57 protein-coding genes (2 of these 57 cut by a window edge) are annotated in these 56,615 nt (G+C 60.5%); 36 read left to right on the top strand and 21 right to left on the bottom strand.

All coding sequences use genetic code 11. From position 1 onward, the window contains the following. The 7 genes from ACM6J5_RS07595 to ACM6J5_RS07565 form a co-directional block, all read left to right on the top strand. Positions 1-854, top strand: the 3' portion of a protein-coding gene (locus ACM6J5_RS07595; RefSeq protein WP_008049321.1) for a LysR family transcriptional regulator. 61 nt of this gene lie to the left of the window's left edge; only the last 854 of its 915 coding nucleotides appear in the window; its start codon lies off the left edge, out of view; the stop codon is at positions 852-854. A 69-nt stretch (positions 855-923) separates the two neighbouring features. Beyond that, positions 924-2,432: a sigma-54-dependent transcriptional regulator gene (locus ACM6J5_RS07590; RefSeq protein ID WP_414928104.1), complete on the top strand. Its 1,509-nt coding sequence runs from the start codon at positions 924-926 to the stop codon at positions 2,430-2,432. Between the two features lie 406 nt (positions 2,433-2,838). Next, positions 2,839-3,222 carry a glycine cleavage system protein GcvH gene (gcvH, locus tag ACM6J5_RS07585; RefSeq protein WP_095943757.1) on the top strand — a complete coding sequence of 128 codons (384 nt, stop codon included), beginning with the start codon at positions 2,839-2,841 and terminating at the stop codon, positions 3,220-3,222. A gap of 41 nt (positions 3,223-3,263) precedes the next feature. Then, the gene (gene glyA / locus ACM6J5_RS07580) at positions 3,264-4,520 is read left to right on the top strand and encodes a serine hydroxymethyltransferase (protein WP_095943756.1); all 1,257 of its coding nucleotides are present in this window, start codon (positions 3,264-3,266) and stop codon (positions 4,518-4,520) included. A 141-nt stretch (positions 4,521-4,661) separates the two neighbouring features. Beyond that, positions 4,662-5,651, top strand: coding sequence for a lipoyl synthase (gene lipA, locus ACM6J5_RS07575; protein ID WP_095943755.1), 990 nt, complete (start codon positions 4,662-4,664; stop codon positions 5,649-5,651). Between the two features lie 33 nt (positions 5,652-5,684). Next, positions 5,685-6,443, top strand: a complete 759-nt coding sequence (locus tag ACM6J5_RS07570; RefSeq protein WP_095943754.1) for a M15 family metallopeptidase — start codon at positions 5,685-5,687, stop codon at positions 6,441-6,443. After that, positions 6,440-7,159 carry a L,D-transpeptidase family protein gene (locus ACM6J5_RS07565; RefSeq protein WP_414928103.1) on the top strand — a complete coding sequence of 240 codons (720 nt, stop codon included), beginning with the start codon at positions 6,440-6,442 and terminating at the stop codon, positions 7,157-7,159. The genes ACM6J5_RS07570 and ACM6J5_RS07565 overlap by 4 nt, the downstream gene beginning before the upstream one ends. 21 nt (positions 7,160-7,180) lie before the next feature. On the opposite strand, the gene ACM6J5_RS07560 is transcribed toward ACM6J5_RS07565, so the two are convergent. The 7 genes from ACM6J5_RS07560 to ACM6J5_RS07530 form a co-directional block, all read right to left on the bottom strand. Further along, positions 7,181-8,569, bottom strand: coding sequence for a purine-cytosine permease family protein (locus ACM6J5_RS07560; protein WP_095943752.1), 1,389 nt, complete (start codon positions 8,567-8,569; stop codon positions 7,181-7,183). A 46-nt stretch (positions 8,570-8,615) separates the two neighbouring features. Continuing rightward, entirely contained in the window at positions 8,616-9,356 is a 741-nt protein-coding gene (locus tag ACM6J5_RS07555) for a TorF family putative porin (protein ID WP_095943751.1), read from the bottom strand. 107 nt (positions 9,357-9,463) lie between these two features. Further along, on the bottom strand, positions 9,464-11,203 hold the full coding sequence (locus ACM6J5_RS07550; RefSeq protein WP_095943750.1) for an amidohydrolase: 1,740 nt from the start codon (positions 11,201-11,203) through the stop codon (positions 9,464-9,466). An 18-nt stretch (positions 11,204-11,221) separates the two neighbouring features. Continuing rightward, complete coding sequence (locus tag ACM6J5_RS07545; RefSeq protein ID WP_150671850.1) at positions 11,222-13,018, bottom strand: amidohydrolase; 1,797 nt, start codon at positions 13,016-13,018, stop codon at positions 11,222-11,224. Positions 13,019-13,218: 200 nt separating this feature from the next. Continuing rightward, on the bottom strand, positions 13,219-14,244 hold the full coding sequence (locus ACM6J5_RS07540; protein WP_256589065.1) for a helix-turn-helix transcriptional regulator: 1,026 nt from the start codon (positions 14,242-14,244) through the stop codon (positions 13,219-13,221). Positions 14,245-14,329: 85 nt separating this feature from the next. Then, complete coding sequence (locus ACM6J5_RS07535) at positions 14,330-15,172, bottom strand: nitrilase-related carbon-nitrogen hydrolase (RefSeq protein ID WP_095943748.1); 843 nt, start codon at positions 15,170-15,172, stop codon at positions 14,330-14,332. Beyond that, positions 15,169-16,668 (bottom strand): purine-cytosine permease family protein, encoded by a 1,500-nt coding sequence (locus ACM6J5_RS07530; RefSeq protein WP_414928102.1) that lies wholly within the window; start codon positions 16,666-16,668, stop codon positions 15,169-15,171. The genes ACM6J5_RS07535 and ACM6J5_RS07530 overlap by 4 nt, the downstream gene beginning before the upstream one ends. A gap of 199 nt (positions 16,669-16,867) precedes the next feature. Between ACM6J5_RS07530 and ACM6J5_RS07525 the strand changes: the two genes are divergently transcribed. Beyond that, positions 16,868-17,779, top strand: coding sequence for a LysR family transcriptional regulator (locus ACM6J5_RS07525; protein WP_150671684.1), 912 nt, complete (start codon positions 16,868-16,870; stop codon positions 17,777-17,779). Between the two features lie 186 nt (positions 17,780-17,965). Here ACM6J5_RS07525 and ACM6J5_RS07520 read toward each other — a convergent pair whose 3' ends face one another. Together ACM6J5_RS07520 and ggt are read right to left on the bottom strand one after the other, a co-directional pair. After that, positions 17,966-18,499: a cysteine hydrolase family protein gene (locus tag ACM6J5_RS07520; protein WP_095943745.1), complete on the bottom strand. Its 534-nt coding sequence runs from the start codon at positions 18,497-18,499 to the stop codon at positions 17,966-17,968. A 69-nt stretch (positions 18,500-18,568) separates the two neighbouring features. After that, positions 18,569-20,296: a gamma-glutamyltransferase gene (ggt, locus tag ACM6J5_RS07515; protein WP_414928101.1), complete on the bottom strand. Its 1,728-nt coding sequence runs from the start codon at positions 20,294-20,296 to the stop codon at positions 18,569-18,571. Between the two features lie 136 nt (positions 20,297-20,432). On the opposite strand from ggt, the gene ACM6J5_RS07510 reads away from it, so the two are divergent. After that, positions 20,433-20,945 (top strand): methylated-DNA--[protein]-cysteine S-methyltransferase, encoded by a 513-nt coding sequence (locus tag ACM6J5_RS07510; protein ID WP_095943743.1) that lies wholly within the window; start codon positions 20,433-20,435, stop codon positions 20,943-20,945. On the opposite strand, the gene ACM6J5_RS07505 is transcribed toward ACM6J5_RS07510, so the two are convergent. After that, positions 20,946-21,539, bottom strand: coding sequence for an NUDIX domain-containing protein (locus ACM6J5_RS07505; RefSeq protein WP_095943742.1), 594 nt, complete (start codon positions 21,537-21,539; stop codon positions 20,946-20,948). It abuts the gene before it with no gap. A gap of 66 nt (positions 21,540-21,605) precedes the next feature. Further along, positions 21,606-22,043, bottom strand: a complete 438-nt coding sequence (locus tag ACM6J5_RS07500; RefSeq protein WP_095943741.1) for a hemerythrin domain-containing protein — start codon at positions 22,041-22,043, stop codon at positions 21,606-21,608. Positions 22,044-22,189: 146 nt separating this feature from the next. Between ACM6J5_RS07500 and ACM6J5_RS07495 the strand changes: the two genes are divergently transcribed. Continuing rightward, complete coding sequence (locus ACM6J5_RS07495; RefSeq protein WP_095943740.1) at positions 22,190-22,615, top strand: GNAT family N-acetyltransferase; 426 nt, start codon at positions 22,190-22,192, stop codon at positions 22,613-22,615. A 130-nt stretch (positions 22,616-22,745) separates the two neighbouring features. On the opposite strand, the gene ACM6J5_RS07490 is transcribed toward ACM6J5_RS07495, so the two are convergent. Then, complete coding sequence (locus ACM6J5_RS07490; protein WP_414928100.1) at positions 22,746-23,096, bottom strand: hypothetical protein; 351 nt, start codon at positions 23,094-23,096, stop codon at positions 22,746-22,748. 148 nt (positions 23,097-23,244) lie between these two features. On the opposite strand from ACM6J5_RS07490, the gene ACM6J5_RS07485 reads away from it, so the two are divergent. From ACM6J5_RS07485 to ACM6J5_RS07450, 8 genes are all read left to right on the top strand, one after another. Continuing rightward, on the top strand, positions 23,245-23,493 hold the full coding sequence (locus ACM6J5_RS07485; protein ID WP_008049352.1) for a hypothetical protein: 249 nt from the start codon (positions 23,245-23,247) through the stop codon (positions 23,491-23,493). Positions 23,494-23,513: 20 nt separating this feature from the next. Next, positions 23,514-23,864, top strand: a complete 351-nt coding sequence (locus tag ACM6J5_RS07480; RefSeq protein ID WP_414928099.1) for a DUF6388 family protein — start codon at positions 23,514-23,516, stop codon at positions 23,862-23,864. 193 nt (positions 23,865-24,057) lie between these two features. Beyond that, entirely contained in the window at positions 24,058-24,450 is a 393-nt protein-coding gene (gene tusD, locus ACM6J5_RS07475) for a sulfurtransferase complex subunit TusD (RefSeq protein ID WP_414928113.1), read from the top strand. A gap of 1 nt (position 24,451) precedes the next feature. Continuing rightward, positions 24,452-24,814: a sulfurtransferase complex subunit TusC gene (gene tusC, locus ACM6J5_RS07470; protein WP_414928098.1), complete on the top strand. Its 363-nt coding sequence runs from the start codon at positions 24,452-24,454 to the stop codon at positions 24,812-24,814. After that, positions 24,814-25,107, top strand: coding sequence for a sulfurtransferase complex subunit TusB (tusB, locus tag ACM6J5_RS07465; protein WP_150671693.1), 294 nt, complete (start codon positions 24,814-24,816; stop codon positions 25,105-25,107). The genes tusC and tusB overlap by 1 nt, the downstream gene beginning before the upstream one ends. Then, a complete protein-coding gene (locus ACM6J5_RS07460) occupies positions 25,104-25,439 on the top strand; it encodes a TusE/DsrC/DsvC family sulfur relay protein (protein WP_046037873.1) in 336 nt (111 codons plus the stop codon). The genes tusB and ACM6J5_RS07460 overlap by 4 nt, the downstream gene beginning before the upstream one ends. Then, positions 25,436-26,437, top strand: a complete 1,002-nt coding sequence (locus tag ACM6J5_RS07455) for a glycosyl transferase family protein (protein ID WP_414928097.1) — start codon at positions 25,436-25,438, stop codon at positions 26,435-26,437. The genes ACM6J5_RS07460 and ACM6J5_RS07455 overlap by 4 nt, the downstream gene beginning before the upstream one ends. 91 nt (positions 26,438-26,528) lie before the next feature. Continuing rightward, a complete protein-coding gene (locus ACM6J5_RS07450; RefSeq protein ID WP_414928096.1) occupies positions 26,529-27,530 on the top strand; it encodes a glutathione S-transferase family protein in 1,002 nt (333 codons plus the stop codon). Positions 27,531-27,647: 117 nt separating this feature from the next. Here the strand turns inward: ACM6J5_RS07450 and cysG are convergent, their stop codons facing one another. From cysG to ACM6J5_RS07420, 6 genes are all read right to left on the bottom strand, one after another. Beyond that, positions 27,648-29,042, bottom strand: coding sequence for a siroheme synthase CysG (cysG, locus tag ACM6J5_RS07445; RefSeq protein WP_414928095.1), 1,395 nt, complete (start codon positions 29,040-29,042; stop codon positions 27,648-27,650). Then, entirely contained in the window at positions 29,043-30,323 is a 1,281-nt protein-coding gene (gene serS, locus ACM6J5_RS07440) for a serine--tRNA ligase (protein WP_095943731.1), read from the bottom strand. 16 nt (positions 30,324-30,339) lie between these two features. Beyond that, on the bottom strand, positions 30,340-30,714 hold the full coding sequence (gene crcB / locus ACM6J5_RS07435; protein ID WP_008049383.1) for a fluoride efflux transporter CrcB: 375 nt from the start codon (positions 30,712-30,714) through the stop codon (positions 30,340-30,342). Further along, on the bottom strand, positions 30,714-32,036 hold the full coding sequence (locus ACM6J5_RS07430; RefSeq protein WP_095943730.1) for a replication-associated recombination protein A: 1,323 nt from the start codon (positions 32,034-32,036) through the stop codon (positions 30,714-30,716). The genes crcB and ACM6J5_RS07430 overlap by 1 nt, the downstream gene beginning before the upstream one ends. Positions 32,037-32,186: 150 nt before the next feature. Further along, complete coding sequence (lolA, locus tag ACM6J5_RS07425; RefSeq protein ID WP_095943729.1) at positions 32,187-32,810, bottom strand: outer membrane lipoprotein chaperone LolA; 624 nt, start codon at positions 32,808-32,810, stop codon at positions 32,187-32,189. A 66-nt stretch (positions 32,811-32,876) separates the two neighbouring features. Further along, on the bottom strand, positions 32,877-35,288 hold the full coding sequence (locus ACM6J5_RS07420; RefSeq protein WP_095943728.1) for a DNA translocase FtsK: 2,412 nt from the start codon (positions 35,286-35,288) through the stop codon (positions 32,877-32,879). Between the two features lie 306 nt (positions 35,289-35,594). On the opposite strand from ACM6J5_RS07420, the gene trxB reads away from it, so the two are divergent. The 4 genes from trxB (at position 35,595) to infA (ending at position 38,392) form a co-directional block, all read left to right on the top strand. Beyond that, complete coding sequence (trxB, locus tag ACM6J5_RS07415) at positions 35,595-36,554, top strand: thioredoxin-disulfide reductase (RefSeq protein ID WP_414928094.1); 960 nt, start codon at positions 35,595-35,597, stop codon at positions 36,552-36,554. A 62-nt stretch (positions 36,555-36,616) separates the two neighbouring features. Next, a complete protein-coding gene (gene aat / locus ACM6J5_RS07410; protein ID WP_414928093.1) occupies positions 36,617-37,297 on the top strand; it encodes a leucyl/phenylalanyl-tRNA--protein transferase in 681 nt (226 codons plus the stop codon). A gap of 57 nt (positions 37,298-37,354) precedes the next feature. Continuing rightward, positions 37,355-38,062 (top strand): arginyltransferase, encoded by a 708-nt coding sequence (locus tag ACM6J5_RS07405; protein ID WP_095943726.1) that lies wholly within the window; start codon positions 37,355-37,357, stop codon positions 38,060-38,062. A gap of 111 nt (positions 38,063-38,173) precedes the next feature. After that, a complete protein-coding gene (gene infA / locus ACM6J5_RS07400; protein WP_002553999.1) occupies positions 38,174-38,392 on the top strand; it encodes a translation initiation factor IF-1 in 219 nt (72 codons plus the stop codon). 355 nt (positions 38,393-38,747) lie between these two features. On the opposite strand, the gene clpA is transcribed toward infA, so the two are convergent. Beyond that, on the bottom strand, positions 38,748-41,018 hold the full coding sequence (gene clpA, locus ACM6J5_RS07395) for an ATP-dependent Clp protease ATP-binding subunit ClpA (RefSeq protein ID WP_056723817.1): 2,271 nt from the start codon (positions 41,016-41,018) through the stop codon (positions 38,748-38,750). Positions 41,019-41,048: 30 nt separating this feature from the next. Then, positions 41,049-41,411, bottom strand: a complete 363-nt coding sequence (clpS, locus tag ACM6J5_RS07390) for an ATP-dependent Clp protease adapter ClpS (RefSeq protein ID WP_015094394.1) — start codon at positions 41,409-41,411, stop codon at positions 41,049-41,051. A gap of 224 nt (positions 41,412-41,635) precedes the next feature. Here clpS and cspD point away from each other — a divergent pair, with 224 nt between their 5' ends. Beyond that, on the top strand, positions 41,636-41,890 hold the full coding sequence (gene cspD, locus ACM6J5_RS07385) for a cold shock domain-containing protein CspD (RefSeq protein WP_095943725.1): 255 nt from the start codon (positions 41,636-41,638) through the stop codon (positions 41,888-41,890). An 80-nt stretch (positions 41,891-41,970) separates the two neighbouring features. On the opposite strand, the gene icd is transcribed toward cspD, so the two are convergent. After that, positions 41,971-43,227 carry an NADP-dependent isocitrate dehydrogenase gene (gene icd / locus ACM6J5_RS07380; RefSeq protein ID WP_007972065.1) on the bottom strand — a complete coding sequence of 419 codons (1,257 nt, stop codon included), beginning with the start codon at positions 43,225-43,227 and terminating at the stop codon, positions 41,971-41,973. Between icd and ACM6J5_RS07375 the strand changes: the two genes are divergently transcribed. The 13 genes from ACM6J5_RS07375 to nuoC all read left to right on the top strand — a co-directional run. After that, a complete protein-coding gene (locus ACM6J5_RS07375; RefSeq protein ID WP_172435343.1) occupies positions 43,226-43,393 on the top strand; it encodes a hypothetical protein in 168 nt (55 codons plus the stop codon). The two genes, icd and ACM6J5_RS07375, sit on opposite strands and share 2 nt — an antisense overlap. A 328-nt stretch (positions 43,394-43,721) precedes the next feature. Beyond that, positions 43,722-45,947 (top strand): NADP-dependent isocitrate dehydrogenase, encoded by a 2,226-nt coding sequence (locus ACM6J5_RS07370; RefSeq protein ID WP_095943724.1) that lies wholly within the window; start codon positions 43,722-43,724, stop codon positions 45,945-45,947. 198 nt (positions 45,948-46,145) lie between these two features. Beyond that, positions 46,146-46,592: an NUDIX hydrolase gene (locus tag ACM6J5_RS07365; RefSeq protein ID WP_095943723.1), complete on the top strand. Its 447-nt coding sequence runs from the start codon at positions 46,146-46,148 to the stop codon at positions 46,590-46,592. A gap of 59 nt (positions 46,593-46,651) precedes the next feature. Beyond that, positions 46,652-47,785, top strand: a complete 1,134-nt coding sequence (gene mnmA / locus ACM6J5_RS07360) for a tRNA 2-thiouridine(34) synthase MnmA (protein WP_150735177.1) — start codon at positions 46,652-46,654, stop codon at positions 47,783-47,785. Next, entirely contained in the window at positions 47,782-48,405 is a 624-nt protein-coding gene (gene hflD, locus ACM6J5_RS07355; RefSeq protein ID WP_008053455.1) for a high frequency lysogenization protein HflD, read from the top strand. The genes mnmA and hflD overlap by 4 nt, the downstream gene beginning before the upstream one ends. Positions 48,406-48,529: 124 nt before the next feature. Then, a complete protein-coding gene (gene purB / locus ACM6J5_RS07350; RefSeq protein WP_008053453.1) occupies positions 48,530-49,900 on the top strand; it encodes an adenylosuccinate lyase in 1,371 nt (456 codons plus the stop codon). Between the two features lie 86 nt (positions 49,901-49,986). Continuing rightward, a complete protein-coding gene (locus ACM6J5_RS07345) occupies positions 49,987-51,156 on the top strand; it encodes a cupin domain-containing protein (protein WP_095943720.1) in 1,170 nt (389 codons plus the stop codon). Beyond that, positions 51,149-51,574 carry a GNAT family N-acetyltransferase gene (locus ACM6J5_RS07340; RefSeq protein WP_095943719.1) on the top strand — a complete coding sequence of 142 codons (426 nt, stop codon included), beginning with the start codon at positions 51,149-51,151 and terminating at the stop codon, positions 51,572-51,574. The genes ACM6J5_RS07345 and ACM6J5_RS07340 overlap by 8 nt, the downstream gene beginning before the upstream one ends. A gap of 321 nt (positions 51,575-51,895) precedes the next feature. Beyond that, a complete protein-coding gene (locus tag ACM6J5_RS07335) occupies positions 51,896-52,657 on the top strand; it encodes a secretin N-terminal domain-containing protein (protein ID WP_414928092.1) in 762 nt (253 codons plus the stop codon). 473 nt (positions 52,658-53,130) lie between these two features. After that, the gene (gene aceA / locus ACM6J5_RS07330) at positions 53,131-54,456 is read left to right on the top strand and encodes an isocitrate lyase (RefSeq protein WP_034146910.1); all 1,326 of its coding nucleotides are present in this window, start codon (positions 53,131-53,133) and stop codon (positions 54,454-54,456) included. A 646-nt stretch (positions 54,457-55,102) separates the two neighbouring features. Beyond that, positions 55,103-55,516, top strand: coding sequence for an NADH-quinone oxidoreductase subunit A (locus ACM6J5_RS07325; RefSeq protein WP_003223812.1), 414 nt, complete (start codon positions 55,103-55,105; stop codon positions 55,514-55,516). A 10-nt stretch (positions 55,517-55,526) separates the two neighbouring features. Continuing rightward, positions 55,527-56,201 carry a NuoB/complex I 20 kDa subunit family protein gene (locus ACM6J5_RS07320; RefSeq protein ID WP_007970441.1) on the top strand — a complete coding sequence of 225 codons (675 nt, stop codon included), beginning with the start codon at positions 55,527-55,529 and terminating at the stop codon, positions 56,199-56,201. Positions 56,202-56,273: 72 nt separating this feature from the next. After that, positions 56,274-56,615, top strand: the 5' portion of a protein-coding gene (nuoC, locus tag ACM6J5_RS07315) for an NADH-quinone oxidoreductase subunit C/D (RefSeq protein ID WP_095943717.1). The gene runs 1,443 nt beyond the window's last position; the window shows 342 of its 1,785 coding nt (coding positions 1-342); it begins with the start codon at positions 56,274-56,276; its stop codon lies off the right edge, out of view.

Here is a 56,615-nt window from a genome sequence, read left to right as displayed (position 1 = left end):
GCGGCGGCTTCTCGGCCGCGCAGGCGGCGTTGAATGCCGGGCAGTCGACCATCAGCGAACAGATGACCCATCTGGAAACCCGTCTCGGGGTCAAGCTCTGCCAGCGCGGGCGCAGCGGCTTCCGCCTGACCGAACAGGGCGTGGCGATTCATGAAGCCACCCAACGCCTGTTGTCGGCGGTGGAAAACTTCTGCATGGACGCCGACGTGCTCAAACAGCACATCAGCGGCAAGCTCAACCTGGGGATCATCGACACCACGATTACCGACCCGGATTCGCCGATCCCGCGCACCACCCAGCGCTTCGTTTCCCGGGGGCATGACGTGCACCTGAACGTTTACGTCGGCACCCCGGCGGAACTCGAAGAGCGGGTGCTCGACGGTCGCCTGCACCTGGCCATCGGGCACTTCCCGATCCATGTGCCGGGATTGTTGCAGTCGCCGCTGTATCAGGAAGCACTGGGGCTGTATTGCGGGCGGCGTCATCCCTTGTACGGCAGCCACGCCGAAGGTGAGGAACTGCTCGAAGAAGTCGCTGCGGGGCGGATCGTCGTGCGCGGCTACATGCAGCAATACGACCTCGAACACCTGGGCGTGAGCAAGGCCGCCGCTACCGTGGACAACATCGAAGCCACGGCGATCCTGATCATTTCCGGTGCCTACCTGGGCTTTCTGCCCGAGCACTTCGCCGCCCAGTGGGTCAAGAGCGGCGAGATGCACCAACTGGCCCCCGCGAGCCTGCGCCTGAAATCGCCGTTCGACGTGATCACCCGACGCGGCACGGCACCGCCACCGATCCTCCAGGCGTTCCTCGAGGACCTGGCCGCCAGCGCCCGTAAAACCGGCCAGCCGTAATGTGACGCTCGCCAAATTCAAATTTTGCCGGGCATACTGATTTTAGTTCGCCCACCTTGCAGGCCCGTCATGCGCATCCACGTCACCTTCATCGACCGCGTCGGCATCACCCAGGAAGTGCTGGCCCTGCTCGGTGGTCGCAGTTTCAATCTGGACGCCGTGGAGATGGTGCCGCCCAACGTCTACATCGATGCGCCGACCCTCGGCACCGAGGTGCTGGAAGAGTTGCGCGAGGCACTTTTTGGCGTGCGCGGCGTGCAAGCGGTGACCATGGTCGACATCCTTCCGGGGCAACGCCGGCGCCTGCAACTGGACGCACTGCTGGCCGCCAGTTCCGACCCGGTGCTGGCGGTGGATGATCGCGGCCATGTGCTGCTGGCTAACCCGGCGCTGATCGCCCTGTGCGGGCGCGAACCGGCCGGTGAATCGCTGACCGCGCTGTTCGACGATGCCGATTTGCAACGCACCCTGATCGCTCAGCATTTCCGCCTGCCGATGCACGAGGTCAGCCTCGGTGGCCAGACCTTGCTGCTCGATGCGATGCCGATCACCGACGCCGGCGCCCTGCTCACCCTGTACCAACCGAATCGCATCGGCGAACGCCTGTCGGCGCTGCACCATGATCATGCCGAAGGCTTCGATGCGCTGCTCGGTGAATCGCCGCCGATCCGTGCGCTCAAGGCCCGTGCGCAACGGGTGGCGGCCCTCGATGCGCCGTTGCTGATCCAGGGTGAAACCGGCACCGGCAAGGAGCTGGTGGCCCGCGCCTGTCATGCCATCAGCCCACGGCACGATGCGCCGTTCCTGGCCCTGAACTGCGCGGCACTGCCGGAGAGCCTCGCCGAAAGCGAGTTGTTCGGCTACGCCCCCGGCGCCTTCACCGGCGCGCAACGGGGCGGCAAGCTCGGCCTGCTGGAACTGGCCGATCAGGGCACGGTGTTCCTCGATGAAGTGGGGGAAATGTCACCCTACCTGCAAGCCAAGTTGCTGCGTTTTTTGAGCGATGGGTGCTTCCGCCGGGTCGGTGGCGACAAAGAGGTCCGGGTCAATGTGCGGGTGCTCAGCGCCACCCACCGCGACCTGGAAAAAATGGTCGCCGAAGGGCGTTTTCGCGAAGACCTGTTCTACCGCCTGAACGTGCTCAACCTGCAAGTGCCACCGCTGCGCGAACGCGGTCACGACATCCTGCTGATGGCCAATCACTTCATGCAACAGGCCTGCGCGCAGATCCAGCGACCGCCGTGTCGTTTGGCACCGAGCACCTTCAGCGCCCTGCTCGGCAACCGCTGGCCGGGCAACGTGCGGCAACTGCAAAACGTGATCTTTCGCGCGGCGGCGATTTGCGAAAACCCGCTGGTGGACATCGACGACCTCGACATCGCCCGCACGGCGGTGGAGCGGCAGAACGACGGCGAAGTCGGCAGCCTGGAAGAGGCGGTTGGCGACTTTGAGAAGAACCTGCTGGAACAGCTGTATCGCAGCTATCCGTCCAGCCGGTTGCTGGCGGCGCGGTTGCAGACTTCCCATAGCGCCATTGCGATTCGCTTGCGCAAGTACGGGATTCCCGGCAAGCCCTGAACTCCCTGCCGCCACCCAATCCCACTGACAACACTGCCCCCCCCTGTAGGAGCGAGCCTGCTCGCGATAGCGGCCTCACAGTCAACATAGATTTCGACTGACACGCCCTCATCGCGAGCAGGCTCACTCCTACAGGGGATCAGTGTTGTAGTTGAACTCTTCGTCTGCAAATCGATACAGCGTAGCGAAATCAAGACAAAACCTTTCCCACCTGCATTTACGGCGTCTGCGCCCACAGCCCTGCTTGTCCGTACTGATTTCAATACGGATGAAATCTCTCGCACTTCACAAAATCACGACAAGCCATTGATTTAAAACAACTAATCAACATTGGCACCGACCTTGCTTTCACTCCTGCAACCCGCTCGTCGCCCCGCCTCGAGCCTTAAAACAATAAGGAGTTGATATGAGCCAGTTGCGTTTTACCGTCGATCACGAATGGTTGCGCCTTGAGAGCAATGGCCTGGTCACCGTCGGCATCACGGCGTTTGCCCAGCAGGCGCTGGGGGATGTGGTGTTCGTTCAAGTGCCTGAACTGGGCGCCTTCGATGCAGGCACGGAAGTATCGGTGCTGGAGTCGGTGAAGGCCGCCAGCAGTATCGGCATGCCGCTGGACGGTGAAGTGGTCGAGATCAACGCGACACTGGAGAGCACCCCGGAACTGGTCAACGAAGACCCCTTGGGCGAAGGCTGGTTCTTTCGCTTCAAACCGGTCGATGTCCAGGCGTTGAGCGATCTACTGGATCAAGACGCCTATGAACGCCTGACCGCAGAACACGCCGACGCTTGAAGCCCCCTGGGCATTTCCCGAATCCGAAAAAGGACCACACCATGTTCAGCAAGCACGACCAGATCAACGGCTATGACGACGAACTGCTGGCGGCGATGAACGCCGAAGATGCGCGGCAGGAACACCATATCGAACTGATCGCCTCGGAAAACTACACCAGCCAGCGGGTGATGGAGGCACAAGGCAGCGGCCTGACCAACAAGTACGCCGAAGGGTATCCGGGCAAGCGTTACTACGGCGGTTGCGAGCACGTCGACGTGGTCGAGCAACTGGCCATCGATCGCGCCAAACAGCTGTTTGGCGCCGATTACGCCAACGTCCAGCCACACTCCGGCAGCCAGGCCAACGCCGCGGTTTATCTGGCCCTGCTGCAAGCCGGCGACACCGTGCTGGGCATGAGCCTGGCCCACGGCGGTCACCTGACCCACGGCGCCAAGGTGAGCTTTTCCGGCAAGCTCTACAACGCCGTGCAGTACGGCATCGACACCACCACGGGCCTGATCGACTACGACGAAGTCGAGCGCCTGGCGGTCGAGCACAAGCCGAAGATGATCATCGCCGGGTTCTCGGCCTATTCGAAGACCCTGGACTTCCCGCGTTTCCGCCAGATCGCGGACAAGGTCGGCGCGTACTTCTTCGTCGACATGGCCCACGTTGCCGGGCTGGTGGCCACGGGTCTGTACCCCAATCCCCTGCCCTACGCCGACGTGGTCACCACCACGACCCACAAGACCCTGCGCGGCCCTCGCGGTGGTCTGATTCTGGCCAAGTCCAATGCGGAGCTTGAGAAGAAGCTCAATGCCGCGGTATTCCCCGGTGGTCAGGGCGGCCCGCTGATGCACGTGATCGCCGCCAAGGCCGTGTGCTTCAAGGAAGCGTTGGAGCCAGGCTTCAAGACCTATCAGACGCAAGTGATCCGCAACGCACAGGTCATGGCGCAGGTGTTTATCGAGCGCGGTTATGACGTGGTGTCCGGCGGCACGGATAACCACTTGTTTCTGGTCAGCTTGATCCGCCAGGGCCTCACCGGCAAAGACGCCGACGCCGCCCTCGGCCGTGCCGGCATCACCGTGAACAAGAACGCCGTGCCCAACGATCCGCAATCGCCCTTCGTGACTTCCGGTTTGCGCATTGGTACGCCGGCGATTACCAGTCGCGGCTTCAAGGAAGCGCAAAGCATCGCGTTGGCGGGCTGGATCTGCGACATCCTCGATCACCTGGGCGATGCCGATATCGAGGCCAATGTCGCACGGCAGGCTGCTGCCTTGTGTGCCGACTTCCCGGTCTACCGCGACTGAGCAATCCACACAAATCCCCTGTAGGAGCGAGCCTGCTCGCGATAGCGTCGTATCAGTCAACATGAATAGAGCCTGATCCACCGCTATCGCGAGCAGGCTCACTCCTACAGGTTCTGCTCCCTGCTGCACAAGGAAAACATCATGAATGCCATTGTCGAATCGACCGGCAAGAGCCCGGCGAAAGTAGAAATCGGCACCAAACTGCGCGGCGCGCAAAAGGTCGCGCGGATTCCGGTGAAGATCATTCCCACGGATGAATTTGCGCGCAAACCCGACTGGATTCGCGTGCGCATCCCGGTTTCGCCGGAGGTCGACCGCATCAAGGCCCTGCTGCGCAAGCACAAGCTGCACAGCGTCTGCGAAGAGGCGTCCTGCCCGAACCTGGGCGAGTGTTTTTCCGGCGGAACGGCGACCTTCATGATCATGGGTGACATCTGCACCCGTCGCTGCCCGTTCTGCGACGTCGGCCATGGCCGGCCCAAGCCGCTGGACGCCAACGAGCCGATGAACCTGGCCGTGGCCATCGCCGAGCTGCGCCTGAAATACGTGGTGATCACCTCGGTGGACCGCGACGATTTGCGCGACGGTGGTGCCCAACACTTCGTCGATTGCCTGCGGGAAATCCGCAAGCTGTCCCCCGGCATCCAACTGGAAACCCTGGTGCCGGATTATCGCGGACGCATGGACGTGGCCCTGGCGATCACCGCCCATGAGCCGCCGGATGTGTTCAACCACAACCTGGAAACCGTACCGCGCCTGTACAAGGCCGCGCGGCCGGGTTCGGACTTCGAGTGGTCGCTGGACCTGCTGCAGAAATTCAAGCAAGCGGTGCCCCATGTGCCGACCAAATCCGGCCTGATGCTGGGCCTGGGCGAAACCGACGAGGAAGTCATTGAGGTCATGCAGCGCATGCGCGAGCACGACATCGACATGCTGACCCTCGGCCAATACCTGCAACCTTCGCGCAGCCACTTGCCAGTGCAGCGCTTCGTGCACCCGGACACTTTTGCCTGGTTCGCCGAGGAAGGCACGCGCATGGGCTTCAAGAACGTGGCATCCGGGCCGCTGGTGCGTTCGTCCTATCACGCCGATCAACAACTTCATGGAGGTACGGACGGTTTCAAGCCATGATGGAATGACTGGTCATGCATGGAGCCGTTTCCGATGTCGCGTTCACCCTGTCTGTTGTTGCTGTGCCTGAGCCTTGCCACGCCGTGCCTGGCCGACGCGTCGAAACCCGGGTACATGGTGTATGTGCGCAGCGTCGACCCGGGCATCGAGCAGGACATCCGCTACGCCAGCGCGCACAACTTCACCGGGCATCCGCTCGACGGATACCAGGCGGCGGAGTGTCTGCTGTCGCAGGACGCTGCAAAGGCATTGGCCCGAGTGCAAAGTTCACTGAAAGCCGAGGGTTACGGCTTGAAGGTATTCGACTGCTATCGCCCGACCCGCGCAGTGGCGGACATGGGACGCTTCGCCACCGAACCCGGCGACCCGCTCAAGACCGAGTTCTATCCACGGGTCGACAAGCAGGACTTCTGGCGCCTGGGTTATGTGGCCCGGGTGTCCAATCACTCCCGGGGCAACACCGTCGACCTGACGATGACCGGCCCCGACGCCCTGCCCGCCGACACCTGGACACCTTCGGCCATGCAGGTGGATTGCACCGCCCCTTACGGCCAGCGCTGGCACGACGGCGCACTCGACATGGGCACCGGTTTCGATTGCTTCGATGAGCGGGCGCATACCGACTCGGCGCTGATCAACGCCACGGCCAAAGCCAATCGCCAGCGCCTGACCAGTGCCATGGCCAAGGAAGGCTTCGTGGGTTATTCGGCCGAGTGGTGGCACTTCACGTACAGCGGGAATCCGCAGAAGCCGGACGTCATGGACTTCCCCATCACGCCGCTTGCACCATGAACATTCTGCTCAAGGCCCTGTCGGTGGCGTTTATTCCGCTGACCGCAATGGCCCAGGGACTCGACGGCAGCGACCAACTGATCGTGGTCACCAGTAAAAACTGGGATGACATCCAGGGCACTGCCCAGCGCTATGAACGGCACGGGCAGACCTTTGAAAAATTCGAAGCGCCCTTTGCAGTCGTTCTCGGCAAGAACGGCATGGGCTGGGGCAAGGGGCTGCTCGATATCGGGCAACCTGAAGGACCGGTCAAACAGGAAGGCGATGGCAAGGTGCCGGCCGGCATGTTCAAGCTGGGCACGGCGTTTGGCTACGCGCCTTCGGCCGAAACCCGACTTCCGTATCTACCGTTGACGCCGACCATCGAATGCGTGGATGACAGCCAGTCCACGCGTTACAACGAACTGGTCGACGCAGCGGTCGTGAAAAAGGACTGGAGCAGCTCCGAACGGATGCGCCGCTCGGATGAGCTGTACCGACAAGGCATCGTCATCCAGCACAACACCCCGGCCACGCCCGCAGCCGGCTCGTGCATCTTCTTCCACATCTGGCGCGGCCCCACGGCACCGACCCGAGGCTGTACAGCCATGGACCCGGCGAATATCGCACGGCTGTTCGATTGGCTCGACCCGGGCAAATCCCCGGTGCTGGTGCAACTGCCGCAAGCGCAGTACGAGCGGTTGCGCCAGCGATGGAAGCTTCCCGAGCGCCAGTAAACGCTGAACTTGTGGCGAGCATTAACCCCGCTCAACCACCACCGCACTCATCGACGGTTTGGCCAGCGCGTAATAGATCACACCCGGCACCAGCAGCCCGACGATCCAGGAAATATCCACGCCGCCCAGTTGCGCAACCATCGGCCCGGAGTAGAAATGAGTGTCGACAAAGGGCAACTGGATCAACACGCCGATCACATAGACGCTGATCCCCAGCACGTTCCAGCGACCGTAGCGCCCGTTCGGGTCGGACAGCGCCGGAACGTCGTAACGTTCTTTGTTGATGAAGTAGTAGTCCACCAGGTTGATCGCGCTCCACGGGGTGAAGAACGTCAGCAAAAACAGGATGAAGTACTTGAACGAGTTGAGGAACGAGTACTGCCCCAGCAATGCCAGCGTGGTGGATGCCGCGACGATCAGCAGCACAAACAGCATGCGCTGGCGGGCGGTGATTTCCAGGCGCCGACGAAAGCCACTGATGATGGTGGCGATGCACATGAAACTGCCGTAGGCGTTGAGGGTGGACACCGTGACCTTGCCGAACACAATGCTCAGGTACAGCAAGGACGCGATCACACCGCTACTGCCCAGGCCGACAATGGTCGCCACTTCGTGCCCACGGAAACTGGCCCCGGCCAGTGCGGCGGCGAACACCCCCAGCACCATCGAAGTCTGAGCCCCCAGCACTGTGCCGAGGCCCACGGCGGTGAAGGTTTTCCAGGACGAAGTCTTGCTCGGCAGGTAGCGCGAGTAGTCCGCCACGTAGGGGCCGAAGGCGATCTGCCAGGATGCCGAGAGCGACACCGCCAGCAGGAAGGTGCTCCAGGCAAAATGACGATTGTCGAGCAGCAGGCCGATGTCGTTGAGGGTCATCAACCGGGTGAACAGGTAGGCGAAGGCGATGATGCCCAGCACGCTGGCCACCCGCCCGACCAGGTGAATCACCCGATAGCCGAAGATCGTCAGGAACGCGATGCACGCCGCGAAGATCAGGATGCCGGCACTGTCGCTGACACTGATCAACTGCGCGATCGCCTGCCCTGACAGCACCGCGCCGGTGGCGCTGAAACCCAGATACATCAGGCACACCAGGACAATCGGGATCGCCGCGCCATACACCCCGAACTGCACGCGACTGGAGATCATCTGCGGCAGCCCGAGCTTCGGCCCTTGTGCCGCGTGCAGCGCCACCACGGCACCACCGAGCACTTGCCCGATCAGCAAGCCGATCAGCGACCAGAACACATCGCCGCCCAGCACCACGGCCAGGGCGCCGGTGACGATGGCGGTGATTTGCAGGTTGGCGCCGAGCCACAGGGTGAACTGGCTGTAGAGACTGCCGTGTCGCTCAGCCTCGGGAATGAAATCGATCGAGCGGGTCTCGATCAGGGGACTGCGTTGCGCACTCATGAGGGTGTTTCCTTTGTGGAACTGTTTTTGTTGTCAGGGACGGAATTTAAAAGGTCTTGGTGGCGCTGGCTACAACTGTCGCCGAACAGAGGTCGTCATAGCCGTACCAACTGCTGCACTCGCTTTTCGACAAGTCGGTATCGACATAGCTCAACCCCCAGGTCACGCCGACGAAGTCGCGGGTCAGCTTGGCTTCCCACTCGTAGTAAGACTCACGGCTATCGCCATTGGCGGACCAGAACGCGGGATCATTCACATCGTTGCGCCCAAAGCGCAGGTCCAGGCCGACTTCGGCCGGCAAATCGATTTTGTAGCCCACGTAGGTGTAAAGGGTGTCCTGGTCCTCGCCGAAAAAGTTCGGCGTGTCCTTGGAGTAAAAAGCACCCAGCTTCAGGCCGTACAGGTCGAGGACGGCGTACGCCTCACTGAGGTTGAATTCGGAGTTTTTCGGGTAGTCGTACTTGATGTAGCCCAGGTCCAGGCTGATGGCGTCCGTCGCCTGCCAGTAGTAACCGGCGTAGTACTCACGCTCCTGCCGGGTGTCGAAGCCGCCGCCGAAATCCACGTTGGAGGTCCAGGCGCCGATGTACAGGCCGCTGCTGTGCAGCAGCGTTGCGCCGCCCTGCACCGCCGGATCACCCAGGGTCTGCGAGATGCCGCGGGTGCGGTAGTCGCTGACGACGCCCAGGGTCATCTCCAGGCTGAAATCATCGTTGAGGACCAGGGCCTGGCTGGTCAGGGGGGCCAGTGCCAGTGCGGCGAGGGTCAATGCTGAAAGTGCGTTCATACAGTTCTCTTGTTGTTATGGCGTACGGGGAATTTCAGGCATGGCGATGCCAGGCCCCTCGCGCTACGAGGGGCTGGCTGGTTTTGCGTGAGCTGGGTGTACGCAGGTCAGGACGCGGGGGCGTAGACCTGCTTGCCGGCGAAGAAGGTGTTCAGGACTTTGGTTTCGAACAGGTCGTCATCGCTGACCTTGAACACATCGCGGTCGAGGATGATCAGGTCGGCCTGCTTGCCCGGTGCCAGCGAACCGATCTGCTGATCAAGGCGCAGGGTTTTCGCCGCGTTGATGGTGTAGGCGTAGAACATGGTCTGACGGTCGATGCTTTCCTTGGCATTGAGTACGCCCAACGGACCTTTGCGCGTGCTGGCCTGGGCAATGGCGTTGAACGGGTTGGCGCTCGACACCGGCCAGTCGCTGCCACCGGCAATCGTCGCGCCGGCGTTATGCAGGGACCGCGCGGGATACTGGTAACCGTAGGCAAAAGCGCTGATGTAAGGTTTGACCAGTTCGACGGTGTAGGACTCGCCGGTGGCCCACAGCAGTTGCATCGAAGCGATCACGCCCAGTTCTTTGAAGCGGGGAAACTCCTTGGGATTGACCAGTTGCAGGTGCGCGATGCTGTGGGGCACGGGTGTCGGGCTGAGCTTGCGCGCATAGGCCACGCCATTAAGCGCCTCGCGCACCGCGCGGTCGCCGACGGCGTGCATGTGCACGATCCAGCCGCGTTTTTCCGCCGCCACCACCAGTTCGCCAAAGTGCGCCGGGTCGGTCAGCAGTTGACCGTCCTTGTGGCTGTTCTTGTACGGCACGACGACTGCCGCCGTTTGTCCCGGGAACTCGAGAATGCCGTCGACAAATATCTTCACGCCGGGGAACGTCAGGTTAGGCACACCCTCGAATTGCTTCATCACCGTGGCAATCACCTCCAGGTCGGCGGGTTTGCTCTTCGGGTTGGTGACCATCAACGCGGCGACGTGGGCACTGAGTTCGCCGTTCTGCGCCAGCTCCTTGTACAGCGGCAGCACGCCGACACTTTCGGCGGTGGCATGGAAATCGAACAGCGAATCTTCGCTGCCGCCGTTCGCCGCCGCGTCCATCCAGGCGGTGACGCCGAATTGATTGTTGATTTTCACCGCCTCGCGAGCGGCCTTGAGCATGGCCTCCGGGCTCGGCGCCGGAATACCGTTGCGCACCACGTCCCAGCGGGATTCGGCGAAGTAGCCGTTAGGGGTGAAGTCCGCTTCATGGCCGACGAAACTGCGCTCTTTCTCCGGCAGGCCCTTGACCAGTGCCGCGTCGATGTTCAGACGTTTGAGCATCGCGTTGTTGGCCCAACCGGTGTGGCCGTCGATGCCACTGAAGACAATCGGTTGATCGGCCCAGCGCCCCTGGTTGAACACTTTTCCGAGCTCACGGCTCTTCTCCCAGTAGGCCGAACTGACCCCGGCCACGCTGATCACATCGCCGGAGCGGGCACGCCCGGCCTTGTCCTCTTCGATCAACCATTGCTCCAGTTCCGGCAAGGGTTTGACCTCGTCCAGCAGGTTGGCCTTCATGCTGTCGAAAGCGCCCGAGACCGGGTGGCTGTGGGTGTCGATCATGCCCGGCATCAACACTTTGCCCGCCAGGTCGATGCGCTGGGTCTTGGCATCGGCCAAGGCATTGATTTCGGCATCGCTGCCCACTTTCAGAATCTTGCCGTCTTGCACCGCTACAGCCTGCACCAGCGCCTGGCCGGGTTCGGCGGTAAAGACCTTGCCGTTGAACAACACCAGGTCAGCGGCGGCCATGGCCTGCACCGACGACAAGGCCAGCGCGGCGGCCAACAGGTTTGGAATCAATCGCATCGGAACGCTCTCTGGTTTTTATAGGGCGGATCGGGAAGTAACAGCTTGGGAAACAACCTGTGGCGCGAGCCCCAGGAACGGCGCCTTGGCCCACACGACCTTGCCGCCGACCAGCGTCAGCAGCACGTCATTGCGGCCCAGTTCCTCCTCGGGCACCTGCATGAAGTTCTTGTCGAGCACGATCAGGTCAGCGAATTTGCCGACTTCGACCGAACCCAGCACCGCGTCCAGCTTCAACTGCTCGGCGGAACCAAGGGTGATGCTGCGCAGCGCTTCGGCTCGCGACAGCGCCGGATCGGCGTTGAGTCGTCCAGCATACTTGGGGCCATAGCTGTGCGGATTGGTCGGGTCGCCGGAACGGGTGACACCGACTTTCAGCGCCAGGAATTCATCCAGCGGATCGACTGGCCAATCGCTGCCAAACGCCACTCGACCGCCGGCATGGGCGATGCTGCCCGAGGGTTCCATGCGCTCGAATCGCTCGACGCCAAGGTGATCACGGGTGCCGTCGACCGTGGACGGTGCCTGCTGTGCCCACTGGAACGACATGGTGGCCGTGACGTCCAGTGCCTTGAAGCGTGAATAGTCGGCAGGGTCGACAGACTCGGCGTGGGCGATGGCCGGGCGGAAGTCTTGACCTGGCAGTTCCTTGCGCACGTAGGCGACGCTGTCCAGTGCATCGCGCACCGCGCGCTCGCCGGTGGCGTGCAGATGTGGATCGAGACCGGCCTTGACCGCTTGCAGCAACAACGGATTGAGCACTGGCGGCGGGAAGTACAGTTCGCCCAGGTTCTTGCCCGGCGTCCACTTCGGCGCCTTGTCGGTGCCGCTGTTGTGCAGGTACGGGGTCAACATGGCGCCGGTGTCCGCCGGGGCATTGATGATGCCGTCCATGAACAGTTTGACGTGGCGCATGTTCACGCCCGGCGCGACATGCACTTCGCCCTGGTCGTAAGTGCTGGCCAGGGCCTTGGCCTCGGCGATGGTTTTCACCGGGTCGGCGGCAGCGGCGGCCGGGTCCAGCTTGATCGCCAGCAAGGCCCGGGCGGTCAGCTCGCCGGACTTTTGCAGGCTGGTGAAGGCTTTGCCGTTTTCCGGGCCCGACAGCGCATCCATGAAACTGGTGATGCCTTGCCGGCGCATGGCGTCGAGGGCTGCGCGAACCTGATTGAGTTTTTCCGCGTCGGTGGCGGGCGGCACCACGGCGGCCAACGATTCGGCGGCGCCGTCTTCGCAGATGCCGTTCGGGTTGCCGGCGCTGTCGCGTCGGTATTTGCCGTCTTCGGGGTCAGCGGTGTTCTTGTTGATGCCGGCCAGTTCCAGGCCGCGAGAGTTGGTCAGCACGGTGTGGAAGTCGGTGGAGCGCACCTGGATCGGACGCCGGGTCTTGAGCGCATCCAGGGTCGATTTGTCCGCGTCGCCGTCGAGCCCGGTCATGCCCATGCGATCCCAGCTGCCCACTTCCAGCCACACGTCCGGGCCCTTGTCCTTGTCGGCATCGAGGCAGGCCTGGATGCTCGCCTGAAACTGCGCGCGGGTCATGGTCTGGTATTTCAGGTCGCACAGCGTCATGGCGCGGCCGCCATCGCCGGGATGCATGTGCGCATCGACAAAACCGGGCATCAGCATGCGCCCGGCCAGGTCGATCAGTTGTGTTTGTTTGCCGATGTAGCCGTCGACCCCGGCATCGCTGCCGACATAGACGATCTTGCCGCCCGAAATGGCAATGGCCTGCTGCACGGAATTCTGGCCATCGACGGTGTAGACGTAGCCATTGCGCATGACCGTGTCGGCGGGTGTCGCCGCCAACGCCATGCCGGAAAATGCCGTCGTCGCCGCAACGGCGACAAAAAGCCTGGAAAGTCTCAAATGCCTCACCCCTGTTCTTATTGTTTTGAAGCGGTCCGAGGCGACTGCGCCAGCCCCTGATAGACAGGGCCTACCCTATAGGGCGCAGCGTTCGAATGGACCTCTGCAAATGAGGAGGGGTGAGGCAAATAGTTGAAATGACGCGATTAATCGCGGCGCGCAGACTCAATCAACGAACCGGGCGAACGCAGGACCGAACCCAGTTCCACCTTGCTTTTCACGCCGAGCTGCAAATAGCAATTGCGCAGGTAAGTACGCACGGTCGCCGGGCTAAGGGACAGGAGTTTGGCGATTTCCTTGTAGGAATGGCCGGCGGCGAACAACATCGCCGCCGTGCGTTCCCGAGGCGCCAGGCCTTCGGCCCGTGATGGCGCTTCGAGGGACAAGATGACATGTTCGGCATTGGGGCTCAGGGTCAACGCGCAGCGGCCCAAACGAACCACGCAGGGCGCTTTTTGCAACTGTGAGACAACTTCGACCGGCAGCATTGAACCGTTCCAGCCGGGCAGTTCACGCTGAATCGCTGCGCACAGTCGGGCGCCGACATACAGCAGGCTGCCGTCCATGCGCGCAACACCGAAGTCGCTTGCGCCATCATCGGTGTCGAAGCGAATCATGTCCTGCACCTGGAACCGCCACAGCTGGAACAGGTGATCGCAGAATGCCGAAAACAGCTCGGCCTCGTGTTCATCGAAATGCTGTTCGTGCTGGCCGCGGTAGAGACAAACGAAGAACATCAAGCCACTCTCGGGCAACTCAAAGGTGATGCCCATCAAGTGGTAGAGATCGTAACGCCGGGCGAAATCGTTGACGGCTTCGCACGGGTCGTTGAACCCTTTATCACGCACCACCTCGCCGGGTTGACTCAGGGTGGTATGGGAGAACTGATCGTTTGCCGCCACCGGATGCCATTCGGCGGCAAAGGATTCAGGGAGATTGATGCTGCCGTGCATCCAGCTCTGCGGGACGACATTGGGACCCGGCGTAGACATTTCGCCCCACCAGGCCGACGCAAACGGCACCAGTTGACCGAATGCCTGCAAACCGTCGGCGATGAAGCGCGACGCGCCACTTTCCCGCGCCAGCCGTCCAACGTGCAACACGCAGCGATTGAACGCCTTCAGCGTGGCCATGGACGTGTTGTCGCCGGCCTTGATCTCCTCCTCAATCATTGCGATCCCGTTCACTGCATGGTTTTTGTCGTCTGGACGATGCCATAGGCTCGGGAAGGGGTCCAGCGCACTTTGACATCAGCAGTTACAAACCGCTGTGCAACCCGTACAACGATGGTCGGCGGTCCTTGTGCAGATCATTGCGGGCACTGATGCGCTTGTTGCGCGCCTCGGCGAGGTTCAGGGTGGCCAGCAACATCTGCTCGCCGCCCTGCTCCGCCGGCCCGGCCAACGGGTAGCCATCGGCATCGACGATGACCGAGCCTTGCACCCAGCCGACTCCACGCTCATGGCCATAACGATCACAGGCGGCGATGAACATGCGGTTGACCGAGGCATTGGCCTGCACCCGCAGCACTTCGGCCGGGCGCTCGGTCTGCGGCCGCGGACCGTCGGGCCAGTTGACCGGCGCGCACAGCAGATCGGCCCCGGCCAGCGCCGCAAGACGCACCCACTCGGGGAACTCCAGGTCGTAGCAGATCAGCATGCCCAGCCGCCCATGCACCGTTTCGACTACCGGTGGCGGCGCATCGCCAGCGGTGAAGATGTCCTTCTCTGCATCCCACAGATGCGCCTTGCGGTACACCGCGCGCAGGCCGTTGGCGTCGATCATCGCCGCGCTGTTGGCCAGTTCATCACCGGGCAGGCGCTCGCAGAATCCGCCGACGATCACCAGGTTCAGCTCACGGGCCAGGGCCTGCCACAGTTGCAAGGTCGGGCCGTCCACGGTTTCCGCCAGCGACAGCGCCTCAAAGCGGTCAGCGAACAGATAGCCGCTCTGCACCAGCTCGGGCAGCACCACGACTTGCGCGCCCTGTAAGGCTGCCCGGCGGATCGCGCGTTCGGTGAGCGTGCGGTTGTAGGCCAGGTCGCCGATTCTCGGTGCCAGTTGGCAACAGGCGACCACGGTATTTTTTACGCTGTTCAACGCCCTGCCTCCGCAGATGAATGGGTCATGGCGACGATGTCGCTTTCACTCAGCGTGTCGATCACCCGGCGTTCGGCGGCCAGATCGATCGAACGGCTGAGCAGGTAATACGTCAGGCCCGACACCACCAGGCCCACCAGCCAGGCGATGTCCACGCCTTCCAGCACTCGCGCCAGTGGGCCGACGAAGACCTCTTTGCCGGCGGCGGCATCGTAGATGTAGAAGAACGGCACCATGGCGGCGAAGCCGATCAGGTACGAGACGATGCCGCGAAATTGCCAGGCGCCGTAGATGCCCTTCGGCGTGAAGAAATGCGGGATCGCATAACGACCCTTGCGCACGAAGAAGTAGTCCACCAGATTGACGGCGGTCCACGGCACGAGGAAGTACAGCAACAGCACCAGGAAGGTGTTCAACAGCGCGATGCCGTCACCTTTGATCGACAGCACGCAGGTCAACAGAATGACGCTGATCACACTGATCGACAGCACACGGGCGCGGGGTGTCGGGGTGATTTTCCTGATCGAGTCGACACCGGTCAGCAGCGTCAGCATGGCGCTGTAGGTGTTGAGGGCGATGATCGGCAGGAAGCCCGCCACCGAGACGATCACCAGCAGATTGCCCAGCCCCGGCACCATCGAGGAGCCGACCTGGTTCAACGCCACCAGCGCATCCGCCACTTTCAGCTCCTGCGCCAGCCAGGCGCCGAGTCCGATCATCCAGCTGCCGGACAACGAGGCGCCAATGAACACCGCCGCGATCAGTTTCGCCCGGCTGGTGTTTTTCGGCAGGTAACGGGAATAGTCAGACACGTAGGGGGCATAGGAAATGTTGTAGCTGGCACCGATGGCGAACAGCGTGGCGAAGGCCACCCAGTTGAAGCCCAGGTCGGCCGCTGGCGTGACGCCTTCCTGGCCCGCGCCGAACATCAGGGCGATGGTCACCAGTGCGTACAGCGGCAAGGTCGCCAGCAAGGCCCACTTGAAGGCCTTGTGCATCAGGTCGTGGCCGTAGATCGACAACAGCGCGCCGATCAGCACCACGGCCACGGCGACGATGGTCGGGTCGATGCCGAACACATGTTCAAGGCCGTTCATGATCAGCGAGATGTTCACCACGTTGAAGCCGACGAACACAAACATCGTCGCCATCAACGCCAGGATCACCCCGCGATAGCCGAACTGGGCGCGGGACTGGATCATCTGCGGCAGGCCCATTTCCGGGCCTTGTGAGCCGTGGAACGCCATGAAGATGGTGCCGAACATAATGCCCAGGGCACCGGCGAGCATGGTCCACAGCGCAGACAGGCCGAGGCTCGGGCCGACAAAACCGATGGAGATGGTGAAGAAGTGGAAGTTGCCCAGGAACCAGAAAGGGCCCTGACTGCTGAGTTTGGCGTGACGTTCGTTTTCCGGGATGTAGTCGATGGAGTGGCCTTCGATGGCCAACCCGCCGCTCGCCTCGGTGGCGTGCGCAGACACTGGGGAACCTGACATACGATTGTTCCTATGCTGTTGTTTGTTGTTTTTGTGGGTACAGCGCTCGCTACGACGTCCAGTTCAGGTGAAACTCCAGAAAAAACTGACGATGACGCTGGTTTCACGGCAATGTAGGGCGTGAGTCCGGGCAGTAAAATATCGCAGGCACACTGTTCACATAGATCAGCATCTATGTAAGCGAGAATCGGGAGACCCCATGCTGGGAACTGTAACGGAACTGGATCTGCGCCTGATCCGGGTATTTCTGACCGTCGTCGAAGCGGGCGGCATCTCGGCGGCGCAAACCGCACTCAACACCACACAACCCACGATCAGCGCGCAGTTGGCGACGCTGGAAGCCCGGGTCGGTTTCCGCCTGTGCGAACGCGGGCGCGGCGGGTTTTCCGTGACACCCAAAGGCACTCAATTCATCGAGGCGGCCCGGCGCTTGCTGGCGGCGGCCGAAGGTTTTCGGGTCGAGGTGCAGCACATCAACCGCAAAGTCTCGGGCAGCATCAACATCGGCCTGCTGGGGCAAATCGACCCGGTGGCGAACAGGAAAATCGGCCAGGCCATTGCCCGTTTGCGGGCGCGGCACGAAGGGCTGTACTTCCATTTCACCGAACTGTCGTCGTCGCTGCTGGAAGAAAAAATCATCAACGGCCATATCGACCTGGCCATCGGTTACTTCTGGCATCGCCTGCCCAGCATCGATTATTTCCCGCTGTTCCCGGAAACCCAGATCGCCTATTGCGCGCCCTCGCACCCGCTGTTCGGACAAGTCGGCGCACTGACCCGGGAAGATGTCAGCGGGTTCGACTGGGTCTGGCCGAGCCATCCCCTGCCGGAAATGCCGGCCCCCACGTCCATCGAGCGCCTGACCGTGCTCACCGACAGCATGGACGGCGCGGCCCTGCTGATCCTGTCCGGTCAGCACCTGGGGTTTCTGCCGCAGCACTACGCCACCCGCCATGAACAACTAGGGCAGTTACACCCGCTGAACCCGGATCTGTTGCGCTATGAGGTGAGCTTTCATGCGGCGGTGCGGCATTCGGCGCGGCAGCGGGACCTGGTGAGTGCGTTTCTGAATGAGCTGATCGAGATTTTCGGGGCGGTGCAGGAGCGATGAGTCAGTCTCTGTAATGACGCCATCGCCAGCAGGCTGGCTCCCACAGGGTTGGTGGGTCAACCGGGATTACTGTAGGAGCGAGCTTGCTCGCGATGGTCGCGAACAATGGCACGTGTTTTCTGGATAAAACGCGTTGCTCTCAGGTTTTTCGCGAGCGAGCTCGCTCCTACAGAGAATGTGGTGGGTTCAGAAGTGGATGTCCTTGGCCGGGACTACGTCGATCCGCGCCACGGAACCGGTCAGGCGCTTCAGGTCCTTGTTGTGCTCGGCGATGATGTCTTCGGCGGTCAGGTTGCCGTTGTCGACGGTGGAATGCGCGTCGCCCGCCAGCACCACGTCGTAGCCCAGTTTCAGGGCCTGGCGCACGGTGGCGTTGACGCAATAATCGGTCTGCAGGCCGCAGATGACCAGGCGCTCGAAGTCCTCTTTCGGCAACAGTTTTTGCAGGTTGGTCTGGTAGAACGAATCCCCGGTAGTCTTGCGCACGCGATGGTCCTTTGGCGAGGTTTCCAGACCTTCAGCCAGTTGCCAGCCGGCAGCGCCATGGGCCAGCGGGCTGCCCGCTTCTTCGTGCTGGATCAGCACCACGGGCACTCCCGCCTTGCGCGCCCGGGCAGACAGGTCATTGATGGTATTGATGACTCGTCCAATCTCGAAGCACTCGTACTCCCCGGAACACAAAGCCTGTTGGACGTCGATGATTAACAACGCAGTGGTCATGATTTCCTTCCTTGAATCGTCGATGGATCAGGGGACGAACATAAGCCCGTCCCCCTCCGGACACAACCCTCAATAACCGAGCGACAACCCGGTGTTACGCCGTGGGTCGTTCGCCCCGTAGAAACGGTTATTGCCGACCGGCTTGCCACCCAGGGACGGCGCGCCGACCAGGATCGCCGCCAGGTGGTTGGCATCCTGTGGACCAGCAAACTTGTGGCCCCAGCTTTCGAGGATTTTCACTGTGTCCGGGCTGGTGGTGAAGGCTTCCAGGTTGGTTTCCTCCGGCAGCCACTGCTGGTGAAAACGCGGTGCATCCACCGCTTCCTGGATGTTCATGCCGTAGTCGATCACGTTGAGCATGGTCTGCAAGGTCGCGGTGATGATGCGGCTGCCGCCCGGCGTGCCGACCACCATCACCACTTTGCCGTCCTTGGTGACGATGGTCGGGCTCATGGACGACAGCGGCGCCTTGCCGGGTGCGATGGCGTTGGCCTCGCCCTGCACCAGGCCGTACATGTTCGGTACGCCGATCTTCGAGGTGAAGTCGTCCATTTCATCGTTGAGGATGACCCCGGTCTTGCTCGCCATCACGCCGGCACCGAACCAGTCATTGAGGGTGTAGGTCACCGACACCGCGTTGCCCCACTTGTCGACGATGGAGTAATGCGTGGTGTTGCTGCCTTCATGGGGCGCTACACCGGGTTTGAGTTCACTGGAAATCGCGGCTTTTTGCGGCTTGATCGCTTCGCGCAGCTTGGTCGCGTAGTTTTTATCCAGCAAGTGGGCAATCGGGTTCTTCACGAAATCCGGGTCGCCCAGATAGCTGTTGCGGTCCACATAGGCGTGGCGCATCGCTTCGATCTGATAGTGCATGCCCTGGGCCGAGTGATAGCCCAGATCCTTCATCGGATAGCCTTCGAGGATGTTCATGATTTCGCAGATCACCACGCCGCCGGAACTCGGTGGCGGTGCGGAAACCACGTGGTAGCCACGGTAGTCGCACTCGATGGGCGCCAGTTCACGGGTCTTGTATTTGTCGAGGTCGGCCTGGGTGATGATGCCCTTGTTGGCCTGGCTGGAGGTGACGATGGCGTCAGCCACCCAACCTTTATAGAAACCGTCGGCGCCTTTGTCGGAGATCTCCCGCAAGGTCCTGCTCAGGTCCTTTTGCACCAGTTTCTGGCCGACCTGCATCGGCTCGCCTTTGCTCAGGAAGATCGCGCCGGAATCCTTGATGTCCTTCTTGAACATGTCGGTGGCATAGTCCAGCAGATCGACGTCGCCCTGCTCCAGCACGAAACCGTCTTCGGCCAGTTTGATGGCCGGGGCGATGATTTCCTTGCGCGGTTTGGTGCCGTACTTGGACAGCGCCAGTTCCATGCCCGAAACGGTGCCCGGCACGCCCACGGCCAGGTGGCCACGGGTACTCAGATCGGGAACGACGTTGCCCTCCTTGTCCAGGTACATGTTGGCGGTGGCGGCCAGCGGCGCTTTTTCACGGAAGTCGAGGAAGGTCTTGCGCCCGTCCGCCAGTTGAATGGTCATGAAACCACCACCGCCGAGGTTGCCTGCCGCGGGGTACACCACCGCCAGCGCATAGCCGACCGCGACCGCCGCATCCACGGCATTGCCGCCGTTCTTCAGCACATCCACGCCCACATGGCTGGCCAGGTGCTGGGCCGTGACCACCATGCCGTTTTCCCCGGTAGCCGGGGCCACGGAGGCGGCATGGGCGGTCAGGCAGCTGAGCGCCAACGAGGTCGCAATCAGCGATTTGGCAAAAGGTTCGTACTTCATGAGTCGGTCTCTTCTTGTCATTAAACAGGGAAACGTTTCAAAAGCCGTTGCCAAGTATGGTCGGGATTACGTATTGCGCCTCCCCGTCGAGGCAGTATCCTTAACGCCTGTTCAGCAATTTTGCGCGAGCCCTGGCATGACCTCTACCTGCACCACCGTGTCTTCACCCGTGGGCCAGTTGAAGCTGGTCGCGAACGGTTCACGACTGGCGGCCATCCTCTGGGAAAACGACAAACCGGGCCGGGTGCGCCTGGGGCCGATGAGCGAAGCGCCGGACAATCCGATCCTGGTGCGCACGGCTGCGCAGCTACGCGAATATTTTTCCGGCACCCGCGATCGCTTCGAACTGGATCTGGATTTTGCCGGCACGGAATTCCAGAAGAAGGTCTGGGCGGCGCTGCTGACCATCCCGTTCGGCGAGACCCGCAGCTACAGCCAGATCGCCGAACAGATCGGCAACCCGGCGGCGGTCAGGGCGGTGGGTGCGGCGAATGGCAAGAACCCGATTTCGATCGTGGCGCCGTGTCACCGGGTGATTGGCGCGTCGGGCAAGCTCACCGGGTTTGCCGGTGGGCTTGAGGCGAAGGCGTTGTTGCTGACGCTGGAGGGTGGGCAATGGCCTGGCACGGCACGCCTGCCAGGCTTTTGATCATGCTTGGGCGAAGAGGTTTTTCATCGCTGCATACTGCAACAGCATGATGGTCTTGGCGTCGCAGATTTCGCCACGGTAAAACGCTTCGAGCGCGTTATCGAACGTCCACTCCAGCACTTCCAGCTCTTCGGTTTCCGCCTCCAGCCCACCACCGTCGCTGACTTTCGACTTCGCGTCGTATTCGGCAATGAAGAAGTGCAGTTTTTCCGTCACCGAACCGGGGCTCATGTACGCCTCGAACACCTTCTGCACATGGTGCACGCGGTAACCCGTCTCTTCCTCCGCTTCATCGCGGATACGGTCTTCAGGCGCCGCGCCTTCCAGCAGCCCCGCCGCCACTTCGATCAACAGCCCATCGTGACCGTTGACGAACACCGGCAGGCGAAATTGTCGAGTCAGTACCACAGTTTTCTTTTCGCGGTTGTACAGGAGAATCGCCGCGCCATTGCCACGGTCGTAAACCTCCCGGACCTGGCGTTGCCACTCGCCATTGTTGCGTTGGTAATCGAAGGTGATTTTCTTGAGCAGGTACCAGTCGTGGGACAGCACCTGAGACTCCAGGATGTTGACCCGCTCGGCAGTGTTCGACATGACAACGCGTCCTGTTATTGGTCTGAAGGGCCCTATGTTAAGTGAAAACGGACAGCCTTTGCCCCCTCAGGCAAGCTGCGCCTTGTACTCCTTCTCGTATTGTCCGGCCAACGACTCTTTCTGTTTGTCATCGAGCAGCTTGCCGGCCATCTGGAAGAACTTCTGCTCTTCTTCCTCGAGGTGGTGATGCACCTTCTCCGAGAGCTTTTTAGCGGCCACCAGCCAGGCCGGGCTGGACATCTCGGTGTCGTCCAGTTCTTCCATCATTTCATCCATTTCGTGATGTTCGGCAATGCCATGACGGCTGAGGTCGACTCCGTTGTCGAACTCCATCAACGGGATGTAGAAATGCCGCTCTTCGGCCGTGGCGTGAGCCTGCAATTCAGACTTGAGTCGTTTGTAGGCCTCGACACGTTCGGGGCTGTCGCCGCTGGTGTGGATCAGGGCTTTGGCGTAGGTACGTTGGCGTTCATGGCTTTCGCGCAGGGCTTCGAAGATATTCACGGCGTGTCCTCATCGGTCGCACTCTGGAATGACGCGTACTAATGAATGACATCTGCGCGCAGGCGACGGTTCCACCTGCCGGGTACTGATGGAACATTGGCGGCGACCACGTTAGGCTGCGGTTTCACTGCCATAAGGATATAGCCATGAACCTGCGTATCGAACTGTCGAAAAACCCCACGGAAGAACAACGCCAGGCCATCCTCAAACCCTTGCGCGCCTACAACGGCTCGAAGGCCGAAGGTAACGTGCCTGAGCACATCGCCTTGCTGGTGCGCGACGACAACGACGAGATCCTCGGCGGCCTGCATGGACGATTGTTTTACCAGTGGCTGTATATCGACTTGCTGGTGGTGCCGGAGCAGGCCCGGGGACAGGGCCTGGGTTCGCGACTGATGCAGATGGCCGAGGACCTGGCGCGGGAACGACGCTGCGTCGGGCTGTGGCTCGACACCTTCGAATTCCAGGCACCTGGGTTCTACAAGAAATGCGGCTACAGCGAGATCGGGCACATTGCCGATTACCCGCCGGGCCACAAGCACTACTTCTTCCAGAAGCGCCTGAATTACTGACCAACACACAAAACCACTGTAGGAGCGAGCCTGCTCGCGATGGCGGACTGTCATTCAACATTGATGTCGACTGACTTACCGCTATCGCGAGCAGGCTCGCTCCTACAGGGGTATGCAATAAACCTTCAAATCACAGACAAGTCGCCAACGCCGCCAGCCGGCGTTTGGCCACGAAATCGTCCTTCTGCGCGTAATAGCTCAACACCGTGCCCGAGGCATCGGTGGTCACGTCGACGAAGGACTCCGCCGAGCGGGTGTAAACCGTCGTGCCGCCCTTCTCCCCTGGCTGCAAATAGGCAGCCGCATCGACGCCGAACACAGCCTCGTCCTGCCAGGAAAACTGCACGCACTGGGCGACGTCTTTTCCCGGTTTTTCCGAGGTCAGGGTCTTGTACGGGGCTTTGGTGCGGGCGTCGTTCATCGTCGAGCCGGCGCATCCGGCCAGCAACGTCACGGCCAGCGCCACCATCAGAATTCGCATTGCATTCACTCATCGGGAAAAAGCGGACTTTATCACCCCGGCAGCCCGTATCGTTCTGCTTTACTGCATTTATACCGCGACAGCGCGCAACGATTCGCGCACCCTGTCGCGCCAATAACGCCCCATCGCCCCCCTGACTGGAAATCTGATGACACCTAATGCCGAGTTCTACAAACCGAGCACTGAATATGCCGACAAGCTGATCAGCCAGATCGGTCAGACGCCGTCCTGGATTGCCAAGCGAATCGGCGTCACCGACAAGCGGATTCGCTACATCCTCGACGGCGAAAGAACCGTCAAAGGCGAAACCACGCCGATCCAGATGACCTACACCGAACAGTTCGCCCTCGAATGCCTGGCGGCAGCGGCCAAGGCCGGCAAGAAGCAATCCTCGTAATCGGTTCTCAAGGAGCGACCATGGCGGCAACCGAACTGCAGCATGAACAAGCACTCAAGAGATTTCTCGATGAGCGCCCCGAGTTGCGCCACGACCTCGATCATCTCAACCCGTTGCTGGCCCAGGTCAAGGGCGAAACGCTGGCGCAGTACCGTGACGAACGCTTGCATGAGGCCTTCGAAGCCGAAGCCGAGCGCCTCGGACTGTTCGCCTGGGAACTGACCCTCAAATTGACCACCGCCACCCCTCAGGACTATGAGGCCCAGCGCCTTGAAGTACACCGCGAAGTCGCGGAAATGGCCGGGATGGATTGGCTGGAGTATTGCGACCTGTACGGGATAGAACCGCAACCGCGTTCAAGTCCGCACTGAGCGGTGTCCTCCAGGCTGTCATCGCGGGCAAGCCCGCTCCCACAGGTTTTGTGGTCATACCGCAATCTTTGGCATGGCACAGATCACTGTGGGAACGGGCTTGCCCGCGAAGAGGCCCGCGCAGACAACATCACTTTAGCCGCCCCGCCGATAAAGCATTATCATGGCCACAGTTTCGCTGATCGAGTCCGTCATGAAGTTCGCCATCGCCGTATTTTCCGCCCCCCACGCGCCCTCCTCGCGCCGCGCCCTGCTGTTCGCCCAGGCCGCGCTGGCTGGCGGGCACGAGATTGTCCGGCTGTTTTTCTACCAGGATGGCGTCTACAACGCGTCCGCCAGCGTGGTCACGCCCCAGGATGAACCGGACTTGCCCAAGCAATGGCGGGCATTCGTCAGCGACCATCGACTCGATGGCGTGGTGTGCATCGCCGCCGCGCTGCGTCGTGGCGTGTTGAATGAAGAAGAAGCCAAGCGCTATCAACGCGAGGCGGTTGCCGTCGGTGCGCCGTGGGAATTGTCCGGCCTCGGCCAATTGCATGACGCGGCGCAGGATGCCGACCGTCTGATCTGTTTCGGAGGCGCATGACATGGCCAAATCCATATTGATCATCAGCCGCCAGTCGCCATGGTCCGGCCCGGGCGCGCGGGAAGCACTGGACATCGTGCTGGCAGGGGGCGCCTTCGACCTGCCGATCGGCCTGTTGTTTCTCGATGACGGCGTGTTCCAGTTGGCCGCCAGTCAGAACGCCAGGGCCCTGCAACAGAAAGACCTGAGCGCCAACCTGCAAGCCCTGCCGATGTTCGGTGTCGAGGAACTGTTTGCCTGCGGAGACAGCATCGCCCAGCGCGGCCTGGACCCCAGCGGCCTGTCCCTGGAAGAAGCCCGGGTGTTGACCGCCCACGAAATCACCGCCCTCATTGACCGTTACGACCAGGTGATCACCCTCTGATGTCGACTTTGCATGTGTTGTCTCATTCCCCTTTCGGCGACGAACGCCTGACCAGTTGCCTGCGCGTGATCGGCGCCAACGACGGGTTGCTGTTGTCCGGTGATGCCACCTATGCGTTGCAACCAGGCACCGCGCCGTTCACGGCGCTCAGCGCACGCGGCCTGAAGCTGTTCGTGCTGGCCGAAGATGCCCAGGCCCGTGCGCTTGCAGTTCCAGACTGGACCAACGCCATCGATTACCCGGCCTTCGTCGAACTGTCGATTCACTACGACAAGGTCAACAGTTGGCTATGAATGCATTGACGGTCGGCGCCCGCGCCATCGAACTGGACAAGGACGGTTTCCTGGTCGAACTCAGTGACTGGTCCGCCGATGTGGCCAGTGCCCTGGCGGCTGCCGAAGACATCGAGTTGACGCCCGAACACTGGGAAGTCCTCGAACTGCTGCGCAGTTTCTACGCCGAATTCCAGCTGTCACCGGCCACCCGACCGCTGATCAAATACACCGCCCTGAAACTCGGCCCGGAAAAAGGCAACAGCCTGCACCTGAACCGACTGTTCAAAGGCACTCCCGCCAAACTCGCCGCGAAACTGGCGGGCCTGCCCAAACCGACGAATTGCTTATGACCGATTACCCAGCACTGACACTCGAAACGCCCGCCGAGCATCCGTTCGCCCAGTTCGTGCGGATCCTTGGCAAAGGCAAGCGCGGCGCCCGTGACTTGACCCGGGTCGAGGCCCGCGAAGCCATGGGCATGGTGTTTGATGAAAAGGTCGAGGAAACCCAGCTCGGCGCGTTCCTGATGTTGCTGCGGCACAAGGAAGAAAGCGCCGAGGAAATGGCCGGTTTCACCGAAGCCCTGCGCGAACGCCTGAATCCTCCGGCGCTGGCGGTGGATCTGGACTGGCCGACCTATGCCGGCAAGAAGCGTCATCTGCCGTGGTATCTGCTGGCCGCCAAGTGCCTGGCGCAAAACGGCGTGCGGATTTTCATGCACGGCGGCGGCGCCCACACGGCCGGTCGCCTGTACAGCGAACAACTGCTGGGTGAATTGAACATCCCGCTGTGCCGCGACTGGCAACAGGTCGGCTCCGCGCTGGATAACGGCGGCCTGGCCTTCATGCCTTTGATGGACTGGGCGCCACAGCTGCAACGCATGATCGACCTGCGCAACACCCTGGGCCTGCGCTCGCCGATCCACTCCCTGGCGCGGATTCTCAATCCGCTGGGCGCCCGTTGCGGTCTGCAGAGCATTTTCCACCCTGGCTATCAGGCCGTGCATCGCGATGCCAGCGGCCTGCTGGGTGACACCGCCATCGTGATCAAGGGCGATGGCGGCGAGATCGAGATCAACCCGGACGCCGACAGCCACCTGTACGGCACCACCGGCGGCGTGAGCTGGGACGAGGAATGGCCGCAGTTGTCGGCGCAGCGTCACGTCAAACCTGCCTCGCTTGACCCTGAACATTTGAAAGCGGTCTGGCGTGGCGATGTGGTCGACAGCTATCCGCAAATGGCCCTGATCTCGACCATGGCCCTGGCCCTGCGCGGCCTGGGACAGAGCCGCGAACAGGCCTTCGAAACCGCTGAAAAATACTGGGCCGCGCGGGATAAATCGATTTAATCGATCATTCTCGCCCGATCTTTGCGCTTTTTGTTCGAACTCATCGGAATAGACTCGACTCCATCGATTATGGATTTAAGGAGTCTTGAACATGGGTTTGTTAGTGGATGGCCGCTGGCAGGACAAGTGGTACGAAAGCAGCAAGGACGGCGCGTTCCAGCGTGAACAGGCGCAGCGTCGCAACTGGTTGACCGCTGACGGCAAGCCGGGGCCTACCGGCGTCGGCGGTTTTGCGGCCGAACCCAGGCGCTATCACCTGTACGTGTCCCTGGCCTGTCCGTGGGCCCATCGCACGCTGATCCTGCGCAAACTCAAAGGCCTCGAAAAGCTGATCGACGTCTCGGTGGTCAGCTGGTTGATGCTGGAAAACGGCTGGACCTTCGACCAGCACCTCGGCTCGACCGGCGACAAGCTCGATCACTTCGACTTCATGCACCAGCGCTACACCGCCGATACCGCCGACTACACCGGCCGCGTCACCGTACCGGTGCTGTGGGACAAACAACAGAATCGCATCGTCAACAATGAATCATCGGAAATCATCCGCATGTTCAATGGCGCCTTCGACGATCTGACCGGTAACGACCTGGACTTCTACCCGGCGCCGTTGCGCGGTGAGATCGATGCGTTGAACGAGCGGATTTATCCGGCGGTGAACAATGGCGTGTACCGCGCCGGCTTTGCCACCTCGCAACAGGCTTATGAACAAGCTTTCGATGAGGTATTTGCCGAACTGGACCGCCTGGAGCTGCGGCTGGGCGCCAACCGTTATCTGGCTGGCGAGTACCTGACCGAAGCGGACATCCGCCTGTTCACCACGCTGATTCGCTTCGATGCGGTGTACTACGGGCACTTCAAGTGCAACCTGCAGCGGATTGCCGATTATCCGAACCTGTCGAACTGGCTGCGGGAGATTTATCAGTGGCCGGGGATCGCCGAGACGGTGGACTTCACCCACATCAAAAACCACTACTACGCCAGCCACCGCACCATCAACCCGACGGGCGTGGTGCCAAAAGGGCCAGCCCAGGACTTCACCGCGGCCCATGATCGGGAGCGGTTGAGCGGCAAAGGGGTTTGGCGCAGGGGTTGAGATTTGTGCAGGTTTTGAAGGCCCCATCGCGAGCAAGCTCGCTCCTACAGTGGACTTGTGTCGTTTACACATCCCCTGTAGGAGCGAGCCTGCTCGCGATTGAGGTCGACGCGGTACTCAGACGTCTGATTGAGCCCCTTCGAACCACGCCAGTTTCTCGCGCAGTTGCACCACTTCACCGACGATCACCAAGGTCGGCGCATGCACTTCATGCTCCGCCACCAGGCGTGGCAGGTCCGCCAGGGTGCCGGTAAACACCCGCTGGTTGACCGTGGTGCCCTGCTGGATCAGTGCCGCCGGGGTATCGGCGGCGCGACCATGCTTGATCAACTGCTCGCAGATGATCGGCAAGCCCACCAGCCCCATGTAGAACACCAGGGTTTGCGCCGGGGCCACCAGATCGGCCCAGGGCAAATCGGTGGAACCGTCCTTCAGGTGGCCGGTGACAAAGCGCACCGACTGCGCATAATCGCGGTGAGTCAGCGGAATCCCGGCATAGGCCGCGCAACCACTGGCCGCCGTGATCCCCGGCACGACCTGGAACGGGATGCCCTGGGCCGCCAGTTCTTCGATCTCTTCACCGCCACGACCGAAGATGAACGGATCACCGCCCTTCAATCGCACCACACGCTTGCCTTGCTTGGCCAGGTCCACCAATTGCTGGTTGATCTGATCCTGCGGCACTGCATGATCAGCACGACGCTTGCCGACGTAAACCCGCTCGGCGTCGCGACGGCACAGTTCGAGAATCGCTGGCGCCACCAAGCGGTCGTACAGCACCACGTCAGCTTGCTGCATCAGACGCAGTGCCTTGAACGTCAGCAGGTCGGGGTCACCTGGCCCTGCGCCCACCAGATAGACCTCACCGGTAGCCACTGGCGCTTCGCCATCGATTTTCGCCTGGAGCAAGCGCTCGGCTTCACCGCCCTGCCCGGCCAGTTGCCGATCGGCAATCGGTCCCTGGAAAACATCTTCCCAGAACGCCCGACGCTGCTGCACATCCGGAAACAGGCCTTTGACCTGATGACGGAATCGCGCCGCCAGCCCGGCCAGGTGACCGTAGGTGGAAGGAATCCAGGTTTCGATCTTGGCGCGGATCAAACGCGCCAGCACCGGCGCATCGCCGCCGCTGGACACTGCAATGATCAACGGAGAACGGTCGACGATGGCCGGGAAGATCACGCTGCACAGGGCTGGCGCGTCCACCACATTGACCGGTACGCAACGCCGATGGGCATCGGCGGAGACTTGTGCGTTCAGCGTTTCGTCGTCGGTGGCGGCAATGATCAGCCCGCAACCGTCCAGATCCGCCTCGGCGTAGCCACGTAGCAGGCACTCGCCACCGCTGCCGGCAACCAGTTCGCGCAGTTGTGCTTCGATTTCAGGTGCAACCACCCGCAGCAGCGCACCGGCATCGGCCAGCAGGCGGGATTTGCGCAAGGCAATCTCCCCCCCGCCGACGACCAACACACGACTGCCGCGAAGGTTGTGAAACAGCGGCAGATAGTTCATTTAGCCGATAACCTCGAGGCCACCCATGTACGGTTTGAGGACTTCAGGCACGCGGATCGAACCGTCGGCCTGCTGATAGTTCTCCAATACCGCGACCAGGGTACGGCCGACTGCAAGACCGGAACCGTTCAGGGTGTGCACCAGTTCCGGCTTGCCGGTTTCCGGGTTGCGGAAACGCGCCTGCATGCGGCGGGCCTGGAAGTCGCCGCAGTTGGAGCACGACGAGATTTCGCGGTACTTGTCCTGGCTCGGGATCCACACTTCCAGGTCGTAAGTCTTGACCGCGCTGAAGCCCATGTCGCCGGTGCACAGTGCCAGGGTGCGGTAAGGCAGTTCCAGCAGTTGCAGGACTTTCTCGGCGTTGGCGGTCAGGCCTTCCAGCGCTTGCATCGACTGCGACGGCTCGACGATCTGCACCATCTCGACTTTGTCGAACTGGTGCTGGCGGATCATGCCGCGGGTGTCGCGGCCCGATGCGCCGGCTTCACTGCGAAAGCACGGTGTGTGAGCGACGAACTTGATCGGCAGCAGTTTCGAATCGACGATTTCACCAGCGACGATGTTGGTCAGCGACACTTCGGCGGTCGGGATCAGGTACAGGTCGGCTTCGCCTTCGCGCGCGATCTTGAACAGGTCTTCTTCGAACTTCGGCAACTGGCCGGTGCCTTGCAGCGCCGGGGCCTGGACCAGATAAGGCGTGTAGGCCTCTTCGTAGCCGTGCTCGGTGACGTGCAGGTTGATCATGAACTGCGCCAGGGCGCGGTGCAGACGGGCAATCGGGCCGCGCAGCAGGGCGAAACGGGCGCCGGACAGCTTGGCGGCGGTTTCGAAGTCCAGCCAGCCGAACTTCTCGCCCAGGGCGACGTGGTCCTGAACCGGGAAATCGAAGGCTGTCGGGGTGCCCCAGCGGCGCACTTCGACGTTGCCGTCTTCGTCTTCGCCGACCGGTACCGATTCGTGCGGCAGGTTGGGGATACCCAGCAGGATCGAGTCCAGATCGGTCTGGATCGCGTCCAGTTCGACTTTACCGGCGCTCAATTCGCCCGCCATGCGCTCGACGTCCGCCATCAGCGGCGCGATGTCTTCACCGCGCTGCTTGGCCTGACCGATGGATTTGGAGCGCGCATTACGTTCAGCCTGCAGTGCTTCGGTGCGGGTCTGGACGGTCTTGCGCTGTTCTTCCAGCGCTTCGATGCGCGCAACATCCAGGGTATAGCCACGGGATGCCAGGCGGTCCGCTACGTCCTGAAGGTTGCTACGTAACAGTTTGGAATCGAGCATGTCGGTTTCTCGTTTATCAAAGTTTGGTCAAGGACAGGCCGGCCCAGGTGGCAAGCAGCCCGCCGAATACGCTGAGCGCCGCATAGCCCAGGGCCAGCGGTACTTGCCCGCTTTCCAGCAGGCGCACCGTATCCAGTGAAAAGGATGAAAAAGTCGTCAGCCCCCCGAGGAAGCCGACCATCAACCCGGCACGCACCTCGATGGGCACCTCCGGGCGTATCAAAAACAGACCGTATAAAACGCCGATCAGCAAACAGCCCACGATATTAACGGCCAGCGTCGCGGTATAGAAGTGCCGTGGCCAATTCGCGTTGATCCAGTTGCCGGTGGCGAAGCGCAACAGAGTGCCGGCCATCCCGCCGACGGAAACCGCAACGATCAAGGGAAGCACTATTTTCTCCGCTGCCTTGGGCTTAAACGGTCGAGTTTCGCCAGGTGATTGAGCTTCTCTCCGATCTTCAACTCAAGGCCACGGGGCACGGGCTGATAGAACGGGATCGGGTCGAGTTCTTCCGGGAAATAGTCTTCGCCGGCAGCATAGGCGTCCGGCTCATCGTGGGCATAACGGTATTCATCGCCATAACCCAGCTGTTTCATAAGCTTGGTCGGCGCGTTGCGCAGGTGCAGCGGCACTTCCAGCGAGCCGTGTTCGGCGGCGGCGCGCAGTGCGGTCTTGAAGCCCATGTACACCGCGTTGCTCTTTGGCGCGCAGGCCAGATAGGTGATGGCCTGGGCCACCGCCAGCTCGCCTTCGGGGCTGCCCAGGCGTTCCTGCACTTCCCAGGCCGCCAGGCACAGGCTCAGGGCCCGGGGGTCGGCATTGCCGATGTCTTCGCTGGCCATGCGCACCACGCGCCGGGCCAGGTACAAGGGGTCGCAACCGCCGTCGATCATCCGCGCAAACCAGTACAGCGCACCATCGGGGTTGGAGCCGCGCACCGATTTATGCAGCGCGGAGATTTGGTCGTAGAACGCTTCACCGCCCTTGTCGAACCGCCGGCGGGTATCGCCAAGCAGGCTTTGCAGGAGCTCGGTGCCGATCTCGCTGTTGTCCTCGGCCAGGTCCGAGGCGTTTTCCAGCAGGTTGAGCAGGCGCCGGCCATCGCCATCGGCGGCCGACAGCAGCATCTGGAAGCCTTCGTCGCTGAGGGTCAGGTTTCGCTTGCCCAGGCCACGCTCCTCGGTCAGCGCACGGTGCACCAGTTTGCGCAGGGCCGCTTCGTCGAGGCTCTTGAGCACATAGACCCGCGCCCGGGAGAGCAAGGCGTTGTTGAGTTCGAACGAGGGGTTTTCCGTGGTCGCGCCGATGAAAATCAGCGTGCCGTCTTCGACATAGGGCAGAAACGCATCCTGCTGGGACTTGTTGAAGCGATGCACTTCGTCGACGAACAGGATGGTGCGGCGGCCGTACTGCGCGGCCTGCTGCTTGGCGATTTCCACCGATTGGCGGATCTCCTTGACCCCGGCCAGCACCGCCGAGACCGTTTCGAAGTGCGCGTCCGAGACTTCCGCGAGCAATCGCGCCAGGGTGGTTTTGCCGACCCCGGGCGGGCCCCAGAAAATCATCGAATGCAGGGCCCCCTGCTCCAGCGCTTCGCGCAAGGGCTTGCCGCGAGCGAGCACGTGCTCCTGACCGACGTACTCGTCCAGATTGGCCGCACGCAAGCGGGCGGCCAAAGGCTGGGCGATGGGGGTGCTGCGAAACAGGTCCATGGCTATCTCTGAAACCTCACTGGGTCTGACGCCGATTCTGTAGGAGCGAGCCTGCTCGCGATGGACGTCAACGATAACGCTGGCAGCCTGACACCCAGCGGTGTCCTGGAGTTCATCGCGAGCAGGCTCGCTCCTACAAGGTTCGGCGTTTTACTCTTGAATTACATCCGCACCCTTGGGGATATCGAACTTGAACTTCGACGCCGGGATCGGCTCGTTGGCCTTCACCCCGGTGAACAGGATATTGGTGCGCTGGCCGACGCTGTCGATCAATTGCATGTCGTTGAGCAGACCGTTGCGGAACGACAGACGCAGGTTGTCGAACAGAGTGTCCTTGGTTTTCGGCTTCAAGGTGAAGTCGATCACGCCACCGGCCTCTTTCGCGGTGATGTCGAAACTCTGGCTGATCTTCGACACGTCACCGGACAACAGCAGAGCCGGGGTCTGGGTCAGACGCTCGTCCAGCTTCTTGATCGTCGCCTGTTCCAGATCCGGATCCCACAGAGTGACTTTCTTGCCGTCGGATACCATGGTCTGCTCGGCCGGCGCATTAGTGTGCCAGTAGAACAGGCCCGGGCGCTGCAGCGTCATGTCGCCGCTGGTTTCCTGCAACTGGGTGCCGCTGCCGTCGAGGGTCAGCTGCGAAAAGTTGGCCGTCAGCGTCTTGGATTTTTCCAGCAGTTGGGTCAGGCGAGCCACGTCCTTGTCATCGGCGTTAGCCTGGAGCGTGGTCAAGGCCAGTACCGGCAGCAACAGCATGCGGATCAGACGCATGGGAGTCCTCATAACATTCGTGGGAGTGCGGGCGGCGCCAAAGGCACCACCCTTTTCATACTCGGGTCAGTCGCGCACCGGGCCCGGGGCCAGGACTTCACGCGAACCGTTGGTGTTCATGGACGTCACGACCCCGGCCATTTCCATGGCTTCGATCATGCGCGCGGCACGGTTGTAGCCGATCTTCAGCTTGCGCTGAACCGCGGAAATGGAGGCGCGACGGCTTTCCAGCACGAACTGCACGGCTTCGTCGTACAGCGCATCGGCCTCGGGATCGTCTCCGTCGCCGCCACCGCTGCTGCCTTCAAAGCCGCTGCCCGCCTCTTCGACGCCATTGAGAATGTCGTCGTTGTATTCCGGCGCGCCCCGCAGCTTCCAGGCTTCCACCACGCGGTGAACCTCATCGTCGGACACGAAAGCACCGTGAACACGAATCGGCAGGCTGGTGCCCGGCGGCATGTAGAGCATGTCACCGTGACCCAGCAGTTGTTCGGCGCCGCCCTGGTCGATGATGGTCCGGGAGTCGATCTTGCTCGATACCTGGAACGCCATGCGGGTCGGGATGTTGGCTTTGATCAGACCGGTGATCACATCCACCGACGGACGCTGGGTTGCCAGGATCAAGTGGATACCGGCCGCACGCGCCTTTTGCGCGATACGGGCGATCAGTTCTTCAACCTTCTTGCCCACGATCATCATCATGTCGGCGAATTCGTCGACTACGACCACGATGGTCGGCAACTTGCTCAGCAGCGGCGCTTCGTCGTGGATGCTTTCGCGCTTGTACAGCGGATCGCTCAACGGCTCGCCGGCGTCCTGGGCTTCCTTGACCTTGGCGTTGAAGCCCGACAGGTTTCGCACACCCATCTTGGCCATCAGCTTGTAGCGTCGCTCCATCTCGGCAACGCTCCAGCGCAGGGCGTTGGCGGCGTCCTTCATGTCGGTGACCACCGGGCACAGCAGGTGCGGAATGCCTTCGTAGATCGACAGTTCGAGCATTTTCGGGTCGATCATGATCAGCTTGGCGTCTTCCGGGCCGGACTTGAACAGGATCGACAGGATCATCGCGTTCACACCCACCGACTTACCGGAACCGGTGGTACCGGCCACCAGCAAATGTGGCATTTTCGCCAGGTCGGTGATGACCGGCTTGCCACCGATGTCGTGGCCCAGGGCCAGGGTGACCGGCGACTTGAAGTTGTCGTACTCGGGGGTCGACAACACCTCGGAGAAGCGCACGATCTGCCGGTCTTCGTTGGGAATCTCGATACCAACCGTGGTCTTGCCCGGAATAACTTCCACCACGCGCACGCTGGTCACGGCCAGGGAGCGCGCAAGGTCTTTGGCCAGGTTGGAAATACGGCTGACCTTGACCCCGGCCGCCGGCTGGATTTCGTAACGGGTGATCACCGGGCCCGGGTGAATCGAATCCACTGTGACTTCGACGCCGAATTCCTTGAGCTTGATTTCCAGCAAGTGGCCAACCGCAGCCAGGGATTCGGGCGAGTAATTGAGCTGTTTCTTTTCCGCCGGGTCGAGAATCGAGATCGGCGGCAAGGTGCCTTCCACGGCGCTGTCGACGAACAGTGGCGCCTGCTTCTCTTTTTCGACGCGCTTGCTCGGTGCGGCGGGCTTTGGCGGCGCGGGCGCAATCACCGGCGGCACCTGCTTCTCACGCTCGGACATGTGCTTGCTCAGGGCTTGCTCACGCTCGATCAGGCGCTCCTTGACCTTGGCCTGCTCGCGCTTGTCGGTGACGGTCGGCGCGACCACTTCATCCATACGGTCGTCGACTTCACGCAACTGGGCGACCAGCTGTTTGCGCTCGGTACGGGCTGCCCACCAGCGATTGGCGGCGCCCTGGAACAGTTCGAACAGGTCGAGGGTGATCTTGCCAGTGATGTCCATCACTTTGAACCACGACAGGTCGGTAAACACGGTCAGGCCGAACAGGAACAAGGCAATGAACAACAGCGTGCTGCCCTGGATATTCAGGGCGTTCCTGGCCAGTTCGCCGAGGCTTTCCCCCAGCGCACCGCCCGCACCGGCCGGCAGACCGGTCGCGGCATGAAAATGGATATGGGCCAGGGCGGCGCCCGACAGCACCAGGAACACCAGGCCGATCAGGCGCCAGGAGAACAACCAGCCGCTCCATTGCCACGGTTCGTGGCGCTGGCGGAAGATCTGGTACGCCTTGACGGCCAGCAGCAACGGGAAGATGTAGGCGAAGTAACCCAGCACCATGAACAGGATATCGGCGCTGTAGGAGCCCGCTGGTCCGCCGAAGTTCTGCACGTCGTCGATCTTGCTGTTATGACTCCAGCCCGGATCATCCTTGCCATAGGTCAACAAGGCCATCATCAGGAACAGGCACAAGGCACCGATGGCGATCAGCGCACCTTCCTTGAGTCGGTAGTGCAAGTGCTGGCGCCAGAGTGGTACGACGGCTGGTTTAGGTGCTGCGGTGGATTTCTTCAAAACGCTTCTTTTCCTGCGCCTATGGCGCGTCCATCTGATGAATGTCTATAAAAACTGCAAAAAAACTGCCCAATCCAGGCAGGTAAAAAAGTTAACACGCGTTACCGGGACTACTTTTAACACTGCGCCCCGGTTTTTATAAACATGGCGCGCACTGAATATAGGTAACACGCAGGGCATTGTACGGGTTTGTACGCACGACGCCATGCTTGAGATCCTTGGGTGTAGCATAGTCAAAAGCATATGACATGCTGTTCAATTTGAGCATGCATTCTCTTTTGTGACAAAGGCTTATGAGGTGTTTTTATGAGCGAAGCGAAGCATTCACGCCTGATTATCCTGGGCTCCGGCCCCGCTGGTTACAGCGCGGCCGTTTATGCCGCCCGTGCCAACCTCAAGCCCGTTGTCATTACCGGCATCCAGGCAGGCGGCCAACTCACCACCACCGTTGAAGTGGATAACTGGCCAGGGGACGTTGAAGGCCTGACCGGACCGGTGCTGATGGATCGCATGCAAAAACACGCCGAGCGCTTTGCCACCGAGATCGTTTACGACCACATCCATACCGCCAAGTTGCAACAACGGCCGTTCGAGCTGATCGGCGATGGCGGCATCTACACCTGCGACGCACTGATCATTGCCACCGGTGCCTCCGCGCAATACCTGGGCCTGCCGTCGGAAGAAGCGTTTGCCGGCAAAGGGGTGTCGGCATGCGCGACCTGCGATGGATTTTTCTATCGCAATCAGGTGGTTGCGGTAGTCGGCGGCGGCAACACAGCGGTCGAAGAAGCCTTGTACCTGTCGAACATCGCCAAGGAAGTGCACCTGATTCACCGCCGCGACAAGCTGCGCTCGGAGAAGATCCTCCAGGACAAACTCTTCGAAAAAGCCGCCAATGGCAATATCCGCCTGCACTGGAACCAGAACCTGGACGAAGTGCTCGGCTATGCCAGCGGCGTGACCGGCGCCCGCCTGCGGGACAACCACACCGGCGAAACGAAGGAACTGCCACTGGCCGGGGTGTTTATCGCCATCGGCCATAAGCCCAACACCGACCTGTTCGCGGGCCAACTGGAAATGCGCGACGGGTATCTGCTGGTCAAGGGTGGCAGCGAAGGCAATGCCACCGCTACGGCGATTGCCGGGGTGTTTGCCGCCGGCGACGTGGCCGACCACGTTTATCGCCAGGCCGTTACGTCTGCCGGGGCTGGTTGCATGGCGGCGCTGGACGCTGAAAAATACCTCGACGACATTCCTGCCGTTTAAAGGCAAACTTTATGGCGGGCCAAAACCCGCCACTGCCCTCCCCTTCTGCAAGCCCGGATGCCATGCTGACTTGGTTACAACGCAACACCTTGCATTTCCCACCGCTGGAAAAGGCCATGCGCGACCCCAACGGGCTTCTGGCTGCCGGGGGCGACCTGTCCGCCGATCGGCTGATCTCGGCTTATCGCCACGGCTGCTTCCCCTGGTTTTCCGAAGGCCAGCCGATCCTCTGGTGGTCGCCGGACCCACGCACGGTTCTGTTTCCCGACGAATTGCACGTCTCGCGCAGCCTGAACAAACTGCTGCGTCAGCAACGCTATCAAGTGACCTTTGACCAGGACTTCGCCGCCGTCATCCGTGCCTGTGCAGCCCCTCGGGAATATGCTGACGGCACCTGGATCACCGAGGCCATGCAGGACGCTTACATCGAACTGCACAGGCGCGGGCATGCGCACTCGGTGGAAGTGTGGGACGGGGACGAACTGGTCGGTGGGTTATATGGCCTGGCAATGGGCCAACTGTTTTTCGGCGAGTCCATGTTCAGCCTTGCCGACAACGCCTCGAAATTCGGCTTTGCCACACTGGTCCGGCATCTGAAAGACTCGGGGTTCGTGTTGATCGACTGCCAGATGCCCACCGACCACCTGCACAGTCTGGGCGCCCGGGCGATTGCGCGCCGCGAGTTTGCCAATTACCTTGCGCAGCATCTGGACCAGCCCAGCAGCGCCAATTGGGTTTGCTGAGCGACATTTGCGCGCGTGGCTTACACTTATTCAAAAGCATTATCCCGAGGGTTGATCATGACCGAGTTGGCGCGTTTGAAGTTCTATGCCACTCAGCCGCACTCTTGCAGTTATCTGCCCGAGGAGCAGGCCACAACCCTGTTCCTCGACCCTAGTCAGCCCATGGATGTGCATGTCTACGCAGACCTGTCGGAGATGGGGTTTCGTCGCAGTGGCGACCATCTCTACCGGCCGCATTGCCAGAATTGCAATGCCTGCGTTCCGGCGCGCATTCCCGTGGGGCAGTTCACGCCCAACCGGCAGCAGAAACGCATCTTCAAGCGCAACACGGATTTGCAGGTGCGTCCGGCCAGGCCCGGCTTCAACGAAGAGTACTTCGACCTTTACCAGCGCTATATCGAACAGCGTCACGCCGATGGCGACATGTACCCGCCGAGTCGCGACCAGTTTTCGACATTCCTGGTGCGGGACCTGCCGTTTTCAAGATTTTATGAGTTTCGCCTGAACGGCCGGCTGCTGGCCGTCGCCGTGACCGATTTACTGCCGAACGGTCTTTCGGCGGTCTACACCTTCTACGAACCGGCTGAAGAGCGCCGCAGCCTTGGGCGCTATGCGATTCTCTGGCAAATCGCCGAGGCCAGGCGGCTGGGACTGGAGGCGGTCTACCTCGGCTACTGGATCAAAAACTGCAAAAAGATGAACTACAAGACTCAATATCGCCCTATTGAGTTGCTGATTAATCAGCGCTGGGTGGTTCTAAACTAGAGCAGGCCCTAAACCCCTTGGCTTAAACCCCACTTTTCGGGCACAATGCACGCCGCTTTTGCCTGGCGCAGTTGCACCGGGCCATTCATTGGACACCGAGGGCTTTACTGCATGTCGAAAGAAGACAGCTTCGAAATGGAAGGCACTGTCGTCGACACCCTGCCCAACACCATGTTTCGTGTGGAGTTGGAAAATGGGCACGTCGTAACCGCGCACATCTCCGGCAAGATGCGCAAGAACTACATCCGTATTCTTACCGGCGACAAAGTGCGCGTAGAGCTGACTCCCTATGACTTGAGCAAAGGGCGCATCACTTACCGCGCCCGCTAAGGTAGGAGCGAGCTTGCTCGCGAAAAACCTGAGGGCACCGCGTCAAGTCAGAGTCCCCGCATCATCATTGACGAACATCGCGAGCAAGCTCGCTCCTACAGAGATAGAGTCCACTCGCTATGCAAGTCAATACAAGACGCCCGGCTCATGCCGGGCGTTTTTGTTTATCTGCGATTTGAAGCTCACCGCAACTTCAATGTGGGAGCGAGCCTGCTCGCGAAAGCGGTGGGTCAGCCAATGAAGCAGCGACTACCAGATCCAATCGCGAGCAGGCTCGCTCCCACAGGGGCTCGACGCATTTCTTCAAGACAACAAAAAGGCGCCTCCCGGCGCCTTTTTGTTTTGCTTCTGAACGTCAGGCCATCTCGGCCGTGGTCTCGAACTCGAAGGTCAGTTCGCCGTCCTTGATGTCGATGTGTACCACACCGCCATGCTCGGCCAGTTCGCCAAAGAGAATCTCCTCCGCCAGCGGACGCTTGATCTTGTCCTGGATCAGGCGAGCCATTGGACGAGCACCCATCGCCGCATCGTAGCCACCTTCGGCCAGCCAGTTGCGGGCTGCATCGGTGACCTCCAGCAACACACGCTTGTCTTCCAGCTGCGCCTGAAGCTCGGTAAGGAACTTGTCCACCACGCTCTTGATGACCTCATGACTGAGGCGACCAAACTGGATGATGGTGTCCAGACGGTTGCGGAACTCCGGCGTGAAGCTCTTCTTGATCACTTCCATCGCATCGGACGAGTGATCCTGATAGGTGAAACCGATCGAAGCGCGGGCTGCGGTCTCGGCGCCGGCGTTGGTCGTCATGATGACGATCACGTTACGGAAATCCGCCTTGCGCCCGTTGTTATCGGTCAACGTACCATGGTCCATCACCTGCAGCAGCAGGTTGAAGACTTCCGGATGCGCCTTCTCGATCTCATCGAGCAACAGCACGCAGTGTGGCTGCTTGGTGATGGCTTCGGTCAGCAGACCGCCCTGATCGAACCCGACATAACCTGGAGGCGCACCGATCAGACGCGATACAGTGTGGCGCTCCATGTACTCGGACATGTCGAAACGAATCAGCTCGACACCCAACGCCTTGGCCAGCTGACGCGCCGCTTCGGTTTTACCGACACCGGTAGGCCCTGCGAACAGGAACGAACCGACAGGCTTGTCAGGGGACTTGAGGCCGGCACGGGACAGCTTGATCGCGGTTGCCAGCGAGTCGATCGCGGCATCCTGACCAAACACGGTCAACTTCAGGTCACGCTCGAGGTTACGCAGCAGTTCCTTGTCGGAACTGGTGACGTGTTTTGGCGGAATCCGCGCAATTTTCGCAACGATGTCCTCGACTTGCGGCACTTCGATGCGCTTCACACGCTTCTCGACCGGTTGCAGGCGCTGGTAGGCACCCGCCTCGTCGATGACGTCGATGGCCTTGTCCGGCATGTGTCGATCATTGATGTAACGCGAAGCCAGTTCGGCAGCCGCGCGCAGGGCTTCATCGCTGTATTCGATATTGTGATGGCTTTCGAAACGCCCCTTCAGACCGCGCAGAATGCCAATGGTGTCTTCCACCGAAGGCTCCGACACATCGACCTTCTGGAAGCGCCGGGCCAAGGCACGGTCCTTCTCGAAGATGCCGCGGAACTCCTGGAACGTTGTGGAGCCGATGCAACGGATATCACCGGACGACAGCAACGGCTTGAGCAGGTTCGAGGCATCCATGACGCCACCGGACGCGGCACCCGCACCAATGATGGTGTGGATCTCGTCGATGAACAGGATCGCCTGCGGACGTTTTTTCAGCTCATTGAGCAACGCCTTGAAGCGCTTCTCGAAATCGCCACGGTATTTGGTACCGGCCAGCAAGGCACCCAGGTCGAGGGAGTAAACCACGCTGTTGGCCAGCAGGTCCGGCACCTGGTTGTCGACAATGCGCTTGGCCAGGCCTTCGGCAATCGCGGTTTTACCCACGCCCGCCTCGCCTACCAGCAGCGGATTGTTTTTGCGACGACGCGCCAGGATCTGCGCGACGCGCTCGACCTCCAGCTCACGACCCACCAGCGGATCAATGCGACCCTGGCGCGCGAGTTCGTTGAGGTTACTGGCATAAGCATCCAGAGGATTGCCTGAGGAAGAAGACTCACCGCCCTCGTCGTCCTGCATATCTTGCTCACCTTCAGAGTGATCGCCATGCCCCGGCACCTTGGAAATGCCATGGGCGATGTAGTTGACGACATCTATACGGGCAACGCTCTGCTGTTTCAGCAGGAACACCGCCTGACTCTCTTGCTCACTGAAGATCGCGACCAGCACGTTGGCACCAGTCACTTCGCGCTTGCCCGAGCTCTGTACGTGAAACACAGCACGTTGCAGTACACGCTGGAAGCCCAGGGTTGGCTGGGTTTCGCGATCCTCGTCATGAACAGGGATCAATGGCGTGGTGGAGTCGATGAACTCCTGCAGGTCATGCTTGAGTTTGTCGAGGTTTGCGCCGCACGCACGCAGAACGGTGGCGGCAGCCTCATTGTCCAATAGGGCCAGCAGGAGGTGTTCGACGGTCATGAACTCATGACGCTTCGAACGAGCTTCCTTGAAGGCAAGATTGAGGGTGACTTCGAGCTCGCGGTTTAACATAGCTTCACCTCATACCCAAGTGGTCGGCGATTAACCGTCCTTCTCGATTTCACAGAGTAGCGGATGCTGGCTTTCCCTGGCGTACTGGTTGACCTGCATGGCCTTGGTCTCGGCGATGTCACGGGTAAACACTCCACATACTGCCCGCCCTTCTGTGTGGACGGCCAGCATGACCTTGGTCGCCAGCTCGCGATTCAGGTTAAAAAACACCTCGAGCACTTCGACGACGAAATCCATCGGTGTGTAGTCATCGTTGAACAAAACCACCTTGTACATCGGCGGCGCCTGTAGTGCAGGCTTTGCCTCCTGAACAGCAATACCTGCGGAATCGTCGTCGTGTAAATCAGGGCGATCCTGATTGAATGTTAGTCGAATCTGGCTGATTGCATGCATGGAAAGAAAGGTTCGTCAGTTGTTCAAATACAGTGGTGGGGGCGGCTATCAGCGTTTTCAACTCCGACTGCCGAGTCAGCTTGACTATCGGCAAAAGGGTGTTACAACCAATAGAGCCCACAGTGGGTAAAAAAGGTCCGCGGAGTCAATCTTATTTACAGATTCGACTGCGGATGTACTGGATGATACTCCAGTGATGGAGTCTGTTGCAGAGGGAGTTGGGTATGGCTGTCGGCAAGGTGAAGTGGTTCAACAATGCCAAGGGTTACGGATTCATCAACGAGGAAGGCAAGACAGAAGATCTGTTTGCCCATTACTCAGCCATTAAAATGGATGGTTATAAAACCCTGAAAGCCGGGCAAGCTGTCGTATTCGATATCATCCAGGGCCCCAAAGGCCTGCACGCGGTCAACATCGGCAACCCGGTAGATACCTCGAAAGCCACGACACCCACAACTGAAGAGACCGTTGAGGTTTAACACCGCAGCGTCAACCAGTCATAAAAAAACCGCCTGATTCAAGCTCTTGAACCAGGCGGTTTTTGTGTGCCTGCGTTTTCTTACATGTGCGAGATCAGCGCATCACCGAAGCCGGACGACGACACCAGCTTGGCACCTTCCATCAGGCGCTCGAAGTCATAGGTCACGGTCTTGGCGGAAATCGCGCCGTTGGTGCCCTTGATGATCAGGTCGGCCGCTTCGGTCCAGCCCATGTGGCGCAGCATCATTTCAGCGGACAGGATCAGCGAACCCGGGTTGACCTGGTCCTTGCCGGCGTACTTCGGTGCCGTACCGTGGGTGGCTTCGAACATGGCCACGGTGTCGGACAGGTTGGCACCCGGCGCGATACCGATACCGCCCACTTCCGCCGCCAGGGCGTCGGAGAGGTAGTCGCCGTTCAGGTTCAGGGTCGCGATCACATCGTACTCGGCCGGGCGCAGCAGGATCTGCTGAAGCATGGCGTCAGCGATGGCGTCCTTGACGATGACGTTCTTGCCGGTTTTCGGGTTCTTGAACTGCATCCACGGACCGCCGTCGAGCAGGGTCGCGCCGAACTCTTCGGCCGCCACTTCATAGGCCCATTCCTTGAAGGCACCTTCGGTGAACTTCATGATGTTGCCTTTGTGCACGATGGTCAGCGAATCGCGATCGTTGTCGACCACATATTGCAGGGCCTTGCGTGCCAGACGCTTGGTGCCTTGCAGGGACACCGGCTTGACGCCGATACCGCAGTTCTCGTCGAAACGGATCTTGGTAACGCCCATTTCTTCTTTCAGGAACTTGATGACCTTGGTGGCTTCCGGCGTACCGGCCTTCCACTCGATGCCAGCGTAGATGTCTTCGGAGTTCTCGCGGAAGATGGTCATGTCGACATCGCCTGGCTTCTTGACCGGGCTCGGCACGCCTTCGAACCAGCGCACCGGGCGCAGGCAGACGTACAGGTCGAGTTGCTGACGCAGGGCCACGTTCAGGGAACGGATGCCGCCACCGACCGGGGTGGTCAGCGGGCCCTTGATGGAGACCACGTAATCCTTGACCGCGTCCAGGGTTTCCTGAGGCAGCCAGGTGTCCTGATCGTAAACCTGAGTCGCTTTCTCCCCGGCGTACACTTCCATCCAGGAAATCTTGCGCTCGCCGCCGTAAGCCTTCTTAACAGCAGCATCGACAACCTTGATCATGACCGGGCTGATGTCGACGCCAATGCCGTCGCCTTCGATGAAGGGGATGATCGGGTTATTAGGAACATTGAGAGAATGGTCTGCATTGACGGTGATTTTGTCGCCGACGGCTGGAACCTGAATCTTCTTGTAACCCATGCTGAACTCCATTGATTGGATTGAACATCTGGCTTGGTTCGAGCGTAACCCAGTTGAATCGGCGCGCAAACCCTATGTTCCATCGATCTGGCGCAAAGCCTTGCAACTCGCGCGCTACAAGCCTGAAAGCAAAGGGAAAAACGCCAAACTCAAGCACGACGAATGACTCTACGCCCTGGTCGCCCCTGCGACCTTTAGACCAATGGACGACATTCGTTGCATATGAACCATCGGCAGATTGCCAGCTACCTATGTATAATGCCGCCCGCTGACCACAGGGTCACGACGGAGGAAGTGCTCTACGATGAGACTTTCCGCCCGGCAAGCCGGCCTGTTATCGCAGTCCGGCTACTTGACGCCCTACTGATGCACCCAACATCACAGCAACGAAACCTCGATATTCGGCTCATGGATGACTTTGAAACGAACGCGCTTACCCGGCGCCCTCGAGTTTCTGCGCACGCTTTAGCAAAGAAGAGAGAGTTAATCCGAATATGCCCACCCGCTCGAAGATCATCTATACCTTCACCGACGAAGCTCCTGCCCTCGCCACCTATTCACTGTTGCCTATCGTAGAGGCGTTCACCGCCTCGGCTGATATCGCCGTTGAAACCCGCGATATCTCTCTTGCAGGGCGCATCCTGGCCAGCTTCCCCGAGCAACTGGGTGACAAAGCCGTAGCCGACCACCTCGCCGAACTGGGCGCCCTGGCCGTTACGCCTGAAGCCAACATCATCAAATTGCCGAACATCAGCGCCTCGGTTCCGCAACTGCAAGCCGCAATCAAAGAGCTGCAAGCTCAAGGCTTTGCACTGCCGGACTACCCTGAGACCGTCACCAGCGACGCCGACAAAGAAGCCAAGGCGCGTTACGACAAGATCAAGGGCAGCGCCGTGAACCCGGTCCTGCGTGAAGGCAACTCCGACCGTCGCGCGCCGCTGTCGGTCAAGAACTACGCACGCAAGCACCCGCACAAAATGGGCGCCTGGGCCAAAGACTCCAAGTCCCACATCGCACACATGAGCACCGGCGATTTCTACGGCAGCGAAAAAGCCGCCCTGATCGACGCCGCTGACGCCGTGAAAATCGAACTGATCGCTCAAGACGGCACCGCCACCGTCCTGAAAGAAAAGACCAGCGTACAAGCCGGCGAGATCCTCGATTGCGCGGTATTGAGCAAAAACGCCCTGCGCAGCTTCATCGCAGCCGAAATTGAAGACGCCAAGGCACAAGGCGTGCTGCTGTCGGTTCACTTGAAAGCCACCATGATGAAGGTCTCCGACCCGATCATGTTCGGCCAGATCGTTGCCGAGTTCTATAAAGACGCACTGGCCAGGCACGCTGACGTGCTGGCACAGATCGGCTTCAACCTGAACAACGGCATCGGCGACCTGTACGCTCGCATCAAGGCCTTGCCTGCCGAGCAGCAAGCGGCCATCGAAGCTGACATCCAGGCGGTCTACGCCGTTCGTCCTTCCCTGGCGATGGTCAACTCCGACAAAGGCATCACCAACCTGCACGTGCCGAGCGACGTCATCGTCGACGCCTCGATGCCGGCGATGATCCGTGACTCCGGCAAGATGTGGGGCACCGACGGCCAGCTGCACGACACCAAGGCCGTGATCCCGGATCGCTGCTACGCCACCATCTACCAGGCTGTGATCGAAGATTGCAAAGCCAACGGTGCGTTCGATCCAACCACCATGGGCAGCGTGCCGAACGTGGGCCTGATGGCGAAGAAAGCCGAAGAGTACGGCTCCCACGACAAGACCTTCCAGATCAAGGCTGACGGCGTTGTTCGCGTCACCGACAGCAAGGGCAACCTGCTGATGGAACAGGCTGTCGAGGCCGGCGACATCTTCCGCATGTGCCAGACCAAAGACGCGCCGATCCAGGACTGGGTCAAACTGGCCGTCAACCGTGCTCGCGCAAGCGCGACCCCGGCGATCTTCTGGCTGGACCCGATGCGCGCCCACGACGGCGTGGTGATCGAGAAAGTTCAGGCTTACCTGAAGGATCACGACACTGCCGGCCTGGACATCCAGATCATGGCGCCGGTCGACGCGATGAAGTACACCCTGCAGCGCACCCGCGCAGGCAAAGACACCATCTCGGTGACCGGCAACGTACTGCGCGACTACCTGACCGACCTGTTCCCGATCATGGAACTGGGCACCAGCGCCAAGATGCTGTCGATCGTGCCGCTGATGAACGGCGGTGGCCTGTTTGAAACCGGCGCCGGCGGTTCGGCTCCGAAGCACGTTCAGCAACTGCTGGAAGAAAACTTCCTGCGTTGGGACTCGCTGGGTGAATTCCTGGCCCTGGCTGCGTCCCTGGAACACCTGGGCGTGACCTACAACAACCCCAAGGCGCTGGTTCTGGCCAAGACCCTGGACCAGGCCACCGGCCAGTTCCTGGACAACAACAAGTCGCCATCGCGCAAAGTCGGCAACATCGACAACCGCGGCAGCCACTTCTACCTGGCGCTGTACTGGGCTCAAGCCCTGGCTGCCCAGACCGAAGACGCTGCACTGCAAGCGCAGTTCGCGACCCTGGCCAAGACCCTGACCGAGAACGAGGCGACCATCGTTGCCGAACTCAATGCCGTTCAGGGCAAGCCAGTCGACATCGGCGGTTACTACCACGCCGATGCCGAGCTGATCAGCAAGGCCATGCGCCCAAGCGCAACCTTCAACGCGGCGGTAGCTGCGCTGGTGTAAGGTTGTAAGGGAACATCACAAACCCCGGCCCTGTGCCGGGGTTTGTGTTTTCAGAATTCACACAAACCCATTGTAGGAGTGAGCCTGCTCGCGATAGCGTCATGTCAGCCAATATTGATGTCACTGACATACCGCCATCGCGAGCAGGCTCACTCCTACATTGAACTGTGTTTCAACTTTGGAATTTGAGGACATCTCATGGACTGGAAACCCCACATCACCGTCGCCACCATCGTCGAAGACAACGGCCGCTTCCTGATGGTCGAAGAACTCAAGCACGGGCGCGCAGTGCTCAATCAACCCGCCGGCCACCTGGACCCGAACGAAACCCTCACGGAAGCCGCCGTGCGCGAAACACTGGAGGAAACCGGCTGGGACGTCGAACCCACCGGCGTACTGGGCATTTACCTCTACACCGCCCCGAGCAACGGCGTGACCTACCAGCGGGTCTGCTTCATCGCAAAACCACTGAAACACCACCCGGATTATCAACTGGACGACGGCATCGTCGGCGCCAAGTGGTTGACCCGCGAGGAATTAATCGAGCAGCGCGACAACTGGCGCAGTGAACTGATCATCCGCTGCATCGACGACTATCTGGCAGGTCAACGCTTCGGCCTCGAATTGATCCGTCCTTCTCTTTAGCCATGCAGGCTCCAGCCTGTTAGAATCGCGTCCTTTTTCAAGACACTCATTGAATCCCTATGCGTGATCCAGCCCCTTCTGACACACAAAAGAAGCGCGTCATTGTCGGCATGTCCGGCGGCGTGGACTCTTCCGTTTCCGCCCTCCTGCTGATCGAGCAGGGTTATGAGGTGGAAGGCCTGTTCATGAAGAACTGGGAAGAAGACGATGGAACGGAATACTGCACCGCCATGGATGACCTGGCGGACGCCCAGGCCGTGTGCGACAAGATTGGCATCAAGCTGCACACCGCCAACTTCGCCGCCGAGTACTGGGACAACGTGTTCGAGCATTTCCTGGCCGAATATAAGGCCGGTCGCACGCCGAACCCGGACATCCTGTGCAACCGCGAAATCAAGTTCAAGGCGTTCCTCGACTACGCCATGATGCTGGGTGCCGACCTGATCGCCACCGGCCACTACGTGCGTCGCCGCGACATCGATGGCCGCACCGAACTGCTCAAGGGCCTGGACCCGAACAAGGACCAGAGCTACTTTCTGCACGCCGTCGGCGGTGAACAGATCGCCAAGACTCTGTTCCCGGTCGGCGAGCTGGAAAAACCGCAAGTGCGCGCCATTGCCGAGAAATACGAATTGGCGACCGCGAAGAAAAAGGACTCCACCGGAATCTGCTTTATCGGCGAACGCCGCTTCAGCGACTTCCTCAAGCAGTACCTGCCGGCGCAACCGGGCGAGATCAAGACCACCGAAGGTGAAATCATCGGCCGCCACCACGGCCTGATGTACCACACCATCGGCCAGCGCCAGGGCCTGGGTATCGGCGGACTGAAAGATGCCAGCGACGAGCCGTGGTACGTGCTGATCAAGGACCTGGAACACAACGAGCTGATCGTTGGCCAGGGCAATGATCACCCGTGGCTGTTCTCCCGTGCCCTGCTCGCTTCCGATATCTACTGGGTCAACCCGATCGACCTGAGCCAGCCACGCAAGCTGACCGCCAAGGTTCGTTATCGCCAGAGCGACCAGCCGTGCACCCTGGAAAAAACCGCCACCGGTTATCGCGCGACCTTCGATGACCCGCAACGCGCGGTCACTCCAGGCCAGTCCGTGGTGTTCTACGACGGTGAAATCTGCCTCGGCGGCGGCGTGATTGAAGTCGCCGAGCCGTGGACGAGCAAGGGCCAGGCCCAATGAACCCGATTCAGGAGCAACTGACGGCACTGGGTGGCGTGTTTCTCGCCGCGGTGCTGGTGGACAGGATCGCCAAGACCGGCCAGACCAACGAAGCCGGGCTGACCTGCATGCTCGGCAGCCTGCTGATTCGCGACCCCAAGGACACACTGGAAGTCTATGGCGGCGACGACATCAACCTGCGTGAAGGCTATCGCGCCCTGATCGGCGCCCTCGAACGCGACCCGAGCGCCCTGCAGCGCGAGCCGCTGCGCTACGCCCTGGCCATGCTCGGCCTTGAGCGTCAGCTGGCCAAGCGCAACGACATGCTCGACGTGATCGGCAAACGCCTGCCGCAGATTCAGTCCCAGGTGGAACACTTCGGCCCGGCCCACGAAAACGTGGTCGCCGCCTGCGGCGCGCTGTACCAGGACACCCTGAGCACCCTGCGCCAACGCATCCAGGTGCACGGTGACATGCGCAACCTGCAACAACCGAGCAACGCCTCGAAAATTCGCGCCCTGCTGCTGGCCGGCATTCGTTCGGCGCGCCTGTGGCGGCAATTGGGCGGTCATCGCTGGCAGCTGGTGATCAGCCGTCGCAAATTGCTCAAAGAGCTTTACCCCTTGATGCGTAACGAATAACCCGCATCGACAGAACAGAACTCAGCAATACGCGTAATACGCCGGTCAGTTGGCGACGGACCGGCGGATTTTTTCATGTATGATACGCGCCCCATTTCGTTGCCCGACTGTCCGAGAACACCCCATGCAGCTCTCTTCGCTCACTGCGGTTTCCCCTGTTGACGGCCGCTACGCCGGCAAAACCCAGGCCCTGCGCCCAATTTTCAGCGAGTACGGCCTGATCCGTGCCCGCGTTCTGGTTGAAGTGCGCTGGCTCCAGCGCCTGGCCGCTCACCCTGCCATCAGTGAAGTGCCGGCGTTCTCCGCCGAAGCCAACGCTGTGCTCAACACCCTGGCGGAAAACTTCTCTCTGGAGCACGCCGAGCGCGTCAAAGAGATCGAGCGCACCACCAACCACGACGTCAAGGCCATCGAGTACCTGCTCAAAGAGCAAGCGGCCAAGCTGCCGGAACTGGCCAAGGTCAGCGAGTTCATCCACTTTGCCTGCACCAGCGAGGACATTAACAACCTGTCCCACGCCCTGATGCTGCGCGAAGGCCGTGATGACGTAATGCTGCCGCTGATGCGCCAGACCGCCAACGCCATCCGCGAACTGGCGATCCGTTTCGCCGACGTGCCGATGCTGTCGCGCACCCACGGTCAACCGGCCTCGCCGACCACCCTGGGCAAAGAACTGGCGAACGTGGTTTACCGCCTGGAGCGTCAGATCGCTCAGGTCGCCGCCGTTCCGCTGCTGGGCAAGATCAACGGCGCTGTCGGCAACTACAACGCCCACCTGTCGGCCTACCCTGAGATCGACTGGGAAGCCAACGCCCGCGCCTTCATCGAAGACGAGCTGGGCCTGGGCTTCAACCCGTACACCACGCAGATCGAACCGCACGACTACATTGCCGAGCTGTTCGACGCGATCGCTCGCTTCAACACCATCCTGATCGACTTCGACCGCGACATCTGGGGCTACATCTCCCTGGGTTATTTCAAACAGCGCACCATCGCTGGCGAAATCGGTTCGTCGACCATGCCGCACAAGGTCAACCCGATCGACTTCGAAAACTCCGAAGGCAACCTGGGTATCGCCAATGCACTGTTCCAGCACCTGGCGAGCAAGCTGCCGATCTCCCGCTGGCAGCGCGACCTGACCGACTCCACCGTACTGCGCAACCTCGGCGTCGGCTTCGCCCACAGCGTGATCGCGTACGAAGCGAGCCTGAAAGGCATCAGCAAGCTTGAGCTCAACGAGCAGAAGATTGCCGCAGACCTGGACGCCTGCTGGGAAGTATTGGCCGAGCCGATCCAGACCGTGATGCGTCGCTACAACATCGAAAACCCGTACGAAAAGCTGAAAGAACTGACCCGCGGCAAGGGCATCAGCCCGCAAGCGCTGCAGACTTTCATCGACGGGCTGGACATGCCGGCCGCCGCCAAGGCCGAGCTGAAATTGCTCACCCCGGCGAACTACATCGGCAACGCTGTAGAACAAGCCAAGCGCATCTGATCGACCGCTAGACCCTTTTAAGACGCCCGGCCGCGCCGGGCGTTTTTATTCCCGTCTGAAAAGTGCATTTTTTCAATAGGTTACACATGAATCCTGATATTCCTCTTCAACTTCTGGGCGGCATCACGGCACGGGAATTCCTGCGCGACTACTGGCAGAAAAAGCCGCTGTTGATCCGTCAGGCGATTCCTGATTTCGAAAGCCCGATCGACGCCGACGAACTGGCCGGCCTGGCGCTGGAAGAAGAAGTCGAATCGCGACTGATCATCGAGAATGGCGAGCGCCCGTGGGAACTGCGTCGCGGCCCGTTCGCCGAAGATGAGTTCAGCAAGCTGCCTGAAACTGACTGGACCCTGCTGGTTCAAGCCGTGGATCAGTTCGTCCCGGAAGTCAGCGAACTGCTGGAAAACTTCCGCTTTCTGCCGAGCTGGCGCATCGACGACGTGATGATCAGCTACGCCGCGCCAGGTGGCAGCGTTGGTCCGCACTTCGACAACTACGACGTGTTCCTGCTGCAAGGCCACGGCAAGCGCAACTGGAAGATCGGCCAGATGTGCAACACCGAGAGCCCGATGCTGACCCATGCCGACCTGCGCATCCTCTCCGAATTCGAAGCCACCGATGAATGGGTGCTGGAACCGGGCGACATGCTCTACCTGCCACCACGCCTGGCCCACTGCGGCGTTGCTGTTGATGAATGCATGACCTACTCGGTCGGCTTCCGTGCACCGAGCGCTGCTGAAGTGCTGACCCATTTCACGGACTTCCTCAGCCAGTTCCTGTCGGACGAAGAACGCTACACCGACGCCGACGCCTTGCCGACTGCCGATCCTCACCAGATCCAGCGCGACGCACTCGACCGCTTGAAAGGCCTGCTGGCCGAGCACATGAGCGACGAGCGCCTGCTGCTGACCTGGTTCGGCCAGTTCATGACCGAGCCACGCTACCCGGAACTGGTGGTGGGCCCGGAAGACGTCGAAGAAGAGGACTTCATGTCCGCCCTGGAGCAAGGCGCGATCCTGATTCGCAACCCGAGCGCACGCCTGGCGTGGTCTGAAGTCGATGACGACCTGCTGCTGTTCGCCAGCGGCCAGAGCCGTTACCTGCCGGGCAAACTGCGCGAACTGCTGAAGATGATCTGCGCTGCCGACGCACTGCACGCCGACAACCTTGGCGACTGGCTGAGCGACGAAGACGGTCGCGGCCTGCTGTGCGAACTGGTCAAGCAAGGAAGCCTGGGGTTTGCCGATGAATAAGATTCACGTACGTGTCGCAGACTGGCAGAAGGACAACGCCGAGATCCGGCGCATTCGTGAGACGGTGTTCGTCGCCGAGCAATCCGTTCCGCCAGAATTGGAATGGGACGCCGATGACATTGATGCAGTGCATTTCCTCGCTTACGAAGGCGACTTTCCCATCGGCACCGCCCGCCTGCTGCCCGATGGGCACGTCGGCCGGGTGTCGGTACTCAAGGACTGGCGCGGCCTGAAAGTCGGCGATGCGCTGATGCAAGCGGTCATCGGTGAGGCCGAAGAGCGCGGGTTGAAGCAGCAGATGCTCAGCGCCCAGGTACAAGCCACGGCGTTCTATGAGCGCATGGGCTTTCACATGGTCAGTGAGGAATTCCTGGAAGCCGGGATTCCACATGTGGACATGGTGCGGCACTCGGCCTGATACCGAGGTGCCCCCAATCGCGAGCAGGCTCGCTCCTACAAGGATTGCGCTAGACCTTGTAGGAGTGAGCCCGCTCGCGATGAGGCCCTGAAGAACACCACAAAACGCCCCGCCATCCCCGGATGCCGGGGCGTTTTGCTGTCTACCATTCAACTTGCCCCATCCCGGGCCGACAAACTGGCACTATCAATACTTGTAGGAGCGAGCTTGCTCGCGATGGACTTGAGAGCGCCGCGGGGTATCAGGCATCACGCATTATCGTTGACGACCATCGCGAGCAAGCTCGCTCCTACACACACCACAAAGCCGGAGATAACGGATATGTCCCTACGCACCCTGCTAACCACGCTGCTGGTGACCTGCAGTTTTTCGGTCTTGGCGGCCACCGAAATCGTGCCACTGAACTACCGTACCAGCGCAGATATGCTGCCCGTTGCGCAGGATTTCATCGGCAAGGACGGCCAGGTCAGCGCCTACGGCAATCAACTCATCGTCAATGCCGATCAGCGCAAGATCGACGAACTTAAAGCCCTTCTTTCGCAACTCGATACCGCACCCAAACGCCTGCTGATCACCGTCGATACCAGCGACAACAACTTCCAGGGCGAGCAGGGTTATTCGGTGAACGGCGCCAAGCCAAACCAGGCCCGCATCATCAACTACAGCACCGACAGCCGCGACGGCGGCATTCAGCAAGTGCAGGCCAGCGAAGGCGCACCGGCACTGATCCAGGTCGGCCAGAGCGTGCCGCTGACCAGTTCGCAGACCGATTCCTACGGTGACCTGCGCAGCCAGACCGAATACCGCAACGTCACCCAGGGCTTCTACGTCACCGCAAACGTCACCGGCGACATCGTCCACCTGTCGATCAGTACCAACCGTGACCGCATGAGCCAGGAACGTCCCGATGTAGTGAACGTACAAAGCACCGACACAACCGTCACCGGCCACCTCGGTGAGTGGATCCTGCTGGCCGGGGTCAACGGCCAGACCCAGGCCGACAAACAGGGCCAGACCCGCAGCTACTCGACCCAGAGCCGCAACGACATGACACTGCGGGTAAAAGTAGACACCCTGGACTAAAGCACCAAAAACTGACTGACGAGTCGTATTAGACCAAAGATGTAGTGCCTGAAAAAAAGCACTACAAAACGTTTGACGAGCCAAAAAAGCAAAGGCATGATGGCCTCGCTCCCGCTAATCAGAGGCCCTGGCAAGGGCCTTCGAAGCGATGTTCGCACCTACCCCGCGAACCGCTTCGTGTCTGTACCGCCCACAAGGTGTGTTTGACGAGGTTGTCGACTGGAACGAAGTTGTCCCGAGGGACGGAAGCGTAATAGGTAACCCGGCACCACACTGTTGTTCGCACCAAGGCCCACGACGCCCGAATGCGCCCGCAGTTCGCCTTTACCTGCTCACTTCCCCTCGAGCCCATCGTTCATCCCGTCGCCCTCCCCGCCGAATCCGACTTGACCGCTTAAGCTTCTGGTCAGCGAGCGCAGGAATTTTCCACCGCAGAACAACTTTTCATAAAGACGCGACGAGGTTTATCTCCCATGGCACTGACACGCGAACAGCAAATTGCAGCCCTCGAAAAAGACTGGGCTGAAAACCCGCGCTGGAAAGGCGTGACACGCACTTACTCCGCTGCTGACGTCGTCCGCCTGCGTGGCTCGGTTCAACCTGAGCACACCTTTGCAAAAATGGGCGCCGAGAAGCTGTGGAACCTGGTCACCCAGGGTGCCAAGCCGGCCTTCCGTCCTGAGAAAGATTTCGTCAACTGCATGGGCGCCCTGACCGGCGGCCAGGCTGTGCAACAAGTCAAGGCCGGCATCCAGGCAATCTACCTGTCGGGCTGGCAAGTGGCTGCGGACAACAACTCCGCCGAATCGATGTACCCGGACCAGTCGCTGTACCCGGTGGACTCGGTTCCAACCGTGGTCAAGCGCATCAACAACTCGTTCCGTCGTGCCGACCAGATCCAGTGGAAAGCCGGCAAGAACCCGGGCGACGACGGCTACATCGACTACTTCGCGCCGATCGTTGCGGACGCTGAAGCCGGTTTCGGCGGCGTACTGAACGCTTACGAGCTGATGAAGAGCATGATCGAAGCAGGCGCCGCCGGCGTTCACTTCGAAGACCAACTGGCTTCCGTGAAGAAATGCGGCCACATGGGCGGCAAGGTACTGGTTCCTACCCAGGAAGCCGTACAGAAGCTGACCGCTGCCCGTCTGGCTGCTGACGTTGCCGGTACTCCGACCATCATCCTGGCCCGTACCGACGCTAACGCCGCCGACCTGCTGACTTCGGACTGCGACCCGTACGACCAGCCATTCGTGACTGGCGAACGTACCCAGGAAGGTTTCTACAAAGTGCGCGCCGGTCTGGACCAGGCCATCGCTCGCGGCCTGGCCTACGCTCCGTACGCCGACCTGATCTGGTGTGAAACCGCCAAGCCGGATCTGGACGAGGCTCGTCGCTTCGCTGAAGCGATCAAGAAGGAATACCCGGACCAACTGCTGTCGTACAACTGCTCGCCTTCCTTCAACTGGAAGAAAAACCTGGACGACGCGACCATCGCCAAGTTCCAGCGCGAACTGTCCGCCATGGGCTACAAGCACCAGTTCATCACCCTGGCCGGCATTCACAACATGTGGCACAGCATGTTCAACCTGGCGCACGACTACGCCCGCAACGACATGACTGCCTACGTGAAGCTGCAAGAGCAGGAGTTCGCTGACGCTTCGAAGGGCTACACCTTCGTGGCTCACCAGCAGGAAGTGGGCACCGGCTACTTCGACGACATGACCACTGTGATCCAGGGTGGCTCGTCTTCGGTAACCGCACTGACCGGTTCGACTGAAGAAGAACAGTTCCACTGATCGGCTTCGCTTGAGCAAACGGCCGTTGCGGACCCATTAGAAACCGCAACGCCGCAAATCTGACGCCCCGACTGGTTCGGGGCGTTTTTTTGCCTGCGATTCAACAAACACCGCACCTCCCCTGTAGGAGCGAGCCTGCTCGCGATGGTCGCGAACGATAACGCGCGAAACCTGACTCCCAGCGGTGCTCTTGAGTTTTTCGCGAGCAAGCTCGCTCCTACAGGGGACGGTGGTGCCTGTAGCAAATCATTGATCCAGAGCGCTACGACCGTCAGAAAAACCCGCTAAAACGCTCACCGCCGCTACTTGCTGTAACGCCCATATAAGTCAACTTCCCGAGTATCCGAAGGACTAGCAGTTTAAAAACCGCGCCAAACAGTATTGATTATCATTTATCAATAACAATGTTCGTTACATTCCCTACAAAACATAATTGACGAAATGCCGGCTAATGCCCGAGCCGCAAGGCCTGCGGGGGTTTTGAAGCGCGCTATGTCCTTATTCCTATAATAAATTTCGCTACAGGAATTTTACTTGCCGGGTGTTTAGCCATAAAATCAGCGGGATTGATTGCTGCGACATATCGTCACTGCTTTTGTTTCTTTTCAAGCTCAGAGACCTTTGCTCTCTGTTAAGGATTACCAGCATGCCCGAAGCGACAGGACTCATGGCCCACAACTGGGGCTTTGCCATTTTCCTTCTAGGCGTCGTCGGCCTCTGTGCCTTCATGCTGGGCGTCTCCAGCCTCCTTGGGTCAAAAGCCTGGGGCCGCAGCAAAAACGAACCGTTCGAGTCCGGCATGCTACCTACAGGTGGCGCCCGCTTGCGGCTCTCAGCCAAATTCTATCTGGTCGCGATGCTCTTCGTGATCTTCGATATCGAAGCCCTCTTTCTCTTTGCATGGTCTGTGTCCGTCCGCGAAAGCGGCTGGACCGGATTCGTCGAAGCTCTCGTTTTCATAGCAATTCTGTTGGCAGGCCTTGTCTACCTATTCCGAGTGGGCGCCCTTGACTGGGCTCCGGAAGCTCGGCGCAAGCGGCAAGCGAAGCTGAAACAATGAGGCTTTGGCAATGCAATACAATCTCACCAGGATCGACCCCGATGCTCCTAACGAGCAATATCCGATTGGCCAACGGGAAACCGTTTCCGATCCGTTAGAAGATCAAGTCCACAAAAACATTTTCATGGGCAAGCTCGAAGACGTGCTTAACGGCACGATCAACTGGGGGCGCAAGAACTCCCTGTGGCCGTATAACTTCGGTCTTTCGTGCTGCTACGTGGAAATGACCACCGCCTTCACGGCGCCCCACGACATCGCGCGCTTTGGCGCCGAGGTTATCCGGGCATCGCCGCGTCAGGCGGATTTCATGGTTATCGCCGGTACCTGCTTCATCAAGATGGCGCCGATCATTCAGCGTCTCTACGAGCAAATGCTCGAGCCTAAATGGGTCATCTCCATGGGTTCGTGCGCCAACTCCGGTGGCATGTACGACATCTACTCCGTCGTTCAAGGGGTGGACAAGTTCCTGCCCGTGGACGTCTACGTGCCTGGCTGCCCGCCCCGCCCTGAAGCTTTCCTGCAAGGCCTGATGCTGTTGCAGGAGTCGATTGGCCAGGAGCGTCGTCCACTTTCCTGGGTCGTTGGCGATCAAGGCGTTTATCGCGCCGAGATGCCTTCCGAAAAGGAAAAGCGCCGCGAACAGCGTATTCAGGTAACCAACCTGCGCAGCCCCGACGAAGTCTGATCCAGATCTGCTCCTTAAAAAGAACGAGAACCTGGCTTCATTCTTTACGTTGACCGAAAGCGATAAATAACCATGACTACAGGCAGTGCTCTGTACATCCCGCCTTACAAGGCAGACGACCAGGATGTGGTCGTCGAACTGAACAACCGTTTTGGCCCGGAGGCGTTCACCGCCCAGCCGACCCGCACCGGCATGCCGGTGCTTTGGGTTGCCCGCGCCAGACTCGTCGAAGTGCTGACGTTCCTGCGTAACCTGCCCAAGCCGTACGTCATGCTCTATGACCTGCACGGCGTGGACGAGCGTCTGCGCACCAAGCGTCAAGGGCTGCCGAGCGGCGCCGACTTCTCCGTGTTCTATCACTTGATGTCGATCGAACGTAATAGTGACGTAATGATCAAGGTCGCCTTGTCCGAG

Origin of the sequence: Pseudomonas sp. IT-P74 (assembly GCF_949768175.1) — a bacterium.
Lineage (GTDB): Bacteria > Pseudomonadota > Gammaproteobacteria > Pseudomonadales > Pseudomonadaceae > Aquipseudomonas.
Note: the sequence above shows the minus strand (reverse complement) of the source record. Positions and strands in the feature narration are given on the sequence as shown.

Coding starts and splice junctions, on each gene's coding strand:
- ggt (WP_414928101.1), bottom strand. CDS start 20,296: ATGAAGTACGAACCTTTTGCCAAATCGCTGATTGCGACCTCGTTGGCG.
- ACM6J5_RS07450 (WP_414928096.1), top strand. CDS start 26,529: ATGGGTTTGTTAGTGGATGGCCGCTGGCAGGACAAGTGGTACGAAAGC.
- tusB (WP_150671693.1), top strand. CDS start 24,814: ATGTCGACTTTGCATGTGTTGTCTCATTCCCCTTTCGGCGACGAACGC.
- aceA (WP_034146910.1), top strand. CDS start 53,131: ATGGCACTGACACGCGAACAGCAAATTGCAGCCCTCGAAAAAGACTGG.
- ACM6J5_RS07430 (WP_095943730.1), bottom strand. CDS start 32,036: ATGGACCTGTTTCGCAGCACCCCCATCGCCCAGCCTTTGGCCGCCCGC.
- ACM6J5_RS07570 (WP_095943754.1), top strand. CDS start 5,685: ATGTCGCGTTCACCCTGTCTGTTGTTGCTGTGCCTGAGCCTTGCCACG.
- cysG (WP_414928095.1), bottom strand. CDS start 29,042: ATGAACTATCTGCCGCTGTTTCACAACCTTCGCGGCAGTCGTGTGTTG.
- icd (WP_007972065.1), bottom strand. CDS start 43,227: ATGGGTTACAAGAAGATTCAGGTTCCAGCCGTCGGCGACAAAATCACC.
- ACM6J5_RS07495 (WP_095943740.1), top strand. CDS start 22,190: ATGAACCTGCGTATCGAACTGTCGAAAAACCCCACGGAAGAACAACGC.
- ACM6J5_RS07480 (WP_414928099.1), top strand. CDS start 23,514: ATGGCGGCAACCGAACTGCAGCATGAACAAGCACTCAAGAGATTTCTC.
- glyA (WP_095943756.1), top strand. CDS start 3,264: ATGTTCAGCAAGCACGACCAGATCAACGGCTATGACGACGAACTGCTG.
- ACM6J5_RS07545 (WP_150671850.1), bottom strand. CDS start 13,018: ATGGCGTTGGCGGCGACACCCGCCGACACGGTCATGCGCAATGGCTAC.
- ACM6J5_RS07505 (WP_095943742.1), bottom strand. CDS start 21,539: ATGTCGAACACTGCCGAGCGGGTCAACATCCTGGAGTCTCAGGTGCTG.
- ACM6J5_RS07490 (WP_414928100.1), bottom strand. CDS start 23,096: ATGCGAATTCTGATGGTGGCGCTGGCCGTGACGTTGCTGGCCGGATGC.
- cspD (WP_095943725.1), top strand. CDS start 41,636: ATGGCTGTCGGCAAGGTGAAGTGGTTCAACAATGCCAAGGGTTACGGA.
- ACM6J5_RS07565 (WP_414928103.1), top strand. CDS start 6,440: ATGAACATTCTGCTCAAGGCCCTGTCGGTGGCGTTTATTCCGCTGACC.
- tusC (WP_414928098.1), top strand. CDS start 24,452: ATGGCCAAATCCATATTGATCATCAGCCGCCAGTCGCCATGGTCCGGC.
- ACM6J5_RS07405 (WP_095943726.1), top strand. CDS start 37,355: ATGACCGAGTTGGCGCGTTTGAAGTTCTATGCCACTCAGCCGCACTCT.
- ACM6J5_RS07320 (WP_007970441.1), top strand. CDS start 55,527: ATGCAATACAATCTCACCAGGATCGACCCCGATGCTCCTAACGAGCAA.
- lolA (WP_095943729.1), bottom strand. CDS start 32,810: ATGCGTCTGATCCGCATGCTGTTGCTGCCGGTACTGGCCTTGACCACG.
- trxB (WP_414928094.1), top strand. CDS start 35,595: ATGAGCGAAGCGAAGCATTCACGCCTGATTATCCTGGGCTCCGGCCCC.
- purB (WP_008053453.1), top strand. CDS start 48,530: ATGCAGCTCTCTTCGCTCACTGCGGTTTCCCCTGTTGACGGCCGCTAC.
- gcvH (WP_095943757.1), top strand. CDS start 2,839: ATGAGCCAGTTGCGTTTTACCGTCGATCACGAATGGTTGCGCCTTGAG.
- ACM6J5_RS07590 (WP_414928104.1), top strand. CDS start 924: ATGCGCATCCACGTCACCTTCATCGACCGCGTCGGCATCACCCAGGAA.
- infA (WP_002553999.1), top strand. CDS start 38,174: ATGTCGAAAGAAGACAGCTTCGAAATGGAAGGCACTGTCGTCGACACC.
- ACM6J5_RS07540 (WP_256589065.1), bottom strand. CDS start 14,244: ATGATTGAGGAGGAGATCAAGGCCGGCGACAACACGTCCATGGCCACG.
- ACM6J5_RS07525 (WP_150671684.1), top strand. CDS start 16,868: ATGCTGGGAACTGTAACGGAACTGGATCTGCGCCTGATCCGGGTATTT.
- ACM6J5_RS07375 (WP_172435343.1), top strand. CDS start 43,226: ATGCTGAACTCCATTGATTGGATTGAACATCTGGCTTGGTTCGAGCGT.
- ACM6J5_RS07530 (WP_414928102.1), bottom strand. CDS start 16,668: ATGTCAGGTTCCCCAGTGTCTGCGCACGCCACCGAGGCGAGCGGCGGG.
- ACM6J5_RS07365 (WP_095943723.1), top strand. CDS start 46,146: ATGGACTGGAAACCCCACATCACCGTCGCCACCATCGTCGAAGACAAC.
- ACM6J5_RS07550 (WP_095943750.1), bottom strand. CDS start 11,203: ATGCGATTGATTCCAAACCTGTTGGCCGCCGCGCTGGCCTTGTCGTCG.
- ACM6J5_RS07455 (WP_414928097.1), top strand. CDS start 25,436: ATGACCGATTACCCAGCACTGACACTCGAAACGCCCGCCGAGCATCCG.
- ACM6J5_RS07555 (WP_095943751.1), bottom strand. CDS start 9,356: ATGAACGCACTTTCAGCATTGACCCTCGCCGCACTGGCACTGGCCCCC.
- ACM6J5_RS07345 (WP_095943720.1), top strand. CDS start 49,987: ATGAATCCTGATATTCCTCTTCAACTTCTGGGCGGCATCACGGCACGG.
- tusD (WP_414928113.1), top strand. CDS start 24,058: ATGAAGTTCGCCATCGCCGTATTTTCCGCCCCCCACGCGCCCTCCTCG.
- ACM6J5_RS07370 (WP_095943724.1), top strand. CDS start 43,722: ATGCCCACCCGCTCGAAGATCATCTATACCTTCACCGACGAAGCTCCT.
- hflD (WP_008053455.1), top strand. CDS start 47,782: ATGAACCCGATTCAGGAGCAACTGACGGCACTGGGTGGCGTGTTTCTC.
- aat (WP_414928093.1), top strand. CDS start 36,617: ATGCTGACTTGGTTACAACGCAACACCTTGCATTTCCCACCGCTGGAA.
- ACM6J5_RS07335 (WP_414928092.1), top strand. CDS start 51,896: ATGTCCCTACGCACCCTGCTAACCACGCTGCTGGTGACCTGCAGTTTT.
- ACM6J5_RS07340 (WP_095943719.1), top strand. CDS start 51,149: ATGAATAAGATTCACGTACGTGTCGCAGACTGGCAGAAGGACAACGCC.
- ACM6J5_RS07560 (WP_095943752.1), bottom strand. CDS start 8,569: ATGAGTGCGCAACGCAGTCCCCTGATCGAGACCCGCTCGATCGATTTC.
- serS (WP_095943731.1), bottom strand. CDS start 30,323: ATGCTCGATTCCAAACTGTTACGTAGCAACCTTCAGGACGTAGCGGAC.
- mnmA (WP_150735177.1), top strand. CDS start 46,652: ATGCGTGATCCAGCCCCTTCTGACACACAAAAGAAGCGCGTCATTGTC.
- ACM6J5_RS07485 (WP_008049352.1), top strand. CDS start 23,245: ATGACACCTAATGCCGAGTTCTACAAACCGAGCACTGAATATGCCGAC.
- ACM6J5_RS07520 (WP_095943745.1), bottom strand. CDS start 18,499: ATGACCACTGCGTTGTTAATCATCGACGTCCAACAGGCTTTGTGTTCC.
- ACM6J5_RS07460 (WP_046037873.1), top strand. CDS start 25,104: ATGAATGCATTGACGGTCGGCGCCCGCGCCATCGAACTGGACAAGGAC.
- ACM6J5_RS07325 (WP_003223812.1), top strand. CDS start 55,103: ATGCCCGAAGCGACAGGACTCATGGCCCACAACTGGGGCTTTGCCATT.
- ACM6J5_RS07510 (WP_095943743.1), top strand. CDS start 20,433: ATGACCTCTACCTGCACCACCGTGTCTTCACCCGTGGGCCAGTTGAAG.
- clpS (WP_015094394.1), bottom strand. CDS start 41,411: ATGCATGCAATCAGCCAGATTCGACTAACATTCAATCAGGATCGCCCT.
- lipA (WP_095943755.1), top strand. CDS start 4,662: ATGAATGCCATTGTCGAATCGACCGGCAAGAGCCCGGCGAAAGTAGAA.
- clpA (WP_056723817.1), bottom strand. CDS start 41,018: ATGTTAAACCGCGAGCTCGAAGTCACCCTCAATCTTGCCTTCAAGGAA.